This window comes from Noviherbaspirillum cavernae, from assembly GCF_003590875.1.
GTDB classification, from domain to species: Bacteria; Pseudomonadota; Gammaproteobacteria; order Burkholderiales; family Burkholderiaceae_D; genus Noviherbaspirillum; species Noviherbaspirillum cavernae.
Genome location: NZ_QYUN01000002.1, coordinates 2,692,475 through 2,749,061 on the forward strand (window position 1 = coordinate 2,692,475; position 56,587 = coordinate 2,749,061).

The 56,587-nt window shown below is 56.3% G+C and carries 59 protein-coding genes and 2 tRNA genes (2 of these 61 cut by a window edge); 23 read left to right on the forward strand and 38 right to left on the reverse strand.

What is annotated here, in order from left to right; genetic code table 11:
- From nusA to D3870_RS12645, 5 genes are all read right to left on the reverse strand, one after another.
- Positions 1–33: the start of a transcription termination factor NusA gene (gene nusA / locus D3870_RS12625; RefSeq protein ID WP_119739588.1), read on the reverse strand. Its footprint begins 1,527 nt before the window's first position; 33 of the gene's 1,560 nt are visible here — the first part of the coding sequence; it begins with the start codon at positions 31–33; its stop codon lies beyond the left edge, outside the window.
- Positions 30–515 (reverse strand): ribosome maturation factor RimP, encoded by a 486-nt coding sequence (gene rimP / locus D3870_RS12630; RefSeq protein ID WP_119739589.1) that lies wholly within the window; start codon positions 513–515, stop codon positions 30–32. Before rimP ends, nusA begins: the two co-directional genes overlap by 4 nt.
- A gap of 289 nt (positions 516–804) precedes the next feature.
- Positions 805–2,373 carry a 23S rRNA pseudouridine(2605) synthase RluB gene (gene rluB, locus D3870_RS12635; protein ID WP_242489963.1) on the reverse strand — a complete coding sequence of 523 codons (1,569 nt, stop codon included), beginning with the start codon at positions 2,371–2,373 and terminating at the stop codon, positions 805–807.
- Positions 2,351–3,184: an SMC-Scp complex subunit ScpB gene (scpB, locus tag D3870_RS12640; RefSeq protein ID WP_119739591.1), complete on the reverse strand. Its 834-nt coding sequence runs from the start codon at positions 3,182–3,184 to the stop codon at positions 2,351–2,353. Before scpB ends, rluB begins: the two co-directional genes overlap by 23 nt.
- A 164-nt stretch (positions 3,185–3,348) precedes the next feature.
- Positions 3,349–3,425: transfer RNA gene (locus D3870_RS12645), tRNA-Met, on the reverse strand.
- Between the two features lie 179 nt (positions 3,426–3,604).
- Between D3870_RS12645 and D3870_RS12650 the strand changes: the two genes are divergently transcribed.
- From D3870_RS12650 to D3870_RS12660, 3 genes are all read left to right on the forward strand, one after another.
- Entirely contained in the window at positions 3,605–4,180 is a 576-nt protein-coding gene (locus tag D3870_RS12650; protein WP_119739592.1) for an NUDIX hydrolase, read from the forward strand.
- Between the two features lie 135 nt (positions 4,181–4,315).
- Positions 4,316–5,038: a leucyl/phenylalanyl-tRNA--protein transferase gene (gene aat / locus D3870_RS12655; protein WP_119742049.1), complete on the forward strand. Its 723-nt coding sequence runs from the start codon at positions 4,316–4,318 to the stop codon at positions 5,036–5,038.
- 81 nt (positions 5,039–5,119) lie between these two features.
- The gene (locus D3870_RS12660) at positions 5,120–5,845 is read left to right on the forward strand and encodes an arginyltransferase (RefSeq protein ID WP_119739593.1); all 726 of its coding nucleotides are present in this window, start codon (positions 5,120–5,122) and stop codon (positions 5,843–5,845) included.
- Between the two features lie 182 nt (positions 5,846–6,027).
- On the opposite strand, the gene D3870_RS12665 is transcribed toward D3870_RS12660, so the two are convergent.
- Positions 6,028–7,551: an IS1182 family transposase gene (locus D3870_RS12665; protein ID WP_119739594.1), complete on the reverse strand. Its 1,524-nt coding sequence runs from the start codon at positions 7,549–7,551 to the stop codon at positions 6,028–6,030.
- Between the two features lie 165 nt (positions 7,552–7,716).
- Between D3870_RS12665 and D3870_RS12670 the strand changes: the two genes are divergently transcribed.
- Positions 7,717–8,760: a quinone-dependent dihydroorotate dehydrogenase gene (locus D3870_RS12670; protein WP_119739595.1), complete on the forward strand. Its 1,044-nt coding sequence runs from the start codon at positions 7,717–7,719 to the stop codon at positions 8,758–8,760.
- A 136-nt stretch (positions 8,761–8,896) separates the two neighbouring features.
- On the opposite strand, the gene clpA is transcribed toward D3870_RS12670, so the two are convergent.
- Both clpA and clpS read right to left on the reverse strand, forming a co-directional pair.
- A complete protein-coding gene (clpA, locus tag D3870_RS12675) occupies positions 8,897–11,197 on the reverse strand; it encodes an ATP-dependent Clp protease ATP-binding subunit ClpA (protein WP_119739597.1) in 2,301 nt (766 codons plus the stop codon).
- A complete protein-coding gene (clpS, locus tag D3870_RS12680; protein WP_088710310.1) occupies positions 11,194–11,502 on the reverse strand; it encodes an ATP-dependent Clp protease adapter ClpS in 309 nt (102 codons plus the stop codon). The genes clpA and clpS overlap by 4 nt, the downstream gene beginning before the upstream one ends.
- A 361-nt stretch (positions 11,503–11,863) precedes the next feature.
- On the opposite strand from clpS, the gene cspE reads away from it, so the two are divergent.
- Positions 11,864–12,070, forward strand: coding sequence for a transcription antiterminator/RNA stability regulator CspE (cspE, locus tag D3870_RS12685; protein WP_119739599.1), 207 nt, complete (start codon positions 11,864–11,866; stop codon positions 12,068–12,070).
- A gap of 205 nt (positions 12,071–12,275) precedes the next feature.
- On the opposite strand, the gene icd is transcribed toward cspE, so the two are convergent.
- Complete coding sequence (gene icd, locus D3870_RS12690) at positions 12,276–13,529, reverse strand: NADP-dependent isocitrate dehydrogenase (protein WP_119739601.1); 1,254 nt, start codon at positions 13,527–13,529, stop codon at positions 12,276–12,278.
- Positions 13,530–13,789: 260 nt separating this feature from the next.
- Here icd and D3870_RS12695 point away from each other — a divergent pair, with 260 nt between their 5' ends.
- The 3 genes from D3870_RS12695 to D3870_RS12705 all read left to right on the forward strand — a co-directional run bounded on the left by D3870_RS12695 (position 13,790) and on the right by D3870_RS12705 (position 15,438).
- A complete protein-coding gene (locus D3870_RS12695; protein WP_119742051.1) occupies positions 13,790–14,347 on the forward strand; it encodes a pseudouridine synthase in 558 nt (185 codons plus the stop codon).
- Between the two features lie 227 nt (positions 14,348–14,574).
- A complete protein-coding gene (locus tag D3870_RS12700; protein ID WP_119739603.1) occupies positions 14,575–14,757 on the forward strand; it encodes a hypothetical protein in 183 nt (60 codons plus the stop codon).
- 228 nt (positions 14,758–14,985) lie between these two features.
- Entirely contained in the window at positions 14,986–15,438 is a 453-nt protein-coding gene (locus tag D3870_RS12705; protein ID WP_119739604.1) for a DUF192 domain-containing protein, read from the forward strand.
- A gap of 155 nt (positions 15,439–15,593) precedes the next feature.
- On the opposite strand, the gene rpsT is transcribed toward D3870_RS12705, so the two are convergent.
- Positions 15,594–15,857, reverse strand: a complete 264-nt coding sequence (rpsT, locus tag D3870_RS12710) for a 30S ribosomal protein S20 (RefSeq protein ID WP_119739606.1) — start codon at positions 15,855–15,857, stop codon at positions 15,594–15,596.
- Between the two features lie 234 nt (positions 15,858–16,091).
- On the opposite strand from rpsT, the gene murJ reads away from it, so the two are divergent.
- Together murJ and D3870_RS12720 are read left to right on the forward strand one after the other, a co-directional pair.
- Positions 16,092–17,642, forward strand: a complete 1,551-nt coding sequence (murJ, locus tag D3870_RS12715) for a murein biosynthesis integral membrane protein MurJ (protein WP_119739608.1) — start codon at positions 16,092–16,094, stop codon at positions 17,640–17,642.
- Positions 17,643–17,716: 74 nt separating this feature from the next.
- The gene (locus D3870_RS12720) at positions 17,717–18,556 is read left to right on the forward strand and encodes a SirB1 family protein (protein ID WP_119739610.1); all 840 of its coding nucleotides are present in this window, start codon (positions 17,717–17,719) and stop codon (positions 18,554–18,556) included.
- 22 nt (positions 18,557–18,578) lie between these two features.
- On the opposite strand, the gene D3870_RS12725 is transcribed toward D3870_RS12720, so the two are convergent.
- The gene (locus tag D3870_RS12725; protein ID WP_119739612.1) at positions 18,579–20,492 is read right to left on the reverse strand and encodes an ATP-binding cassette domain-containing protein; all 1,914 of its coding nucleotides are present in this window, start codon (positions 20,490–20,492) and stop codon (positions 18,579–18,581) included.
- Positions 20,493–20,647: 155 nt separating this feature from the next.
- Here D3870_RS12725 and D3870_RS12730 point away from each other — a divergent pair.
- Positions 20,648–20,722, forward strand: a tRNA-Arg gene (locus tag D3870_RS12730).
- 352 nt (positions 20,723–21,074) lie between these two features.
- On the opposite strand, the gene maiA is transcribed toward D3870_RS12730, so the two are convergent.
- From maiA to D3870_RS12760, 6 genes are all read right to left on the reverse strand, one after another.
- Positions 21,075–21,731 (reverse strand): maleylacetoacetate isomerase, encoded by a 657-nt coding sequence (gene maiA, locus D3870_RS12735; RefSeq protein WP_119739613.1) that lies wholly within the window; start codon positions 21,729–21,731, stop codon positions 21,075–21,077.
- A gap of 44 nt (positions 21,732–21,775) precedes the next feature.
- Positions 21,776–22,471, reverse strand: coding sequence for a fumarylacetoacetate hydrolase family protein (locus D3870_RS12740; RefSeq protein WP_119742053.1), 696 nt, complete (start codon positions 22,469–22,471; stop codon positions 21,776–21,778).
- 160 nt (positions 22,472–22,631) lie between these two features.
- Positions 22,632–23,357 carry an ABC transporter ATP-binding protein gene (locus D3870_RS12745; protein WP_119739615.1) on the reverse strand — a complete coding sequence of 242 codons (726 nt, stop codon included), beginning with the start codon at positions 23,355–23,357 and terminating at the stop codon, positions 22,632–22,634.
- Positions 23,357–24,127, reverse strand: coding sequence for an ABC transporter ATP-binding protein (locus D3870_RS12750; protein ID WP_119739617.1), 771 nt, complete (start codon positions 24,125–24,127; stop codon positions 23,357–23,359). The genes D3870_RS12745 and D3870_RS12750 overlap by 1 nt, the downstream gene beginning before the upstream one ends.
- A 9-nt stretch (positions 24,128–24,136) precedes the next feature.
- The gene (locus tag D3870_RS12755) at positions 24,137–25,357 is read right to left on the reverse strand and encodes an ABC transporter permease subunit (RefSeq protein WP_119739619.1); all 1,221 of its coding nucleotides are present in this window, start codon (positions 25,355–25,357) and stop codon (positions 24,137–24,139) included.
- A gap of 10 nt (positions 25,358–25,367) precedes the next feature.
- Positions 25,368–26,297, reverse strand: a complete 930-nt coding sequence (locus D3870_RS12760; protein ID WP_119739621.1) for a branched-chain amino acid ABC transporter permease — start codon at positions 26,295–26,297, stop codon at positions 25,368–25,370.
- Positions 26,298–26,618: 321 nt separating this feature from the next.
- On the opposite strand from D3870_RS12760, the gene D3870_RS22095 reads away from it, so the two are divergent.
- Positions 26,619–26,900, forward strand: coding sequence for a hypothetical protein (locus D3870_RS22095; protein WP_147375788.1), 282 nt, complete (start codon positions 26,619–26,621; stop codon positions 26,898–26,900).
- A gap of 15 nt (positions 26,901–26,915) precedes the next feature.
- Here D3870_RS22095 and ispH read toward each other — a convergent pair whose 3' ends face one another.
- Positions 26,916–27,857 carry a 4-hydroxy-3-methylbut-2-enyl diphosphate reductase gene (gene ispH, locus D3870_RS12765; RefSeq protein WP_119739623.1) on the reverse strand — a complete coding sequence of 314 codons (942 nt, stop codon included), beginning with the start codon at positions 27,855–27,857 and terminating at the stop codon, positions 26,916–26,918.
- A 58-nt stretch (positions 27,858–27,915) separates the two neighbouring features.
- Complete coding sequence (locus D3870_RS12770) at positions 27,916–28,371, reverse strand: FKBP-type peptidyl-prolyl cis-trans isomerase (RefSeq protein WP_119739624.1); 456 nt, start codon at positions 28,369–28,371, stop codon at positions 27,916–27,918.
- Positions 28,372–28,662: 291 nt separating this feature from the next.
- Between D3870_RS12770 and radC the strand changes: the two genes are divergently transcribed.
- From radC to rpmG, 3 genes are all read left to right on the forward strand, one after another.
- Positions 28,663–29,337 carry a RadC family protein gene (gene radC, locus D3870_RS12775; RefSeq protein ID WP_119739626.1) on the forward strand — a complete coding sequence of 225 codons (675 nt, stop codon included), beginning with the start codon at positions 28,663–28,665 and terminating at the stop codon, positions 29,335–29,337.
- A 142-nt stretch (positions 29,338–29,479) separates the two neighbouring features.
- Positions 29,480–29,716 carry a 50S ribosomal protein L28 gene (gene rpmB / locus D3870_RS12780; RefSeq protein WP_119739627.1) on the forward strand — a complete coding sequence of 79 codons (237 nt, stop codon included), beginning with the start codon at positions 29,480–29,482 and terminating at the stop codon, positions 29,714–29,716.
- Between the two features lie 23 nt (positions 29,717–29,739).
- Positions 29,740–29,907: a 50S ribosomal protein L33 gene (gene rpmG, locus D3870_RS12785; protein WP_057292919.1), complete on the forward strand. Its 168-nt coding sequence runs from the start codon at positions 29,740–29,742 to the stop codon at positions 29,905–29,907.
- A 181-nt stretch (positions 29,908–30,088) separates the two neighbouring features.
- Here the strand turns inward: rpmG and D3870_RS12790 are convergent, their stop codons facing one another.
- The 7 genes from D3870_RS12790 to D3870_RS12820 form a co-directional block, all read right to left on the reverse strand.
- Positions 30,089–31,282, reverse strand: coding sequence for a DesA family fatty acid desaturase (locus D3870_RS12790; RefSeq protein WP_119739629.1), 1,194 nt, complete (start codon positions 31,280–31,282; stop codon positions 30,089–30,091).
- Between the two features lie 101 nt (positions 31,283–31,383).
- On the reverse strand, positions 31,384–32,652 hold the full coding sequence (locus D3870_RS12795; RefSeq protein ID WP_242489964.1) for a mechanosensitive ion channel family protein: 1,269 nt from the start codon (positions 32,650–32,652) through the stop codon (positions 31,384–31,386).
- Between the two features lie 65 nt (positions 32,653–32,717).
- Positions 32,718–33,281: a phospholipase D family nuclease gene (locus D3870_RS12800; protein ID WP_119739631.1), complete on the reverse strand. Its 564-nt coding sequence runs from the start codon at positions 33,279–33,281 to the stop codon at positions 32,718–32,720.
- Positions 33,278–34,534: an RsmB/NOP family class I SAM-dependent RNA methyltransferase gene (locus D3870_RS12805; protein ID WP_119739633.1), complete on the reverse strand. Its 1,257-nt coding sequence runs from the start codon at positions 34,532–34,534 to the stop codon at positions 33,278–33,280. Before D3870_RS12805 ends, D3870_RS12800 begins: the two co-directional genes overlap by 4 nt.
- 22 nt (positions 34,535–34,556) lie before the next feature.
- On the reverse strand, positions 34,557–35,171 hold the full coding sequence (gene purN, locus D3870_RS12810) for a phosphoribosylglycinamide formyltransferase (protein ID WP_119742057.1): 615 nt from the start codon (positions 35,169–35,171) through the stop codon (positions 34,557–34,559).
- Between the two features lie 93 nt (positions 35,172–35,264).
- Positions 35,265–35,663 carry a barstar family protein gene (locus D3870_RS12815; protein ID WP_119742059.1) on the reverse strand — a complete coding sequence of 133 codons (399 nt, stop codon included), beginning with the start codon at positions 35,661–35,663 and terminating at the stop codon, positions 35,265–35,267.
- Positions 35,664–35,727: 64 nt separating this feature from the next.
- The gene (locus D3870_RS12820) at positions 35,728–36,102 is read right to left on the reverse strand and encodes a guanyl-specific ribonuclease (protein ID WP_119739634.1); all 375 of its coding nucleotides are present in this window, start codon (positions 36,100–36,102) and stop codon (positions 35,728–35,730) included.
- 261 nt (positions 36,103–36,363) lie between these two features.
- Here D3870_RS12820 and D3870_RS12825 point away from each other — a divergent pair, with 261 nt between their 5' ends.
- A complete protein-coding gene (locus D3870_RS12825; protein ID WP_242489965.1) occupies positions 36,364–36,669 on the forward strand; it encodes a hypothetical protein in 306 nt (101 codons plus the stop codon).
- A gap of 91 nt (positions 36,670–36,760) precedes the next feature.
- Here the strand turns inward: D3870_RS12825 and D3870_RS12830 are convergent, their stop codons facing one another.
- The 10 genes from D3870_RS12830 to D3870_RS12875 all read right to left on the reverse strand — a co-directional run bounded on the left by D3870_RS12830 (position 36,761) and on the right by D3870_RS12875 (position 47,217).
- Entirely contained in the window at positions 36,761–37,963 is a 1,203-nt protein-coding gene (locus D3870_RS12830) for a patatin-like phospholipase family protein (RefSeq protein ID WP_119739636.1), read from the reverse strand.
- A gap of 90 nt (positions 37,964–38,053) precedes the next feature.
- Positions 38,054–39,847, reverse strand: coding sequence for a gamma-glutamyltransferase (gene ggt / locus D3870_RS12835; RefSeq protein ID WP_119739638.1), 1,794 nt, complete (start codon positions 39,845–39,847; stop codon positions 38,054–38,056).
- 90 nt (positions 39,848–39,937) lie between these two features.
- Positions 39,938–40,696, reverse strand: a complete 759-nt coding sequence (locus tag D3870_RS12840) for a 3-hydroxyacyl-CoA dehydrogenase (protein WP_119739640.1) — start codon at positions 40,694–40,696, stop codon at positions 39,938–39,940.
- A gap of 143 nt (positions 40,697–40,839) precedes the next feature.
- Complete coding sequence (locus D3870_RS12845; protein ID WP_119739642.1) at positions 40,840–42,978, reverse strand: sodium-translocating pyrophosphatase; 2,139 nt, start codon at positions 42,976–42,978, stop codon at positions 40,840–40,842.
- Between the two features lie 251 nt (positions 42,979–43,229).
- Complete coding sequence (gene adk / locus D3870_RS12850) at positions 43,230–43,886, reverse strand: adenylate kinase (RefSeq protein ID WP_119739644.1); 657 nt, start codon at positions 43,884–43,886, stop codon at positions 43,230–43,232.
- A 143-nt stretch (positions 43,887–44,029) separates the two neighbouring features.
- On the reverse strand, positions 44,030–44,785 hold the full coding sequence (gene kdsB, locus D3870_RS12855) for a 3-deoxy-manno-octulosonate cytidylyltransferase (RefSeq protein WP_119739646.1): 756 nt from the start codon (positions 44,783–44,785) through the stop codon (positions 44,030–44,032).
- Between the two features lie 80 nt (positions 44,786–44,865).
- Complete coding sequence (locus D3870_RS12860; RefSeq protein ID WP_119739648.1) at positions 44,866–45,057, reverse strand: Trm112 family protein; 192 nt, start codon at positions 45,055–45,057, stop codon at positions 44,866–44,868.
- The gene (lpxK, locus tag D3870_RS12865; protein WP_119739650.1) at positions 45,050–46,084 is read right to left on the reverse strand and encodes a tetraacyldisaccharide 4'-kinase; all 1,035 of its coding nucleotides are present in this window, start codon (positions 46,082–46,084) and stop codon (positions 45,050–45,052) included. The genes D3870_RS12860 and lpxK overlap by 8 nt, the downstream gene beginning before the upstream one ends.
- 96 nt (positions 46,085–46,180) lie before the next feature.
- Positions 46,181–46,615: an ExbD/TolR family protein gene (locus D3870_RS12870; protein WP_119739652.1), complete on the reverse strand. Its 435-nt coding sequence runs from the start codon at positions 46,613–46,615 to the stop codon at positions 46,181–46,183.
- On the reverse strand, positions 46,612–47,217 hold the full coding sequence (locus D3870_RS12875) for a MotA/TolQ/ExbB proton channel family protein (RefSeq protein WP_119739654.1): 606 nt from the start codon (positions 47,215–47,217) through the stop codon (positions 46,612–46,614). The genes D3870_RS12870 and D3870_RS12875 overlap by 4 nt, the downstream gene beginning before the upstream one ends.
- A 314-nt stretch (positions 47,218–47,531) precedes the next feature.
- Here D3870_RS12875 and xseA point away from each other — a divergent pair, with 314 nt between their 5' ends.
- Positions 47,532–48,893, forward strand: coding sequence for an exodeoxyribonuclease VII large subunit (gene xseA, locus D3870_RS12880; RefSeq protein WP_119742063.1), 1,362 nt, complete (start codon positions 47,532–47,534; stop codon positions 48,891–48,893).
- Positions 48,894–49,010: 117 nt separating this feature from the next.
- Entirely contained in the window at positions 49,011–49,589 is a 579-nt protein-coding gene (sodB, locus tag D3870_RS12885) for a superoxide dismutase [Fe] (protein ID WP_119739656.1), read from the forward strand.
- Positions 49,590–49,778: 189 nt separating this feature from the next.
- Here sodB and D3870_RS12890 read toward each other — a convergent pair whose 3' ends face one another.
- A complete protein-coding gene (locus D3870_RS12890) occupies positions 49,779–50,972 on the reverse strand; it encodes a DesA family fatty acid desaturase (RefSeq protein ID WP_119739658.1) in 1,194 nt (397 codons plus the stop codon).
- 391 nt (positions 50,973–51,363) lie between these two features.
- On the opposite strand from D3870_RS12890, the gene D3870_RS12895 reads away from it, so the two are divergent.
- The 5 genes from D3870_RS12895 to D3870_RS12915 all read left to right on the forward strand — a co-directional run bounded on the left by D3870_RS12895 (position 51,364) and on the right by D3870_RS12915 (position 56,311).
- Positions 51,364–51,789 carry a CopG family transcriptional regulator gene (locus D3870_RS12895; RefSeq protein ID WP_119739660.1) on the forward strand — a complete coding sequence of 142 codons (426 nt, stop codon included), beginning with the start codon at positions 51,364–51,366 and terminating at the stop codon, positions 51,787–51,789.
- A 25-nt stretch (positions 51,790–51,814) separates the two neighbouring features.
- Positions 51,815–53,014 (forward strand): extracellular catalytic domain type 1 short-chain-length polyhydroxyalkanoate depolymerase, encoded by a 1,200-nt coding sequence (locus tag D3870_RS12900; protein WP_119739661.1) that lies wholly within the window; start codon positions 51,815–51,817, stop codon positions 53,012–53,014.
- Between the two features lie 169 nt (positions 53,015–53,183).
- A complete protein-coding gene (locus tag D3870_RS12905; RefSeq protein WP_119739663.1) occupies positions 53,184–53,984 on the forward strand; it encodes a hypothetical protein in 801 nt (266 codons plus the stop codon).
- Between the two features lie 202 nt (positions 53,985–54,186).
- The gene (locus tag D3870_RS12910; RefSeq protein WP_119739665.1) at positions 54,187–54,444 is read left to right on the forward strand and encodes a hypothetical protein; all 258 of its coding nucleotides are present in this window, start codon (positions 54,187–54,189) and stop codon (positions 54,442–54,444) included.
- Between the two features lie 469 nt (positions 54,445–54,913).
- On the forward strand, positions 54,914–56,311 hold the full coding sequence (locus D3870_RS12915; RefSeq protein WP_119739667.1) for an FAD-binding oxidoreductase: 1,398 nt from the start codon (positions 54,914–54,916) through the stop codon (positions 56,309–56,311).
- A gap of 103 nt (positions 56,312–56,414) precedes the next feature.
- On the opposite strand, the gene D3870_RS12920 is transcribed toward D3870_RS12915, so the two are convergent.
- A protein-coding gene (locus D3870_RS12920) for a VOC family protein (RefSeq protein WP_119739669.1) crosses the window boundary here: on the reverse strand, positions 56,415–56,587 show its 3' end. The gene runs 265 nt beyond the window's last position; 173 of the gene's 438 nt are visible here — the last part of the coding sequence; the start codon falls outside the window, past its right edge — the gene reads right to left on this strand; its stop codon occupies positions 56,415–56,417.

Below are 56,587 nucleotides of genomic sequence, written 5' to 3' on the forward strand. Positions count from 1 at the left end.
CGCATCGACCAACAACAATACTTCGCGACTCATGCTTTGCGGCTCCTAAAGTCCACTTTCGGCACCAACCGTGCCTTGTCCACATCGGCGAGCGTAAACTCGAGCATCGCCGGCCCTTCTTTTCCTTCAAATTCCAGTTTCAGCTTGTCGCCTTCGGGAGCATGCAAAACCCCCTGAAACGACTTGCGATTTGCCGCACCCGGCATCGGCATGCGCAGTTTGACAACCGCCTCATATCCGGCAAAGCGTACATAATCGGACGCCTTCTTCAGCGGACGATCCAGCCCTGGCGACGAAATCTCCAAACGCTCATAGTGCGCGTTTTCCACCGTCAAGACATGCGAAAGCTGGTGACTCACTTTTTCACAGTCCTCGACCGTAATACTGCCCTTGTCAGCATCCTCGATCGGAAAATCGATATAAACGCGCAACAAGCCATGAGCTGCCTGTTCCATATCGACCAACTCGTAGCCCATGCCCACGACGGTTTTCTCAACCAGTTCCAGCAACCGCAAAGCGATTCTCCGTATCGTTTAACGGGTCGTCGTGACCCGACTCGGTAAATTATTCAACAAAAAAAAAATGGGCATCTGCCCATCTTCTTATCATTACGCCCGCCCGCAACCGATTCGCAAATCGAAAACTACGGAAGTGTCTTGCGTTAACTATCTAATTATAAACGACAAATTTACGAGTCGCAATCGAAAGCGCCGCTCAGAAACGAACATTTCACCGTGAAAATATTCAACACACCCCAACCTAGTCACTGCGAACAACGTACCAGCCCCCAAGCATTGACGATCGTTATCGCGGGCGCCGCCGTGGAACGCCTTGCAGCGACATATCGTTGCGTTGCCGGCTGCCATTGCGACGCGGCTGCTCCATTCCCGGAAAGCCGAGAGCGGTCTGCAAAGGATCGGGCTGCCTCGCACGTGCCTGCCCTTGATTGCGCCCTTGTCCGCGTGGTTGTTGACCACGCTTCTGCCCCTGGTCAAACGCAACATTCCCGTTTCGTTCGCCTTGTCGATCCGGACGGTCACTGCGTTCCTTGCCCTGCTTGCCGCCAACCGCTTTTTCCAATCCGCTCAAAGCCATCAAGTCGCGTACCGCATTCTCATCCAACTCCTCCCAGCGGCCACGTTTCAACCCTCTCGGCAGGCTCATCGCGCCGTATCGTGTGCGGATCAGGCGCGATACAGTCAATCCAATTGATTCGAACATCCGGCGCACTTCGCGATTGCGTCCCTCACCAATGGTCACGCGATACCAACGATTGACCCCCTCGCCTCCACCATCGGCGATTTTGGAGAACTGTGCGACGCCGTCTTCCAGATCCACACCGCCGAGCAACTTTTGACGCATCCCTTCCTCGAGCTCACCCAGGGTTCGCACCGCATATTCGCGCTCAATGCCATAACGAGGATGCATCAGTCGGTTGGCGAGATCACCTGATGTCGTGAACAGCAACAAGCCCTCCGTATTGAAATCAAGGCGTCCGACCGCGAGCCATTTGGCTGCCTTCATGTTCGGCAAGCGATCAAACACCGAGGGACGTCCCTCAGGGTCATTATGACTGACGATTTCACCCGCCGGCTTGTGGTAAACAAGAACACGCGGAGGGCGTTTGGTGATTTTTCGCTGAATCAGCTTGCCATTGATGCGAACCTGGTCGGTCGGCAAAATACGCTGCCCGATATGGGCAGGTTCGCCATTCACGGAAACGCGTCCGGCAATAATCAATTCTTCCATGTCACGGCGTGAACCCAGGCCGGCTTCCGCCAAAACCTTGTGCAACTTGGGGGCATCGTCCTCGGCCGTCAAATCGCGACGCACATTTTTCACAGCACCTTGACGACCATCGCGACGCGATGCGCCTTGGTCATCACGATCCGCGGCGTGACTGTCAAACGCATCGGATGTCACGAATGAAAATACATCATCCGCTTCGACATTCTTCGAGCGGGTACGCGCCGCTGTCTTATCCCTTCCCGCACTACCGCCTTGCTTGTTACGCGTCTGTTGTGCCGGTTGTCGATCGCTTCGTTTGCGGCCGTTGCGCGGGGTTTGGACTGGATCGCGCCCATTGCCGCCGCCATTGGCGTCGCCAACTTTCACGTCACCAACCGACTCGCGAGAATCGGCGATCTTTGCCGTGGAGTCAGCATCGTTCGAACGTGGCGTACGCGCCCGACGCAGACTGCGAGGTCCGCGCACACCACGCTTCGCCGGCTTCGACCTGGATTCCTCGGCCGGCACACCATTCACGGGCAAGATTTCAACTGCCCTGCTCGCGACTTCATGCTCTTTGCGCTCCGAAGAGGCCGGGGTGTCCGCGCTGGCGGCTGACACTTCATTGGGGATAGGCTGATTCATCATTTGATTCTTGGCTATTCTGACCGGACGCGGTTTCAACCGGCAATTGTGGCGCCGTGTCATCAGACACGGCTTCGGCTACATACAATGAAACGGGCGATACACCATCCTGCTCAATAGCGTTTTCCTGACTTTCGACCGCAGCGAGAACTGGAAATACCTCAGCATCTGCAATGGAACCATCAGCGGATGCAAAGTTCATTGATGTTTGATCCAGCCCTGCCTGAATGCCGGTGTGAGCCTCCATTTGTGCCAGCATCCCGCCTTGCATGCCCTCTTTGGTCATCTGCTGCAATGGCGGCAATTGATCAAGAGAAGTCAATCCCAGATCATCCAGAAATTGTTTGGTCGTCGCAAACAGCGATGGCCGGCCCGGCACATCCCGGTGACCGATGGCTTCAATCCAGCCACGATCTTCCAGCATCTTGATGGTTTGCGAATTGACAGTGACGCCGCGAATTTCCTCAATGTCGCCACGCGTCACTGGTTGTCGATATGCAATGATCGCGAGCGTTTCGAGTGTCGCGCGCGAATATTTGGGTGGCTTTTCAGGATTCAGCCGTTCAAGGTACTTCTTCATTTCGGGACGACTCTGAAAACGCCACCCCGTGGATAGGCTGACGATTTCGATACCCTTGCCAGCCCAATCACTGCGCAACTCCTCAAGCATCAGCTTGATGGTATCAGCACCGACTTCTTCACCATTTTCGCCGCCATCCGCATAGAGCTTTTTCATGTCATGAATGGACAATGGCTCATGAGCGCACAACAGCGCAGTTTCGAGGACTCTTTTCGCCTCAATAGTATTCATGTGCAATTTTGTGCGTCTTGTTGTTTGGTAACAATATGCAGATGCTACAGTCATCGACAGGCATCCGTGATGCTTGCCCGGTTAGAAAACCCGTTTGATGCTGCCTCGCGACGCCCGATTTAGAGGATGTGTAATGCCGAGCGGGAATTAAGGCTTTAGATACTTGGTTGCGGGGGCAGGATTTGAACCTGCGACCTTCGGGTTATGAGCCCGACGAGCTGCCAGACTGCTCCACCCCGCGTCTGAAGAGAAGAATTATATCCCGCATCGGCAATCAACGCAAATACAATCGGCTTCACATCGCGGGTGATACACTTCGACATGTATATTTGCGACACCCGAGTAATGCACTGGCAACATGCCTGCAGCGGTAGCCAATCTGCGAGCATCCAATTACATCTGTAGTCTTCTTCTACTTCCATGAACTTTTGCTCTGAATGCGCCCACCCTGTGTCGCTGATGGTTCCTCCAGATGACAACCGTCCGCGTTACGTTTGCGGAAACTGCGGTGTGATTCATTATCAAAATCCCAAAATGGTGATTGGATCGATCCCTGTGTGGGAAGAGCAGGGACAGACGCGCGTCCTGTTGTGCAAACGGGCAATCGAACCGCGCCATGGCTATTGGACGCTTCCTGCCGGATTCATGGAAAACAATGAAACCACGACCGATGCCGCCATGCGCGAAACGCTGGAAGAGGCCGGCGCACGCGTGGAATTGCATGACTTGTTCTCTTTGCTGAATGTTCCGCATGTGCATCAAGTGCACATGTTCTATCGCGCAACATTGCTCGATTTGAATTACGAAGCAGGCATCGAAAGTCTTGAGGTAAGGCTTTTTGCGGAACACGAAATTCCATGGGAAGAGATTGCATTCCCCACTGTGGGCTACACCTTGAAGTCATTTTTTTCCGACCTGACCAAAGTAAGGAGCGGTGAAGGTGCGTTCAGTATGCATACGCACGACATTACAAAGCCTTTGCGACCGCGCGAATGACTGGGCGCAATGTCCGATATTTCATCAGCAATGCATATTTATTGGTGAAACAGACCGAAGTTGATGGCTTCTCGCCCATGCAACATCGACCTTGGCTGGAAAGTCCGGCTTTCCGGCACGATTGAAGGAACATGGATGATTTCGTGGCTTGACGAGGACACATCTTTTCCTGATGTGCGCAAGGCGCTAAAAGAAATAGACGGCGCACCCGGACTGCTTGCTGCGGGTGGTGACTTGTCGCCTGCACGCCTGCTCGATGCATATCGTCACGGTATCTTCCCATGGTTTTCCGAGGGACAGCCGATCTTGTGGTGGAGCACCGATCCTCGCATGGTGCTGTTCACCGACAGGTTCATGATTTCGCGCAGTTTGAAAAAAACATTAAAAAGGATTCATGCCAGCGCGAATACGGATGGCCTCTGGCAAATCCGTTTTGACACGGCATTCGAGGAGGTCATGCGCGCCTGCGCCGGACCGCGCAAGGAAGGCGCAGGAACCTGGATTTCGGAAGATATCGTGCGCGGCTACACGGCATTGCATCGGCAGGGGTATGCGCATTCATCGGAACTGTGGTTGGATGGCCAACTCGTGGGGGGCGCGTATGGAGTCAGCATCGGACGGATGTTCTATGGCGAGTCCATGTTTGCCAGAGTCTCCGACGGTTCGAAAGTAGCACTTGCCTATCTCGTGCACTTCCTGAAAGAGCACGGGGTTGCAATGATCGACTGCCAACAGGAAACCTTGCATCTGGCGTCGCTCGGCGCAATTCCGATTTCCAGAAAAGAGTTCATCGCACGTCTGCAGCCGGCGATCCTGCATCCGCAGATCGAATATTGGTACCCACCCAAAATATTTTGATCAAGCGACAAAAACGCTTATACGGCCCTTTCCTTACGGTGTAAATTATTGCTATCCGCATCGGAATCAGGTAACAGGCCCATGACGCATCTGAAAGATCTGCCGTTCGCCACTCTGCAGTTTTACGCAACTGCACCGTATCCCTGCAGCTACCTCAATGATCGTCAGGCGCGCTCGCAAGTGGCGACTCCCTCCCATCTCATCAACACCGACGTGTATTCCGAACTGGTCCAGAATGGCTTCAGGCGCAGCGGGATTTTCACGTATCGCCCCTATTGCGATGGCTGTCATGCCTGCGTGCCGGTGCGCGTCAGAACCGAGGCTTTCTCCCCCAACCGCAGTCAGCGCCGTGCCTGGACGCGACATCAGGATTTGAACACTTGGGTGTCCAGTCTTGCCTACGTTCCCGAGCATTACGAGCTGTATTTGCGCTATCAGGCCGCACGCCATGCGGGTGGCGGCATGGACCAGGACAGCCGCGATCAATATGCGCAGTTTCTGCTTCAAAGCAAGGTGAATACACGTCTGGTCGAATTCCGCGAAGGCGATGGAACACTGCGCATGGTCAGCATTATCGACGTGTTGAACGACGGCCTTTCTTCCGTATATACCTTCTACGATCCGGACGTGGCTGGCGCATCGTTCGGCACATTCAACGTTCTGTGGCAAATCGAGCAGGCAAAACGCCTTGCGATGCCTTACATTTATCTCGGCTACTGGATCAAGGACAGTTCGAAGATGGCATACAAGATCAACTTCAAACCGCTGGAAGCTCTCAGGCACGGCAAATGGGAAGAATGGATCTAACGACGCTGTAGAAAAACCCCATTCTGAACACCCGGTTCAGCCTGCGGCGGCATTTTTTCAAACCATTCCGCGATTTTCATTTTCGGATTCCTGTTTTTATCGAACATCGTCGCTGCAAACAGGCCTTGTCTGACAAGCCTGTTCGCGCGATACCGCGGCGAGCCGGCATTCTTCCGGCCTCTTTATTGCGCATAACCGTGGTTCGCCAGTTTTTCAACATTATGTACCAGGCAGTACAGTTTCCACTGCCCGTCCACCTTGGCTTTTCCCCGCAGCGTAAAGCGGTGCAACCGCTTGTTGCCGCGCAGGTTGCCAAACACCGGCTCCACCGTCGCAAAGCGGCGCGTGATCATTTCTCGACCCGCATCCGAATCGATTTTCACCTTCATCCGGTCAACATGATTTTCGTGGATGTCTCGTTTTCCCTGGAAGAAGGAGACCTGCCGGGTTGCCGTCTTCTCGGGTGTGCGCAAGCATTCCTTGCGCCGTTCGCACGGCACGCAATCCTGTTTGGCGCCACTGAACTTCATCGCCGCATAGCCATTGATGGTGCAATTCGATCCGTTGCTGTAGAGCCGCTTGCCTGCCGGACAAAGACAGTGGGAGCGATCCTCTGCCAGCCGGAAATCCGCCGTCTTGAAGCATGTGGATTTCTTTGGTGGTTTGGCTTTGTTCCACAGCGGGTCAGGCTTGGCAGCATGGACATGCCGGTCCGCATACCGCTCATCCCGCTTGCGATAACCATTGTCTGGCACATAGGCATTGATCCGCAGTTGGGCCAGTGCCTTCAGATTGGCTTGCGAATGATAGCCGGCATCGGCGGTGATCACCGTCTCGACGCTGCGTAGTGCCTCTGTGGCCTGAATCACCGGCAGCAGCAGTTCTTGTTCCGAGCCAGTGCCGTGCGCCTGCGCATCGACGATGATTTGCGATTTCTCATCGACTGCGGCCACACCGGTATAGCCTTGAATCACGCCTTTGCCGGTGGCCATCTTGGCCGATTCATTGTCGGTGCGATTGGATAGGCGAATGCTGCCTTTGCTTCCCTTGCGATCTTCCGGGTTCTTGTTGAGCCAGTCGCGCAGCTGCTGCGCTTCCTTTTGCAGGCGTTCCAGTTTCTGCGCTTCGCGCTTTGCCAATGCCTCGTCGGTGGGGGCGTTGTCGGCGCTCTGGTGCTTCTCCAGCAGCTGTTTGGCCGCGTGCTCCATCTTGTCAAGCTGGCGCTGATAGTCGGCGCGCGTACCTGATTTCGCTTTACTCGCATTGGCCGGAAGCTTGACGCCGTCAATGGCGAACATCTCGCGTCCAATCAAGCCCTGACGGTCGCAAATGAGCAGAACTTGCGCAAACAGTCGGGCAACCGTATCGCCCATGCTCGAGACAAAGGCGGCCAGTGTGGTGAAGTGGGGTTGGCTGTCTCCCGAGACGGCGATGAACAGCACATTCTCGCGGCACGCCGCTTCCATCTTGCGGCTGCTGATGATGCCCCGGCTGCAGGCCAGCAGGATGATCTTGATCAGCACCGCCGGGGCGAAGGCAGAGGCGCCATCGACCTCATTCCTGTAGCGGGCATGGAAGGCGGACAGATCGAGTTCATGATCGACCAGATGGCACAACGCGTATTCGAAACTGCCGGGAATGACTTGCCGGTCAAAGTCGACCGGCAGCAGTTTCAAGCCTTGGTGGATCGGTTTGAATCGCGCCATGTCGCACCCATTCGTGTGTTACGCCATGAACAAAGCATGCCGGCTCTGCCGATCCGGTTTTTGAGCAATTCGGGTTTTTCTACAACCTCAACGGTAAAATAATGCCTTTATCCATGGCGTTTTGCTCGATTGCCTCGTTCAGCCGCCCGCCCATCTTCTACCCTTATGTCTGACAAGCTTCTCTACGCACTCGCCCGCCCTTTCCTCTTCTCCCTCGATCCCGAAACTGCGCACAATCTTGCATTGCCGGCACTCAAGCGCGCCGCCGGCTTGGGCCTGACCAAAGCTTTTGCACATCCAAAGACAGATCCGCGAACCGTGATGGGAATCACGTTTCCCAATCCGGTAGGACTGGCTGCCGGATTGGACAAGGATGGTGCATATATCGACGGCTTGTCCTCGCTGGGATTCGGCTTTATCGAAGTCGGCACCGTCACCCCGCGACCGCAGCCCGGCAATCCTCGCCCGCGCATGTTCAGATTGCCGCAAGCGAACGCAATCATCAATCGCATGGGTTTCAACAACGGCGGCGTGGATGCCTTCGTCAGCAATGTACAAGCGTCGCGGTTCTATCAGAACAAGGAAGGCATACTCGGACTCAATATCGGCAAGAATGCCGATACCCCGATTGAACGCGCAGCCGAAGACTATGTGACTTGTCTCGAAAAGGTTTATCCATACGCGAGCTACGTCACAGTCAACATTTCATCGCCAAACACCAAAAACCTCCGGCAGCTTCAGGGCGGGTTCGAACTCGATGCATTGCTTGCCCGGCTCAAGGATGAGCAGTTGCGTCTGGCGGACAGGCATGCGCGCTATGTGCCAATTGCCCTCAAGATTGCGCCGGATGTCGATAGCGAACAGGTCAAAACCATTGCAGAGGCATTGCTCCGGCACAAGATGGATGCCGTCATCGCGACCAATACGACGATCACACGTGACGCCGTAAAGGGCATGGCACATGCGGACGAAACCGGAGGCTTGTCCGGTGCGCCGGCATTCGAACTGTCCAACACCATCATCCGCGCACTGAAAAAAGAACTGGGCGACGCACTGCCAATCATTGGCGTGGGAGGAATTCTGTCCGGACAGGATGCGCAAGTGAAGATCGATGCCGGAGCATCATTGGTGCAGCTCTATACCGGCTTGATTTATCGAGGTCCCGCGCTCATACGCGAGTGCGCTACCGCGCTGCGAAAGTTCCAATAACCTCCCCTGCATGCCCGCAAGCATGCAGAGACTTCGCCAACTTCAAACCGCAATCGCAAAAGCCGGTGCCAAAATGAAAAAACCCGAATTGCTTGCGCAATTCGGGTTGTTCAACTTTGAACTGAATTACTCCGTATCACTCCACTTCGATGGTTTCTTCCGGAGCTGACGGCGGAGCTGCATCGCCTTCGGCAAAGTCGAGCTTGATCTGTTCCTTCTCATCCAAGTCGACCGTCACACGTCCACCGGAAACCAGACGCCCGAAGAGCAACTCGTCCGCCAATGCTTTTCGAATCATGTCCTGAATCAAGCGTGACATCGGCCGCGCACCCATCAGCGGATCGAAGCCCTTGCTTGCCAAGAACTTGCGCAAGCTTTCGGAGAAAACAGCCTCGACTTTCTTCTCGTGCAATTGCTCTTCAAGCTGCATCAAGAACTTGTCAACCACCCGCAGGATGATTTCCTCATCGAGTGCGCGGAAGCTGATGATCGCATCCAGACGATTGCGGAACTCCGGCGTGAACATGCGCTTGATATCCGCCATTTCATCGCCGGCCTCCTTCTTGTCGGTGAAGCCGATCGAGCGCTTCTGCAGGCTTTCCGCACCCGCATTCGTCGTCATGATGATGATGACGTTGCGGAAGTCAGCCTTGCGACCATTGTTATCCGTCAGCGTGCCGTGATCCATTACCTGCAACAGGATGTTGAAGATGTCCGGATGCGCCTTTTCGATCTCATCCAGCAGCAACACGGCGTGCGGTTTCTTGGTAATCGCCTCGGTCAACAATCCACCCTGATCAAACCCGACATATCCCGGCGGCGCGCCGATCAACCGGCTGACCGCATGACGCTCCATGTACTCCGACATATCGAAGCGAATCAGTTCGATGCCAAGGATGAACGCGAGCTGCTTTGCGACCTCTGTCTTGCCCACACCGGTCGGCCCCGAAAACAGGAACGACCCGATCGGCTTGTCGGTCTTGCCCAAGCCGGCACGCGCCATCTTGATCGCCGAGCCCAACGCCTCGATCGCCGGATCCTGACCAAACACGACATTCTTCAAATCACGATCGATCGTCTGCAGCTTGGCACGATCATCCTGATTGACGGATTGCGGCGGAATCCGCGCGATCTTGGAGATAATGTCTTCGATCTCCGACTTGCCAATCGTCCGTTTCTGCTTGGATTTCGGCAAAATACGCTGTGCCGCACCGGCTTCATCGATCACATCGATCGCCTTGTCCGGCAAGTGGCGGTCATTGATGAAGCGCGCAGCCAATTCCGCAGCAGAGGTCAGCGCAGATGCCGAATACTTGACGCCATGATGCTCTTCGAAACGCGATTTCAGTCCGCGCAAAATCTGCACGGTTTGTTCGACAGTCGGTTCATTCACATCGATTTTCTGGAAGCGGCGTGACAATGCATGGTCCTTCTCGAACACGCCGCGGAATTCCGTATATGTCGTTGCGCCAATGCATTTCAGCTGGCCGCTCGACAAGGCCGGTTTCAGCAAATTGGAAGCATCCAGAGTGCCACCCGACGCCGACCCTGCACCAATAATGGTGTGGATTTCATCGATAAACAGAATACCGTGCGGATTTTCCTTCAGCTGCTTGAGAACCGCTTTCAATCTCTGTTCAAAATCGCCGCGATATTTCGTTCCAGCCAGCAATGCGCCCATATCGAGCGAATAGACCACAGCGTTTTGCAATACCTCCGGTACATCACCTTGCGTTACGCGCCATGCGAGTCCCTCCGCAATGGCCGTCTTGCCCACGCCGGCTTCGCCTACCAGCAATGGATTATTCTTGCGGCGACGGCACAAAGTCTGAATCACGCGCTCAACCTCGGCTTCACGCCCGATAAGTGGATCGATCTTGCCTTCGGCAGCAAGCTTGTTCAGGTTCTGGGTGAACTGATCAAGCGGACTTTCTTTCTGCTGCCCTTCGGTTTGCGCGTCTTCCGCACCCTCAGGCGCCTTTTGCGAGTCGGTTTGCTGATCCTTGCGTACGCCATGCGAAATGAAATTCACCACATCAAGACGTGTGACTCCCTGCTGGTGCAAGTAATACACCGCATGCGAATCCTTTTCGCCAAAAATGGCAACCAACACGTTGGCACCGGTCACTTCCTTCTTGCCATTGGAAGCCGACTGCACATGCATGATGGCACGTTGGATCACACGCTGAAATCCGAGGGTCGGCTGGGTGTCGACCTCGCTTGTTCCCGGCACGGTCGGCGTATTGTCACTGATGAAATTGGCCAACGTTTTCCGCAAGTCCTCGATATTCACTGCGCAAGCGCGCAGTACTTCGGCGGCCGACGGATTATCGAGCAGCGCCAACAGCAAGTGCTCGACCGTGATGAACTCATGCCGTGCCTGGCGAGCTTCAACAAACGCCATGTGCAAACTTACTTCAAGTTCCTGCGCAATCATGCTTCCTCCATCACGCATTGCAGGGGATGTCCTGCTTTCCGAGCGTGCGTTAAAACCAGTTCGACTTTCGTGGACGCGATATCTTTAGGATACACGCCGCACATACCTTTTCCATCGCGATGAACCTTGAGCATGATCTGCGTCGCGGTTTCTCGGTCCTTATTAAAGTACTCCTGAATAATCGCGACAACAAACTCCATGGGCGTATAGTCGTCATTTAGAAGCAGTACTTGATACATTGGTGGTGGTTTAAGCTTCTGCTCTTGCCTCGCAAGTACCGTCCCGTTGTCATGCTGAGTTGCCATACGTCTATTCTAAAGCGTTCAACTTCTGCGACAGACGCAAAAGTAAGGGGGAATCCATGTTCATATTGATATTACGCCCTTTCGCACCGGTACGCAGATAATGCCCAAATCTCCTAATTCAAGGAGTATTTCCAGGATTGAACCTGTTTGTTGTTGTATGAACATTGCAAAAAGTCAAAAATGTGCCGAAAGTTGCCTTGACTTTTGTATTTTTTGCAGGAACAATCGTATGTATTGACACATTCAGTTGTTATACAATTGTCAATACGAAGAGAGCAGGTGACAAGAGGGGGCGCAGCGTTACGCGAGGCTTCTTGCTTTTACGGCTCGTGTGATTGGTTATTATTTGAAAGACGCTTTTATGGCAACAGGTACCGTCAAGTGGTTCAACGATTCCAAAGGCTTCGGATTTATCACTCCGGATGACGGCGGTGAAGATTTGTTCGCCCACTTTTCCGCAATCCAAATGAATGGCTTCAAGACCCTCAAAGAAGGTCAAAAGGTTCAGTTTGAAGTTACGCAAGGCCCCAAAGGCAAGCAAGCTTCCAACATTCAACAAGCCAACTAATCACGCCGATTAGCAAAAGCATCACGAGCCCCGCACCAGCGGGGTTTTTTTCATTTGTGCATTCAACCAACACAAGTCGGCTGCGCCAGCAGCATCGCCCGAATTTTTCAAACATGACTTGATCTCAGTCATGTTTGACTTAGCAAATCACAAAGCAAAAGGCCGGATCAAATCCGGCCTTTGTCCTGCACTCGTCTCAGCAAGCTTACATATTCGCAATCATTACGTCTCCGAAGCCGGAGCAGGACACTTGCGTTGCACCTTCCATCAAACGCGCAAAATCATAAGTAACCTTTTTCGAGGTAATCGACTTTTCCATCGATGTGATGATTAAGTCAGCCGCCTCGGCCCATCCCATGTGACGCAACATCATTTCAGCGGACAGGATCAGCGATCCTGGATTGACATAGTCTTTGCCAGCATACTTCGGCGCAGTGCCATGCGTCGCTTCAAACATTGCCACTGAGTCAGACAGATTTGCACCTGGAGCAATGCCAATGCCACCAACCTGAGCAGCAAGCGCATCAGAGATATAGTCGCCATTGAGGTTCAAGGTAGCGATAACGCTATATTCATTCGGACGCAATAAAATTTGCTGCAGGAATGCATCGGCGATCGAATCCTTTACAGTGATTTCCTTGCCGGTCTTCGGATTCTTGAACTTGCACCATGGGCCGCCGTCGATCAACTGCGCGCCAAATTCCTTTTGCGCCAAGGCATAACCCCAATCACGGAAGCCACCTTCGGTGTACTTCATGATGTTACCTTTGTGAACGAGCGTTACAGACGACTTGTCGTTATCGATCGCATACTGAATCGCCTTGCGTACCAGACGCTCGGTACCTTCCCGGGAAACAGGCTTGACACCAATACCCGAAGTTTGCGGGAAACGGATTTTCTTGACTCCCATTTCCTTGATCAGGAAATCAATGACTTTTTTCGCACCTTCCGAACCTTCCTGCCATTCAATGCCAGCATAAATATCTTCGGAATTTTCACGGAAAATGACCATGTCAGTCTTTTCGGGCTCACGAACAGGCGATGGAACGCCCTTAAAATAACGCACAGGGCGCAAGCAGACGTACAAGTCAAGCTCCTGACGCAAGGCAACATTCAGGGAACGAATGCCGCCACCGACCGGTGTAGTCAATGGTCCCTTGATCGACACGACATACTCTTTCAGGGCCTGCAGCGTTTCTTCCGGCAACCAGACGTCCGGACCGTAAACTTTGGTCGACTTCTCACCCGCGAAAATTTCCATCCAGCTGATCTTGCGCTTGCCGCCGTATGCTTTTGCAACAGCCGCATCAACCACCTTAATCATCACGGGCGTGATATCAATACCGGTGCCGTCTCCTTCGAGGTAGGGAATGATCGGGTTCTCGGGCACATTCAACGCGAAATCAGGGTTGACGGTGATTTTTTTGCCGTCGGCAGGCACTTTGATATGTTGATACATCGTTGGCTCCGGGGTTGAGGAGGAAATAGGAGGATCGCCGCAAGTCAAATTCCGATTGAATTTAACCAACATGTCTTATATAAGACATAAGATAGCGTTTCGCATTATGCACCAGTATTTTACCGTATGCCATACCTTTTACGGTAGCAACAGGCGTTTCGATACTTCAACGACGCCATCCAAAAAACAATATCATGGACACAGGCAATCATTGGCTCTCGAAGCCCTCATCCGCCGCTCATCCGTTCGAAAAGCGTAGCATGTCTCTCATATTATTCAACAAGCCATACCATGTCATGTGCCAATTCTCGCCTCATCCGACGCGGGAGACGTTGGCTGATTACCTTTCGATCCCCGATGTATATCCAGCCGGAAGATTGGATGCCGACAGTGAAGGGTTGCTGTTGTTGACGGATGACGGGAAGTTACAGCACCACATCAGCCACCCTGAGCACAAACAGTTCAAGACCTATATCGCCCAGATCGAAGGAACCCCCGACTCCTCGGCCATTCGGCGATTGCAAGGAGCACTTGACCTTGGCGATTTTGTGACACAGCCTTGCAAAGCAGTACAAATTCAGCAGCCGGAATGGCTTTGGCAACGAAATCCACCCATTCGCGAACGCACGAACAAGCCAACCAGTTGGCTGGCAATTACGCTTTCGGAAGGAAAAAACCGGCAAGTACGAAGAATGACCGCCGCCGTCGGATTACCAACACTACGGCTTGTTCGGATTGCTATTGGACCGTTTTCCTTGGAAACCCACCCGCTTTGGCCCGGCGAATGGCAGGAAGTCTCGGCTGAGACAGTTAAGTGAGAGGTACGCACATATGCTCGTATGCCGCATTGCCCATTGTGGAACAAGTTTTTCAAGTGCACACGATATGTGAATGAAACGCTCAAGGATTCAAAATTGGGCACCGGTCAAAGCAAAATCACAGAGCCTCACAAAAAGTTGTCAACCGACAGCGTTTCCTTCCGTTATTGGCAATGATTCATCCGAATCACTGAGTTACCAATATCTTAATTCGAGGGACTATACAAATGAAAAACCTGATCGCTGCTCTGGTTGCAGGCCTGTTTGCCACCTCCGTATTTGCTCAAGCCGCTGCTCCGGCAGTCGCTCCGGCAGCCACTTCCGCAGAAGCAGCTGCGCCGAAGGCAAAGAAATCCAAGAAAGCAAAGAAAGCAAAGAAAGCTGCTGCCACACCTGCAGCCTCGAAATAATTGCAATTCAGCTTGATAAAAAAGGCAGGTTCTTCCTGCCTTTTTTATTTTCCGATTGCAGCTCCAATTGCATACTGTTTTGCAATGACAGCCAAACCTGCGTAGAAGTCGCCCCCCCCCGAATCCTTCCGAAGAATCACCATTGCGCTACACAAGCAGGCTGACATATCCTTCTTCTTTATCCTGCGACTCTTCACTCACCTATCGGCAAATTCTGCCGGATACCATATGAACCCGAATGCCATTCTTCGCGCTGCGCTGTTTGCAACGTCATTTATCTTGAGCACAGCAGCATTTTCACAGCAGCCTCCGAAATTTCCGGTAATTTCATTAACCGCAGGCATTCACGTGATCAAGGCGGAAGTTGCAGCCAAGGATACCGAAAGGCAGCAAGGACTCATGTTTCGCGAAAAACTCGGGACGAACGAGGGAATGGTGTTTCTATTCGACGCGCCGGCAGGTGTTTGCATGTGGATGAAGAATACCCTGATCCCGCTGTCGGTTGCCTTTATCGACGAGAGCGGAAAAATCATCAATATCGAGGATATGCAGCCGCAGACAGCCGACTCCCATTGCGCGAAAAAACCTGTGCGCTACGCACTGGAAATGAATCGGGGCTGGTTCAGACAAAAAAATATCAAGCCTGGCAGCACCATAGAAGGGCTGCCGCCCGCACGCTAATCAGCGTGCGTATTATGTTGCAATGACGGCAAAGGCATGATTTACTGCCGCCCGACACTGCAAATTGCAATCAGCGAAAACGAAAAAACCCGCATGAAAACATCATGCAGGTTTTTTCAAGCTTCCACACCCTCAATCGAGGGCAGGTCAAGCAATCAGGCCAGCGCCTTCAAGGCAGCAGCCAAACGGCTCTTGTGGCGAGCGGCCTTATTCTTGTGAATGATTTTTTTGTCAGCAATACGGTCGATCGTCGAAACGGAGGACTGGAACACTTGCGTTGCGGCCGCCTTGTCGCCAGCTTCAAGCGCCTTGCGAACAGCCTTGATCGCAGTGCGCAGCGTTGAACGCTGGCTGGAATTGTGAGCGTTTTGCTTGACTGCTTGACGAGCACGCTTGCGTGCCTGTGCGGTATTTGCCATGAATATTCCCTAAGACGAAACCGGATCGCTGGTGCGGGTCCGAGACAGAATTCTGTAAAGCTGGCGATTATAGCGGCTTTTTGAGAAACGAGCAATAAAGAAAGCCGCATGTCAACCGATTCTCTGCAACTCTGCAATCCCACATCACCCGCACCGTGAAACCAAGACTGGCGGCAGGTCCGACTATGCGTCCGCGTCCGCTTGTACTTGTTTCCCCAGCTATAATTGCTGCCCATGAATCTGCATAAAACGCTAGCCACCGTCTCCGGCATGACAATGCTTTCGCGTGTGACGGGGCTGCTGCGCGAACTCTTGATTGCGCGGGCATTCGGCGCATCAGCCTTTACGGATGCATTTTTCGTTGCCTTCCGCATCCCAAACCTGCTGCGTCGATTATTTGCTGAAGGTGCTTTTGCCCAAGCCTTCGTACCCATTCTTGCGGAATACAAGAATCAGAAAGGCGATGCCGCGACCAAAGATTTGGTGGACCATGTCGCGACGATATTGATCTGGACTCTGCTGCTCACATGCATCCTCGGCATCATTGCGGCTCCTGCGATTGTTTATCTCATTGCAACAGGATTGAAATCGAATACCCTCGCCTTTGATGCGTCGGTATTGATGACGAGGATCATGTTTCCCTATATCGGGTTCATGTCGTTCGTGGCATTGGCGGGGGGCATACTCAATACTTGGCGTGAATTCAGGATTCCTGCAATCACACCCGTATTGCTCAACCTCTCCTTCATTGGTGCATCGCTGTTTGTCGCGCCTTACATGAAACAACCTGTGTATGCACTTGCCTTTGCCGTGGTTGTCGGTGGCATTCTGCAAATTGCAATTCAGATTCCTGCCCTATCCAGAATCGGCATGCTCCCTCGCTTCAGTTTCAACCCGCGAGTAGCCCTTGGGGACGCCGGTGTGAAACGGGTATTGAAGCAAATGGTGCCCGCCACTTTCGCCGTCTCGGTCGCGCAAATCAGCCTGATCATCAATACGAATATCGCATCGCGGCTGGAAAATGGCAGCGTTTCGTGGCTGTCGTACGCAGATCGGTTGATGGAATTTCCAACAGCTCTGCTGGGCGTTGCGCTTGGCACAATCCTGTTGCCGAGTCTGGCAAAGGCGCATGCGGATGCGAATACGACAGAATATTCCGCCCTGCTCGATTGGGGCTTGCGACTGACGTTCCTGTTGGCACTGCCATCCGCGGTCGGGCTGGCAACCTTGTCCGAACCGCTTACTGCAACGTTATTTCATTACGGAAAATTTGATCTGCAGTCGGTCACGATGACAAGCCGCGCACTGGTTGCCTATGGAGTCGGCTTGATTGGCCTCATTCTGGTGAAGATTCTTGCCCCCGGCTTTTATGCGAAGCAGGATATCAAGACACCCGTCAAGATAGCCATTGGCGTGCTGATTGCCACACAGTTGATGAATCTGTTGTTTGTTCCCTGGATTGCACACGCGGGCCTGGCGTTGTCGATCGGCTTGGGCGCATGCATCAACGCGATTTTCCTGTATCGGGGTTTGCAGCGGCGCGGAATCTACGTGCCTGAAAAAGGATGGGGATTGTTCTTCGTCCGACTGAGCGGTGCGTTATGCCTGCTGGCTGGCGTCGCATTGTGGGGAGCTCGTCATTTTGACTGGCTCGCATTGCAAGCGCACCCGTGGCAGCGCGTGGCCGCATTGGCCTGCGTATTGCTGGCGTGCGGCGTCACGTATTTTGGCGCATTGCTTGCAACGGGATTCCGCTTCAGGGACTTCAAGCGCACAGCGCACTGACCGTGCGGCACTTGTATTGATTTGCTGCCCGTTTCCTTTATTTGACGGCGTCGGGGTTATATGATGATCCTTGTATGATGATCAAAGCTCTGGATTACTTTGCATCTTTGGTGCAACAGGACGATTCAATCCCCTTGTTTGAAGCGGCGCTGGCGATTGCGCAAGATGTTGATCCGCAACTCGATCTGGCGGCGGTGCAGGCAGAAGTCGACCGGTTTGCAGCAAAGCTCGAACGTCGTTTCGCACCGGACGCATCGAACGTACAAAAGCTGCGCCTGCTTAATCACTTTTTCTACCACGAGCTGGGTTTTGCGGGAAACATCAACAACTATTACGATCCCGACAACAGTTACCTGCATCGTGTAATCCGCACACGGCGTGGCATCCCGATTTCGTTGGCCGTGCTGTACATGGAACTGGCGCAACAGATCGGGCTGAATGTGAAAGGTATTTCCTTCCCCGGCCACTTCCTCATGAAACTTTCCGTGCAGTCGGGCGACATTGTGCTCGATCCGTTCAACGGCATGAGCCTGTCGAAAGAGGACTTGGAAGAGCGGCTTGAGCCTTACTTCGAACAGCAAGATTATCCCGCCCACATACCGCTCGCCTCGTATCTGCATGCGGCGCACCCGCGCGACATACTGGTACGCATGCTGCGCAACCTGAAGGCGCTGTTTGTCGAACACACGCGCTGGCAGCGGGTATTGGGCGTTCAACAGCGACTGGTGATCTTGCTGCCCGATGAAATAACGGAGCGCCGCGACCGCGGACTCGCGTATGCCAATCTGGAATGCCCGCAAGCAGCGCTGCAGGATCTGGAAGCCTATCTGGCCGAACGGCCTCATGCCTCGGATGCCGAACTATTGCGTAATCGTCTGCCGGAATTGCGAGAAGCCAGCAGACGATTGAATTAACAGTGTTAATGCGAGATCGCGATCAGCCGTTTGCGCGTGCTTCAATCGCTTCCCATCGCGCGAGATTCTCCAGCAGCAATTCATCGATTTCAGCAAAGCGTTCATTCAAACGTTGCGCTTCGGCCGCATCCTTGCGATACACATCGGGATCAGCCAATCGCTTCGAAATCATCTTCTGCTCCTGCTCGAGATCGGCGATCAAGCCCGGCAACGCTTCCAGTTCCCGCTGCTCCTTGTAGCTCAGTTTTTTCTGCTTCGGGGCCGCCGAAACCTGCGATGCTTTTTGCGCAGGTCTTGACTCCGATTTGAGCGCAGCCTTTGCCGGCACCGGCTGGGCCGTGGCGGCACGCACGCGATCCCAATCGCTGTAACCTCCGACATACTCACGCCACGCGCCAGCGCCCTCGGCAACGATCACTTGCGTCACGACATTATCGAGAAACATCCTGTCGTGACTGACGAGGAAGACTGTGCCGCTGTAATCCTCCAGCAACTCTTCCAGCAATTCGAGCGTATCGATATCCAGATCGTTGGTCGGCTCATCCAACACGAGGACATTGGCAGGTTTGGCAAACAGGCGGGCCAATAGCAGCCGGTTGCGCTCGCCACCCGACAACGACTTGACCGGCGAACGGGCGCGCTCCGGCGCGAACAGGAAGTCGCCGAGATAGGTCATCACATGCTTGCGCTGACCGTTGATCTCAACCCAGTCGCTGCCGGGCGAAATCGTCTCCACGAGGCTGGCTTCCTCATTCAGTTGGGTGCGCATCTGATCAAAATACGCGACCTGCAATTTCGTCCCCTGCTTGACCGTGCCGGTATCAGGGATTTCCTCGCCGAGAATCAGCTTCAACAGCGTTGTCTTGCCTGCGCCGTTGGGCCCGATCAAGCCTACCTTGTCGCCCCGCAGGATGGTCGTGCTGAAATTGCTGACAATGACCTTGTCGTCATAGTGTTTGCTGACATCGGCGAGTTCGGCGACGATCTTGCCGGAACGCTCGCCCGACGACACGTCCAGTTTCACCTGACCTTGCTGGTCACGCCGTGCATTGCGCGTGCGGCGCAGTTCTTCCAGCCGCTTGACGCGCCCCTCGTTGCGGGTGCGCCGCGCCTCCACGCCTTTGCGGATCCAGACTTCTTCTTGCGCCAGGAACTTGTCGAATTTCGCGTTCTCGATCGCTTCGATCTCAAGCTGCTCTGCCTTGCGCGCCTGGTACGTGCTGAAGTTACCGGGGAAAGACAACAAGCGCCCGCGATCCAACTCAATGATGCGCGTGGAAACATTATCCAGAAACGAGCGGTCGTGCGTGATGAACAACACGCTCCCCTTGTAGTCGCGCAACAGACCTTCCAGCCACAGGATGGAGGTGAAATCGAGGTGATTGGTCGGCTCATCCAGCAGTAGCACATCGGGCGCGCCGACCAGCGCGCATGCCAATGCGACGCGCTTTTGCGTACCGCCCGACAGCGTGCCCATCAATGCATCCTTGTCAAGATTCAAGCGCGCCAAAGTCGTTTCCACGCGGTTCGTCAGATTCCATGCATCAGTGGCATCCAATCGCGTCTGAATCGTATGCATGCGATCCATGATGGCATCGTCTTCATCGCCGCCCAGTTTTTCGGCCAGCTCGTTGTATTCCGACAGCAGCGCCGGTAAATCACCCAGACCGGAAGCCACGGCATCGAAGACGCGCATCTCTTCCGCAAATTGCGGTTCTTGCTCGACATAAGCGATCTTGATGCCTTGCTGCATGACCAGCAAGCCATCATCGAGCTTCGACCTGCCTGCGATGATTTTCAACAGTGACGACTTGCCGGTGCCGTTGCGACCAATCAACCCGACGCGCTCCGCCGGTTCGAGCGAGAATTCAGTCTGATCCAGCAACGCCACGTGACCGAACGCCAGCTGGGCATTTGTAAGAGAAATAACTGCCATGACAAGTAACCAAATAGCGCGCATTGCAACTGCGCGACGATAAAATGAATGAAGCCCGCATTGTACCGACAGCGTGAAATAAGCAGTTATTTCTTGCAATGGTCTCGGCTATAATCGCTCTTTCGAACTGGAATGACTGTTTTCAGTTCCAGCGTCTCGCCGTAGTTCAATGGATAGAACGAGTGCCTCCTAAGCGCTAGATACAGGTTCGATTCCTGTCGGCGGGACCAGTCCACCCCTCCTCACTTGCCCAGTCCGCCATTTCATCCATTGCGCGGCGCAGCGTTCTGAAAACTCCCGAATCGTCTTCGATCCAGTTTGCAAGCATCATGCCGCGTGATATGGGTTTGACGATGTCGTCGCGCCAGTCGTTCTTTCAATTTCTGCGCGAAGAAGTTGCCGTGAATAATCCATTTCGATGACAGGCTTCGTCGGCGTTATTGATGCGCAGCAGCGGATCGGGCACTCCTGCACATGCGGCACAGGACTGAATGGGAAAGGCTGAAGCGCGGTAAACGAGTGACGATACCCGGCCCGCTTCTTCCTGGAATTTTTCCTGAATCGGGCCTTGATCGCAAATTTCTATTCGGCGTCGGGCTGATTTCCAGGTGCCGCACGAACGAATGCGTCAAGCACCATGCATGCATCATTGATGCGCATGAGAGTCGGCATTCGGGACAAGTCGCAGTTGAGTCGCTGGGCATTCGCGATTTGCGGAACGAGGCAGCAGTCAGCGAGTGTGGGGGTGTCGCCAAAGCAGTATGTGCCAACGCGGGCGTCTTGCGACAGGACGGCCTCGATGGAGGCGAGACCTTGCTCGCACCAGTGCCGGTACCACGCGTTTTTATCCTCTTCGCTGACGTTGAGGTTGTGTACCAGGTAGCGCAACACACGCAGATTGTTGAGCGGATGAATGTCGCAGGCAATGGACAATGCAAGACTGCGCACATAGGCCCGGTCTGCGGCATTCTGCGGCAGCAATGCCGGTTCGGGATGCGTGTCTTCGAGATATTCGATGATGGCCAGCGACTGGGTCAGTGTGACTTCATCGCCAGCCGAATCGTCAACCAATGCCGGGACAAGTGCATTCGGATTGAGCTTTCGATATGCGTCCGAAAATTGTTCACCACCATTCTTCAACAGGTGAACCGGGACTGTTTCAAACGCAAGTCCCTTCAGATTCAGCGCGATGCGCACGCGATACGACGCGGAACTGCGGAAATAACTGTAGAGCTTCATGCTGATTCCTTCATTTCTTTTGCCCTGCGTCGTGCCGATCTTCGTCAGACGATCTTGACGCGCAATTCACCCAGACCCGCAATGCCACCTTCGAGCAAATCGCCGGTCTTGACTGCGGCAACACCTTCGGGCGTACCCGTGAAAATCAGATCGCCTGGTTGCAGTTCATAGTATTTCGACAGATGTTCGATGGTTTCCGACACATTCCAGATGAGTTTTTCAATATCGCTTTTCTGACGTGATGCGCCATTGACGTTCAAATGAATTGCAGCGCGATCGATCTGCCCCGTTTCGGCAACAGGATGGATCGGGCCGATCGGTGCGGAGTGGTCGAACCCCTTGCCTGTACACCATGGCCGCCCCTGCTTCTTTGCTTCGCCCTGCAGATCGCGCCGCGTCATGTCGAGACCGACTGCGTAGCCCCACACGTGCTGCTGCGCATCGGATGCAGCGATGTTCTTTCCGCCCTTGCCGATCGCCACCACCAGTTCGATTTCGTGATGCAAGTCGGCGGTCATAGACGGATACGGCATTTCGCCGATCGTTCCCTGCGCGACCGGCAATGCGGCATCGGCCGGCTTCATGAAAAAGAACGGCGCTTCACGCCCTGTCGCGCCCATCTCCTTTGCATGCTCGACATAGTTGCGGCCGACGCAGTAGATGCGATGAACGGGAAAAAATTCATTGCGGCCTGCAACCGGAACAGCGGCCACGGCCTGCGGAGGGAAAGCGAATTGCACGGTGATCTCCTTGTACCTTGTGTATGCGTGATCGCCGATTATGCCATCGCCTGCATGTTGACGTGATGCGACGGCAATCGGTCCGATCCCCGAAAAACAAAGCCGTCGTGCCTGCGAATCAGGGACGACGGCTTCGGGTGAAGCGGCATGCCGGAAAGGATCAGCCTTCGCCCAGATACGCTTCGCGCACCTTCGGATCATCGAGCATTTCCATTGCGTTGCCGCTCATCGTGATGAGACCGGAATCCATCACGTAGGCGCGGTGCGCGGCCTGCAATGCAAGTCGCGCATTTTGCTCGACCAGTAATATCGTCACACCCTGCGCGGAAACGGTGCGCACGACCTCGAAGATCTTCTCCACCATGATGGGAGACAGGCCCATGGATGGTTCGTCGAGCAGCAGCAACTTCGGATGGTTCATCAGCGCGCGCGCCATCGCGAGCATCTGTTGTTCACCGCCCGACAAGGTGCCCGCCAGCTGGGAAGAGCGTTCCTTCAGACGCGGAAAAACGCTGAACCACTTGTCGATATCGGCATTGATGGCATCCTTGTCGTTCCGGGTATATGCGCCCATCAACAGGTTTTCCAGAATCGTCATGCGCGTGAATACGCCGCGCCCTTCCGGCACCATCGCCAGGTTCTTCTTTACCAATTCAAACGACTTGGTATCGGTGATCTGCTGGCCTGAATAGTGAATCTGTCCTTCGACCCGGCAGTTCGGCAGCGTGCCGGTGATGGCCTTCAGCGTCGTGGTCTTGCCCGCGCCGTTGGCCCCGATCAGCGTCACCAGTTCGCCCTTGTTGACTTCGAGGTCGATTCCCTTGACGGCCTGGATGCCGCCGTATGCGATCTTGAGGCCGCTGATTTTCAGAACATTTTCGGTCATTAGTGAGCCCCTCCCAGATACGCCTCGATGACAGCCGCATTCTTTTGCACGTCAGCAGGCAAGCCTTCCGCGATCGGCTTGCCGTAGTCCAGTACCGTCAAGCGGTCGCAGAGTCCCATGACGAGCTTCACGTCATGCTCGATCAAGAGGATTGTCTTTCCTTCCGCCTTGATCTTGACCAGCAGTTCGCGCAGCGCCAGTTTCTCGGTTGCATTCATGCCTGCCGCCGGCTCATCGAGCGCCAGCAATTGCGGATCGGTCGCCAGCGCCCGTGCGATTTCGAGTCGACGCTGGTCGCCGTAGGATAGATAGCGGGAGGTGCGATTGGCGAATTGCGCAATGCCGACGAAATCGAGCAGCTCCATCGCGCGCTTGCGGATTTCCGCTTCCTCCTTGCGTGCCGCCTTGTGATGCAGCACCGCGCCAAGCACGCCCTGGTGCGTACGCACATGGCGGCCGACCATGACGTTTTCCAGTGCGGACATTTCGCCGAACAGGCGGATGTTCTGGAAGGTGCGCGCAATCCCGGCTTTCGCCACTTCGTGCGGAGCCGACGGCGAATAGGGCTTGCCCGCCAGCTCGAACGAGCCAGTGTCGGCCTGATACAGACCGGTGATGACGTTGAAGAAAGTCGTCTTGCCGGCACCGTTCGGGCCGATCAAGCCGTAGATCTGGCCTTGCATGATCTTGACGCTGACATTGGACAACGCCTGCAGGCCGCCGAAGCGCTTGTTGACCCCGGCAATCTGGAGAAGAACTTGTTCGCTCATGTGATCTCCTCAGGCGGCAAGCGCAGCAGGTTCTTTGTCATCGTGCGGCTTCGGCGCATTGGCGTCGGGCCTGTCCTCGTATTTCGGTGAAGGCCACAATCCGGCCGGACGATACAGCATGATGCCGACCATCGCGAGACCGTACAACAACTGCCGCAGCACTTCGGCCTCGATCAGCACGGTGCCGAACAGATTGCGTTGAACCGGCTCCACCACGTGGCGCAGGACTTCCGGCAGCGCCGCAAGGATCACGCCGCCCAGCACGACGCCCGGAATATGACCGATGCCGCCCAACACCACCATCGCCAGTACGGCGATGGATTCAGTCAGCGAAAACGATTCAGGCGACACGAATCCCTGGAACGATGCGAACATCGCGCCGGCCACGCCGCCGAACGAAGCGCCCATGGCGAATGCAAGCAGCTTGATGTTGCGGGTATTGATTCCCATCGCTTTTGCGGCAATTTCGTCTTCCCGAATCGCGACCCACGCGCGGCCTAGTCGCGAGTCCTGCAGGCGAATCGAGATGAAAATGATCGCGATGCATAGCGCAAGGAACAGGAAATAGTACGCATTGACCGATGGCATCCCCCATTCACCGAAATAGACCATGGCCTTCGATCCAGGCTCGCCGGCGAGAGAAACACCGAAGATGCGGATCGGGTCGATCATGTTGATGCCTTGCGGTCCGTTTGTGATGTTGACCGGAGCGTTGAGATTATTCATGAAAATGCGGATGATCTCGCCGAAACCGAGCGTCACGATGGCGAGGTAGTCGCCGCGCAGTTTGAGTGTCGGCGCACCGAGCAATGCACCGAAGAATGCCGTCAGTGCCGCCCCCAGCGGAATGATCATCCACACAGACAGATGAATGCCGTTCTGCGCCGCCTCCGGCCCGGCGATCCACAGCAGGGCCTCGCCCACCGGCGGGTACTGGTTGACGAAGGATTCCAGCACCGTCGCAAACTGCGGCGATGCCAGCAAGCCGGTCATGTACGCACCAAGCGCATAGAAGGCGATGTAGCCCAGATCCAGCAGGCCGGCAAAGCCGACCACGATGTTGAGCCCCAGCGCCAGCATGATGTACAGGAGCGCCAGGTCCATGATCCGCACCCACGAGTTGCCGTAGTTCGCGGCGATGAACGGAAAGGCCACGAGCAGGATGCCGAGAATGGCGAAGCTGATGTATGCCTTGCGCGGATTGCGTCTGACGTCGAAATAGTTGGCCATGATGCCCTCCTTAAGCACGATCCGCGACGCGTTCGCCCATGATGCCGGACGGACGCAGTGTAAGCACAGCAATAAGCACGATGAACGCAAAGATGTCCTGATAATGGCTGCCGAGGAAGCCGCCGGTCAGGTCGCCGATATAACCCGCGCCGAGGCTTTCGATCAAGCCGAGAAGGATGCCTCCGACCATCGCGCCGTAGATATTGCCGATGCCGCCCAATACTGCAGCGGAAAATGCTTTCAGGCCAGGAACGAAGCCCATTGCAAATTGCGCGGAAGAATAATTCGCTCCCCACATCACGCCGGCAACGGCCGCCAACGCCGCGCCGATGGCAAACGTCATCACGATCACGCGATTGGAGTCCACGCCCATCAAGCCGGCCACGCGCGGGTTTTCAGCCGTGGCACGCATTGCGCGCCCCATCTTGGTCCGTTCCACCAGCAGCACCAAAGCGACCATCGACAACACCGCCAGTACCAGCAGCATCACCTGCGTTTGTGAAATGAGGGCACCGAAGACATTGAACGACTCGGTTGGCATCACCTGCGGGAACGGAATCGGGCTGCGCCCCCAGATCATCATTGCAAATGTCTGCAAGAGGATCGATACACCGATTGCGGTAATCAGTGGAGCAAGACGTGGCGCGTTGCGCAGACGGCGGTAGGCGACACGTTCGATGATGATGTTGACAATAACGCAGACCGGGATTGCACCGAGGATCGCGATGATGAGTTTGACCACGCCAGGCAAGTCGGGAGCCACGTTTTGAATTATCTTGAGGATAGTGATACCGACCATTGCTCCAATCATCAATACATCGCCATGCGCGAAGTTGATGAGATTGAGAACGCCATACACCATCGTATATCCCAACGCGACGAGTGCGTACATGCTGCCCAGCACCAGTCCGTTGATGATTTGCTGGATGAATGTCTCCATGATTTGCCTACTCTCCAAGAATCAGAATCGTTCCACTGCAAGTTGCCGCCAGGTGTGCAACTGCAGCAATATCATTGCTGATAACAAAAACGGCACCCTGGATCTAGCCAAATGGGTGCCGTTTTCTGTCGACGATGGTTACCGGTAAAGGTGCGCCGCAATAATGCAGACGCTATTGGTGGCAGGGCAATTGATGCACATAGCAGTGTCTCCTTCGTTTTCGATAAAAACTTTTGTAATGTTCTCGCGGTGCCTTTTGAGGACCGTCGGAACCGGGCGGCATTATACCGAACATAATCAACGTGAAAACGAATTCTTAAGTTGGCCGTCGAATATCAGCGTATGCATGCAAATGTATGCAGCAACAGTGATCATCACTCAAAACATCAAAGAGCAATTCAGCTTTCCGGAAATACTCTGCTTGCAGGAATGTTGATGCCAAAGCGTTTCCTGATTGTTAATGTATTCAATGAACAGGGCAAGAATTTTATTCAAGGACAATATCCATATCTAAAATTCAAAAAGGAAAAACGTGTTCTTCTCCTGTTACTTTCCGTCCTGCTCTCCTTCCGCCATCCAGCTTCGACCTGCGTTACTGCATAGTCAGGAAGCCTGCATTCACGCGCTACGCGCGACCGCGAGGCCTTTCGGCATCGGAAACGTCACGTTCTCCTCCACACCAGGAAGTGCGCGTACGCTTCTTGCACCCAACGCCTTCAGTCGATCAATCACTGCCTGAACCAGCACTTCCGGAGCCGAAGCACCGGCGGTTACGCCAATTCTGAGCTTGCCTTCCACCCAGGACGGATCGATCAAGGACGCGTTATCAACCATGTAGGCAGCGGCCCCCTTCTTTTCGGCCACTTCGCGCAAACGATTGGAGTTCGAGCTGTTCGGACTGCCGACAACGATCACCACATCGACTTGCGGCGCCATGAACTTGACTGCCTCCTGCCGGTTGGTGGTCGCATAGCAAATGTCGCCCTTCTTCGGCTCTGCAATGTTTGGGAATTTGCGCTTGAGTGCGGCAATGATGTCGGCCGTATCGTCGACTGACAAGGTGGTCTGTGACACGTATGCGAGCATGCCCGGATCGTTCACCTGCAGCGTGTCCACGTCAGCAGTGGTTTCAACCAGATACATGCCCGCTTCGGCCTGCCCCATTGTGCCTTCCACTTCGGGATGACCATCATGGCCGATCATGATGATTTCACGCCCCTCGCGACGCATCTTCGCCACTTCGACATGCACCTTGGTCACGAGCGGACAGGTCGCATCGAACACGCGCAATCCGCGTTGCGCAGCTTCGGCCTCCACCGATTTGGGAACGCCATGTGCGGAAAAGATGACCGTATTGCCAGCGGGGACGTCGTCCAACTCCTCGATGAAGATCGCGCCCTTGCTGCGCAAGTCTTCAACGACGTAGGCGTTATGCACAATTTCATGGCGTACATAGATCGGCGCGCCGAATTCCGCGAGTGCACGTTCAACGATCTCGATTGCCCGATCGACCCCGGCGCAAAAACCGCGAGGCTGGGCGAGCAAGACTTCCTTTTCCATTCTCAATCCTTCAAACTCTCAATTGCCTTGCCAGGTGCAACAAAGCCTGCGCTCAGGCCTACAGTATTCCAATGATCTTCACTTCGAACTTCAATGGTTGACCGGCCAGCGGATGATTGAAGTCGAACCATGCGCCGTCGGCATCGATTTCGCGTACAACACCAGCAAAACGACCGCCGCCCGGCGCGGCAAAATCAACCAGATCCCCGACGGCATACTCCTCTCCCGCCTGGGAATTCTCTTTCAGTGTTGTGCGCGAGACCCTTTGAATCAATTCCGGATTGCGTGGACCGAAAGCCTGTTCGGGCTGCAAATCGAAAACCTTGTGCGTGCCTTCCGCCAAGCCGATCAGGCTGGCTTCAAGAAACGGCGCGAGCTGACCGGTTCCTAACTGCAGCGTCGCGGGGTTATCTTGAAAGGTGCTGACAATATCAACGCCATCCATCGACGCAAGGCGATAGTGGAGCGTGAGATAAGCGGCTTCGGTAACGACAGGAACAGATACGTTTGACATGAAAATACGGGTTGACAGGTAACGCACTATTGTAAGGCACGTCCGTTTAAATAATGAGCGTTTTCAGCCTTGGCGGACATCGAGCAATAAACGTGCCGAAGAACAATATTCACCATGATGACTTCAACCATTCGCTCGATGGTGCGTCATGAGCGAGTCAGCGCAAACAAATAAATTATCAATATTGCAATATTCAAACTTATAATTTCACCGCTTCAATTCATCTTGCCCGACATGGACATACGAATGTCGCCTCGAGCAAGGCTTCAGGACCGCACGACGACAATATATATGGCAATTACCGATTGGCCCGAAGACCAGCGCCCGCGCGAGCGGCTTATCAATCATGGCGCGCAAGCATTGTCCGATGCCGAACTGCTCGCGGTTTTTCTGCGGGTTGGCGTCAGCGGCAAGAGCGCCGTCGATCTGGGGCGCGACATGGTGACGCATTTCGGCTCGCTCAATCGCTTGTTTGCCGCCACTCTTGCTGAGTTTTCAGTGCTCAACGGCTTGGGTCCGGCCAAATTTGCACAGCTCCAGGCCGTCCTCGAACTGGCGCGTCGCGCATTGGCAGAGGATCTGCAGAACGGTACCGCATTGAACTCTCCACAGGCAGTCAGGCACTATCTGCAACTGCTTTTGGCAAACAAGTCCTACGAGTCGTTTGCCGCCCTTTTCCTGGATGTCAAAAATCGGCTGATCGCAGCCGAAGAGCTTTTTCGCGGCACGCTGACGCACACCAGCGTCTACCCAAGGGAGGTCGTAAAGGCTGCCCTCGCACACAATGCGGCCAGCATCATCGTCGCTCACAATCATCCATCCGGCACCTCCGAACCAAGTGCGGCAGATCACGCGCTGACGCAGGCCTTGAAACAGGCGTTGGCCTTGGTGGATGTCAGAGTGCTCGACCATTTTGTGGTCGCCGGAAAGCACATCCATTCTTTTGCCGAGCATGGGCAAATCTGAGCGCACAACAATTGAAACGACATTGTTAAATTAACGAAATAAAAAAAGATACAATTGTTTTTCGCAAGTCATTGAATATCCTCACATTTTTAGATATACTTCCTTTTTTTCCAATTCTGGAAATCTTTTAAAGGAGTTGAACATGGCGCGTGTTTGCCAAGTCACCGGGAAAGGGCCGATGGTCGGCAACAACGTTTCCCATGCAAACAACAAGACGAAACGTCGCTTTTTGCCGAATCTGCAGCGTCGTCGCATCTTCGTTGAATCCGAAAACCGCTGGGTTTCCCTGCGGATCTCCAACGCCGGTCTGCGCGTGATCGACAAGATCGGTATCGATGCCGTACTGGCCGATCTGCGTGCCCGCGGCGAAAAAGTCTAAGCGGAAACTATCAGGAAAATATCATGGCGAAATCTAACCGCGACAAAATCAAGCTGGAATCGACTGCGGGAACGGGTCATTTCTACACCACCACAAAGAACAAACGCACCATGCCGGAAAAAATGGCGATCATGAAATTCGATCCCAAGGCACGCAAGCACGTGGAATACAAGGAAACGAAGATCAAGTAATTGATTTCATCGCCTTGGCAAAAACCCCGCAAATGCGGGGTTTTTTATTGGCGCTTTCACTCGAATGCCCTCTCTGAACATATGACCAGGAACTCGTGGACAAACAAAAACGCGGCCCGGAAAATCCGCAGCCGCGTTCAGAAATAATGCCGGATAGCGCCGGCTGCAAGTCACACGTCGATCATGCATAGCTGCGCAAGCGCAGCGAAAACTCCTGCAGCGATTTGATGCCCGATGCCTCGGCACGAGAGCACCAATCCTGCAGCTGCTGCAGTAGTTGTTCACGGCTTGAGTTTGAACGTTCCCAGATCGCGCCCAACTCCACACGCATCTCGTGCATGGTTTTCAGCGCCTTGCTGTGAACGAACAATTCAGTCAATTGCTGCTTGTGGCTTGCTTCCAGCTTGGCCGGTTCGCGCTGCAACAGCTTCCGGGACGATTTCAGGAAGCCCGATTCAAATTTGGACTTTGCCTTCAACTGGTCCAGCTCATCATGCCATGCTCGCTTGAACGATTTCGCATATTTCGCCATCACGTCGTAGCGGTTCGAAATCACCGATTGCAAGGTATCGAAATCGGCGATGTGCTTTTCGCGATTGAACTTCGGCTCCGGCGCAACCTTTTTCACTTTCGCCAAACCCAGTTGTTCCAGAATGCGGATATACATCCAGCCGATGTCGAACTCGTACCATTTGGACGACAGTTTTGCCGATGTGCCGAAAGTATGGTGATTATTATGCAGCTCTTCACCGCCAATCAGAATGCCGATCGGAAAGACGTTGGTCGCCGCATCGGCGCAATCGTAATTGCGATAGCCCCAGTAGTGGCCGATGCCATTGATGATGCCGGCAGCGGTGATCGGGATCCACAGCATCTGTACGGCCCACACAGACAAACCGACCACGCCAAACAGCAGCACGTTGATGATCAGCATCAGCACAATGCCCCATGCGCTGCGTTTGGTGTAGACGTTACGCTCCATCCAGTCGTTCGGCGTACCATGGCCGTACTTTTCCATGGTCTCGTTGTTTTTGGCTTCTGCACGATACAGCTCGGCACCTTCTAACAGCACTTTCTTGATGCCACGAGTCACCGGGCTGTGCGGATCGTCTTCCGTTTCGCACTTGGCGTGATGTTTGCGATGGATCGCGGCCCATTCCTTGGTGACCATGCCGGTCGTCATCCAAAGCCAGAAACGGAAAAAATGGCTGGGGAGCGCATGCAGGTCCAGCGCACGATGCGCCTGACAACGATGCAGATAGATCGTAACTGCCGCGATCGTGATATGCGTTACCACCAGGGTAAACACGACGATCTGCCATGCGCTAGCCTGTGTAAGGCCGCCAGACAAAAATCCAAGTACTGCATCAAGCATTGTATTTTCCTATCATTACTACTCCAGGTGGAATGCCATCCTTGGCAGATCAAGCATGAGGACGGGACTTATCTGAAATTTCGCCCAGATTGTACGCTCTTTTAGGTACCACCGGCTGCTTGCAGCATCTCGGAAACCTTGTTCTGCACAGCGTCGCGCGTACCAAGCACCCTGATTTCGCGCTGCGGATACGGCACTTCGATGCGATGCTTTTGCAAGGCCTTCCATACGGACCGATTCACCTCTGACAACACATTTGACCGTCCGTTTTCCGGATCGGATATCCAGAAGGCCAATTCCACCAGAAAACCATCGGGTTCGAATTTCAGCAATAATGCCTGCGGCGCAGGATCGCGGGCAATCCGTGGAACGCAGATGGCGGCATCTTGCATAAGTTCAAGGACTTGCTCAATGTCGCTTTGATAACCAACCGTTACTTGGGTTACGAGGCGCAAGGTGCGATCGGTCAGCGAATAGTTTTGCACCAGACCTGACACCAGCATCTCATTGGGGACAACGGTCTCGATGCCATCGCCGCTTCGCACAATGGTGTAACGGGTGTTGATCCGTGTCACCTCGCCATGGTATTTGTCGATCGTCACAATGTCGCCGATCGACAGGCTGCGTTCAAGCAGTATCACAAAACCGGACACGTAACTGCTGACGAGCTTTTGCAAGCCGAGGCCGATACCGACCCCCAATGCACCACCGAACACCGACAGCACGGTAAGGTCGATTCCGACCAGCGACAAACTGAACAGTACCGCGACCAGAATCAATAACGCCCGCCCCATGCGCGCCATCACCGCACGCAAGGATGAATGCATGCTGCTCATGCGCATCAATCGCTCTTCGAGCAGAGCACCAGCCCAAAGCGCGATGAGCAAGGTAACCACCACCGATGCGGCCGCTTGCAATATAGACAGCAAGGAAGTCCTGTGACGTCCGATCGGCAACGTTGTCTGTTCGAGGTATGCCACCAGATCAGGCCACACACCGGTGATGTAGAGGGCCACACCGATCCACACCACAGTCGCAAAGCCCTTTTCGAACATTTGCAGGAAACCTGCTCCCTTGCCACTACGGGAGAATGCGCGGTTCAGCACATAAAACGCGAGACGAATCAGGGCGAATGATGCAACCAGAGGGATCGCCACGCGCAGCAGATTGGCTCGGTGCCAATGCGCGACAATCGGCGTGGCACTCGCGATCAGTGTCAAGGTCAGCAGCGACGGCAGCACTCGCGCAAAACTCTCCACACCGAGGCGCACCACGCGCGGCTGCATGTCGCGCCCGGTCATTCTGGCGCGCAGCAGCCGCGCCAGGCCCCAGCCGGCCGCGATGCACGAAGCCAGGACAGCGATTTGCAACAACAATCCCGGCTCACGCAAATCGGACCAAAGTTCGGACAACAGGCTGGAAAAGAGGTTTTGTGTCATTTTTTGTATGGCACCGCATCCTGACGATGCCTCTCCCAATTCAAAACATAACGTGACGCGAGCTGCGGATTGTTGCGAACGATCAGTACATTTTCCGCGTTCCCGTGCTGCGCGGTCCAGGTGAAATTGTAGCTACCCGTAATGACCGCAGCGTCAGACGTGCCGGGATCAATCACGATGATCTTGTTGTGCGCATTCTGGTACTTCGTCTCGATCCAGACGGGAATGCCGGCTGCCGCGAGCACTGGCACCATGGACGATGCCGTTCGGGCGACTTGCTCTCCATCGGCCAGCACACGCACTTCGACGCTGCGGCGTTGCGCGGCGATCAAGGCGGAGGCTATCCTTTTGCTGGTCAGCAGATATGCCTGCACAAGGACTTGCCGGTTCGCGGTGCCGATGGTGTCGGCAATGAGCGCTTCGACATTGTCCCAGGGGGAAAATGCGACCTGCACGAATCCTTGCGCAGCATAAGCAGGCGGAACTGTGGCGTCTGCCGCGCAAAGACTCGGCGCAGCAAGCAACATCGCCCAGGCCAGCGCGCCCGCGGAACGACTCATTTCCTGCGTTCGAGTACGGCAGCAAAGAATCCGTCGGTCTGATGCAGGTGCGGCGAGAGTTTCAGATAATCCTGCATCTCGAGCGCAATCTTTTGTTCGTTCAATACATCCCTCATCGGCACCAGCACAAAATCGTCGTGCGCGGCAATGAACTGCGTGACGATTGCTTCGTTCTCTTCATCAAGAAGACTGCAGGTTGCATACACCAATCTGCCGCCCGGCTTTACCAGACGCGCGGCGCTTGTCAGAATCGCCGTTTGCTTTGCGTTCAGCTCGGCCAGCGATTCAAGCGTCTGACGCCACTTCATGTCGGGATTGCGCCGCAATGTCCCGAGTCCGCTGCATGGCGCATCCACCAGCACGCGATCCAGCTTGGCGGCAAGGCGCTTCACCTTTGCATCGTTCTCATGAGCGATGACCACGGGGTGCACATTCGACAAGCCACTGCGCGCCAGACGTGGCTTCAGCTTGCTCAAGCGCTTTTCCGACACGTCGAACGCATATAACCGCCCGGTATTGCGCATCGCCGCACCCAGCGCCAGCGTCTTGCCGCCTGCGCCTGCGCAAAAATCGGCGACCATCTCGCCCCGTCTTGCAGCGACGATTTGCGCCAGCAACTGGCTACCCTCGTCCTGCACTTCAATCGCACCTTCCTTGAACAGTGGCAGGTTCTGCAACGCGGGTTTCTTCCTGATGCGAATTCCCAGCGGCGCATAAGGCGTCGGTTCGCATGCAATCGGCGCAGTCGCCAGTTCCGCGATCACGTCGTCGCGCTTGGCCTTGAGCGCATTGACGCGCAAGTCCAGCGGTGCAGGCCGATTCAGGGCATCCGCCAATTCCAATGCCGCCGCCTCACCATCGCGCGCCACGAGTTTGTCGTACAGCCATTGCGGCAGATTGGAGCGCAGCGCGGCGGGCAATGCATTGCGATCGATTTGCGCAATACGTTTCAACCACTCCGCCTCTTCCACCGCAAGTCCGCCAAGCGCATCCACGCCAACCGTATCCGCCAGTCCCAGCAAAGCCAGGCGGCGCATGGCCGGGCCGGCGCCGGATTCCGAAAAGCTGGCGTAGACCGGCTTGTTCCGCAGTACGGCATACGCGCCTTCGGCAATGGCATTGCGCTCACGCGAGCCAAGCTTGGGATGGTCGCGGAAATAGCGCGACAAGGTTCCGTCGGCCGGCGCCGTGAAGCGCAGGACTTCGCGCAGAACCTCTTCGGTATGCGCAACGACGGCGGGGTGCAATCTCATTGGGGGCTTTCAAAAGTTGAAGTCATTGCGCTTGCGCGTCAATGTGGACAATGCCGTTATCGATGGCGAGCCTGTTTTCGACAAACCAGCGCACCACGCGCGGATAAATGATGTGTTCCTGCTCCAGCACACGTTCCGACAGCGTTTGCTCCGTATCGTTCGGCAATACGGACACAGCGGCTTGCGCAACGATCGGACCATGATCCAGATCGGCAGTCACGAAATGCACGGTCGCGCCATGCACTTTCACACCAGCCATCAAGGCCTGAACGTGCGTGGACAATCCCGGAAAGCTCGGCAACAGCGATGGATGGATATTCAGCATCCGGCCGGCATAGTGCTCGACAAAAGGTGGCGTCAAAATGCGCATGAAGCCAGCCAGCACGACCAGATCGGGCGAGTACCGGTCGATCTCCGCCTGCAGCGCCTGATCGAATTCTTCGCGCGACGGATACGCCTTGTTGGCAACGACAGCCGTGGCAATGCCATGCGCGGCTGCGAAATTCAATCCTTCCGCATCGGCCCGATTGCTGATGACGGCAGCAATTCTGGCAGGCCATTGCTCGGCCTGCGCGGCACGCACAATGGCTTGCATGTTGCTGCCCCGGCCCGAGACGAGAATGACGATATTTTTCATGGCGCGCATTGTACCGCACGGCCTTTCAGGAGCAAAAAAGCCGGCTGTTCAGCCGGCTTTTTCGATGGCGACGCGATGGTGCCTGAATGACAATTACTGAAACGAGTAGAACACTCGGAAAGCGATTTTCTTTTCAGCCCAAAAATCCGCCGCATCGCGGAATACATCGAGCAGTGTTTCGCGTGCTTCCTTGTCGAACTTTTGCGTGTTCGGCAATTGTTCGAGGACCACGAGGAATCCTGGTTGCGGGCCAGCCTTGTAGGTCAAATCGGTCAGGCAATCAGACAATGCGTCGAAGTTTTTTCCGAAATGTCTGGGAAAGTGGAAGGCTTGGGCGATGCACGCCAATACCTGCTGCTTGGTCGTTGCTTCTGCACAATAGGCGTAAAGAAAGTGCTGCCCGAGACGAGCCGCCTCGTCCTGCAATTCAGGGATCCTGAATGCACGAATGGATTGGACCACGTTTGGCGGCACGGTTTTCAGCAAGCTCATGTCTTCCTCGCCTTGTGCAAAAATCATTGCCGGGTCTCTGCGCAGTGGCTCGATTCGCATTGGATTACTCTTTGATGCGTTTGAAAGTCGAATAATGGTCGTCGGTGTAATAGTATTCGCCGGAGGTGACGGGGTCGCCGCCAGCGACAATGCGGCGCGCCCCTCGATTGCGCTTTCCCGGCGTCGGGACAGTGTATTCATGATAATAACCCCGCTTTCGCCTGGGCAAAATTCCTTCGTAGTTTCCAAATACCGCGCCGTCCTTGGCATATGGAAAAGGTCCTCCTTGTCGGATGAGTAAAAGCGTTTGCCGCGCCTCCCTGGGCAACTGCGTTACGGCAATCTCATCCGGCGAAACCGGGCCTTTTGCGAAAACCTGAAAACACAGTAACAGCCCCGCAAGAAAAAACAACCAGCTTTTCAGTGACTTAGCTGTCATCTCTATTTTTCTGCCATTATCAAACGACCAATAATTACCATAATTTACGATACCGTAGCGTAACGTTTTGTTTCATCCGAATCAACTGGTATTGACACTCGAGCACTTTTCATTACGGCACTTTTGTGTTCATTTTAATAATTATCTTTCCGTTATCTGATACACATTGTTTCAATAGTTACCCGTATTTGAAAAATTGCGGGTAGGCATCGGTGCGGCTTGTGAAGTTAAATGGATGCCATGACTTGAAGGACATTCACAATGAAAAAATCTGCGAAAACCGCCCTGAAATTTGTAGCTGCTACCGCCCTGCTGTCCGGAATTGCGCCGCTTCCGGTGGCATATGCCCAGCCCGACGTCAATTGGTCGGTCAGCATCGGGTCCGGCCAGCCTGCACCGTATATCTACAGTCCGCCGCCCGTTGTGTATGTGCAACCGCAGCCTGTATATGTCCGGCCTCAACCGGTCTACGTGCACCCCTATTACGGTGAAGAAGTCCGGCACAAAAAATTCAAGCACCACGGCAAGCATCATGGCAAACATCATCACCACCATGGTGACGACTGAATCCATCAGTCCGCAATGAGTCGCCGGGGAAAACCTGGCAGCGAAGGAAGCCCCTTTGTCCGAACCGGGTTGCCGGTTCAATCCGTGCCGTTCACGATGCCTTCAACTGCAAGGCGGCATGATCGGCCACTCCAAAGAAATCGATCACATCGGCACGCCGAGCCAGCGCATCCTTTTTCCCCAGACGAATCAACTCGCCGGTGTAGCTCGCTTCAAACAACAAATACGAGGCGAGTGCCGCACCGCGTACTTCGGTCGCGCCTATGCCTCCCAACAGCATGCGTACCGGGCGCGGCAGGCTGCCCACATGGCGGCTCGCAATATCGTCCAGCCGCTCCGACGGCGCGATGATCAGCATTTCGATCGGCCGAAGCGGCGTTCTCACTCGTTGCTCCTTCGTCAACATGGACAAGGTCAGGTTGACCCGCTTCATGCGTTCGATATCGACTGCGAGGCTGTCAAGGAATATGCTCGACATGGCATGGCCGGCAATCTGCGCCAGCGTCGGATACTGTGCCGACTCGCTGGTGTCGTGCGCCGGTTCGGAAAGCCGGCCCGCACCGATCACCAGCACCCTGTCCGCCCCCAGATGAATGGCTGGCGCAATCGGCGCCAGCTGGCGCATCGAGCCATCGCCGAAATATTCGCGCCGGCCGTTGCAGTAGATAGGCGTTGCCGGGAATATCAAGGGAATGGCGGACGAGGCAAGCAGGTGTTCGACCCCGATCTGGCTGCGCAAGGCGATGCGCTGCGACCTGACCCACGGTTCGATATCGGCTTCGGTTTGAAAAAACGTGATGTGCTGGCCGCCACTGTAGGATGAAGCCGTGACCGCCAGCGCATGCAAGGCACCGGTGCTCAACGCCGCATCCAGCCGCGGAAAATCAAGCATTCGGTTCAACAGGGTCACCAGCGGCGTGTTGTCCAGCAGCGAGTTCGGCGGATTGGCGTGCCATTTGCGAAGCAGCCAGCCGAACGACAGCAGCGACAACCATTTGGCGCCGGATCGCAATACGCCAAGCGAGTCAGCGCGATACACCTGTTCCGCGGTGAACTGCTCCCACACTTGCGCGACCCGCTGCAAGCCGTCGTTGAAACTGTCGGCGTGACAGGCGAGCGCGGTCGCATTGATCGCCCCCGCCGAAGTGCCGCAGATGATGTCGTAGGGATTGTGATCCGGCTTCCAGCCGGCTTCGTGCAGGATCGACGAAACACCTTGCAAGACGCCCACCTGGTATGCCGCGCGCGCGCCGCCGCCTGTCAAAATGAGGCCGGTTTTCATGTGATCGGTCATGGCAAGAGATTAGCAGCCCGCGTGCCATTTGGGGAGATGCGCTCGACGCCCCCTGTGAAAACAATGCGGGAAAGCCCGGCATCGCGAAACTCAATCTCCCCTCACGGCCCCTTCACGACGCGGATCGGCACCGCCAAACCACACTTCCTCGCCATGGACGTTCATACGCATGATGCCCTGCAAGCCGGAAGTCTGCTCCATCACCCGCACGTTGTGCCCCCGGGCTTTCAGCTGCTCGATCAGGGTGTCGCTTGCACGGCCCTGTTCCAGTTCGGTCGGGCCATTGCGGCTGCCGAAATTGGGCAGGCTGATCGCCTGCTGCACGTTCAAGTTCCAGTCCAGCGTGCCGACCAGGACCTTGACGACATAGTTGATGATCGCCGAGCCTCCGGGCGATCCGGTGGACATGACCAGCCTCTTCGTGCCTTTTGCAAACACGAGCGTCGGTGCCATCGAGCTTCTCGGCCGTTTGCCCGGCTGCACGCGATTGGCGACCGGGCCATTGGCATCAGCCGGATCGAATGAAAAATCGGTCAGCTGGTTGTTCAGCAGGAAGCCTCGCACCATCTGGCGCGAGCCGAAGGCGTCTTCAATCGAGGTCGTCATCGACAGCGCATTGCCGCTGCCGTCCACTACCGAGACATGCGAGGTCGACGGCAGTTCGGGCGAGTTGTCGAGGCCCCATGCAACGTTCGCTCCGGGAGGCACGCCGAACGTTGCCGTGCCCATCGATTTGTCTGTAATCAGCGCGGCGCGCTCGGCAAGATATTTTTTGTCGATCAACGGCTTGACGCTGTTGCCGGGCAGCGGGACGAAATCAGTGTCCGCCACGTAGCGCCCGCGATCCGCATAGGCCAATCGCCCTGCTTCCGAGAACAGATGAACCGCCTCGGCATTCGGTTCGTCGTTTTTCGGTGCGAGTGGACGGATATCCCTGATCTCCAGCATGCCAAGCATCTGCGCGATGGCGATGCCGCCGGACGATGGCGGCGGCATGCCGCAGATGGTCCATGCCTTGTAATCGGTGCAGAGCGGCTCGCGCACCCTGGCCTGATAGCCGGCAATGTCGGCAGCAGTCAGGCCGCCGGGATTGACGGGATGGTTTCTGACCTTGGCTTCGATGTCGCGTGCGATCCGGCCCTTGTAGAACGCATCCGCGCCGTCTTGCGAGATTTCGCGCAGCACTTGCGCGAGTTCAGGATTCTTCAGGAGGTAACCGGCGGGCCGAGGGTTGCCATCCTTGTCGTAGAAGTATGCCGCTGCGACCGGATCCTTTTTCAGATACTGCTCGCTCTTGAGCATGCCGGCAAGCCGCGGACTGACCGTGAAACCCTCTTCGGCAAGCGTGATGGCCGGCGCAAACAGGGAAGCCCACGAAAGTTTGCCGTATTGTTTGTGCGCCAGTTCCAGCATGCGCAGCACGCCCGGCGCACCGACCGAACGGCCGCCGACCACGCCGTCGTAGAAGTTCACCGCCTTGCCTTGCGGCGTGCGAAACAGGTTTTCATCGGCGCTGGCCGGTGCTGTCTCGCGGCCATCAAACGCCTTCACGGTGCTGCCATCGAAATGCAGCAGGAATGCACCGCCGCCGATGCCGGAGGATTGCGGCTCGACCAATGTCAGCACCATTTGCGTGGCGATCGCGGCATCGACTGCTGAGCCACCGGCTTTCAGCATCTGGTAACCGGCGTCGGTAGCGAGCGGATTGGCCGCCGCAACCATGAATGTCTTCGCGGTCCAGCCGGATTTTTCGGAGTAGCCGGTAGCGATTTCCGGCGCTTGCGGTCGAGATGGCGCAACCTGGTTCTGCTGATTCGGAGCGAACGCACAACCGGCAAGCAAGGCGGCAGCACATGCGCACAGTATCACTTTGATGCTCGTCATGCTTGGCTCCCAAAGAAAAGGCAAGCACGAGGCTTGCCTTGATTCAAGTGTGCGACCGAATCCCGTCGTCACCCGGCATTACAGCGCACATCACTTCGGCTGCATGCGGATTGCGCCATCGAGGCGAATGGTTTCGCCATTGAGCATCACGTTTTCGATGATGCTCTTGGCGAGGTTTGCATACTCCGTCGGCTTGCCCAGACGCGGGGGAAACGGCACGCTGCGTCCCAGCGCATCCTGCACATCCTGCGGCATGCCGAGCAGCATCGGCGTTTCGAAGAGACCCGGGGCGATGGTCATGACACGAATGCCGTTGCGCGACAGGTCACGCGCCATCGGCAGTGTGAGTCCGACCACGGCGGCTTTCGAGGCGCCGTACGCGGCCTGTCCGATCTGGCCATCGTAGGCCGCGACCGATGCCGTGTTGATGATCACACCGCGTTCGCCGTGTTCGTTCGCGTCGGTTTTTGCCATGGCATCCGCCGCCAGACGCGCCATGTTGAACGTACCGACGAGGTTGATGTTGACCACGCGCTGGAACACATCGAGCGGATGCGGCCCATCCTTGCCGACGGTTTTCACGGCCGGCGCGACGCCGGCGCAGTTGACCAGTCCGCGCAACGTGCCCATTGCGGTGGCCGCATCCACCACCGCCTTGGCATCCGCCTCGGAGGTCACGTCGCATTTGACGAAGCGGCCTTTCAGCTGGTTGGCGAGGTTTTCGCCGGCCTCGACCTGAACATCGGCCAGCACAACCTTGCCGCCGTTATCCACGATCATTTGCGCAGTCGCAGCACCCAGACCTGAAGCGCCGCCAGTGATGATGAATACATTGCCTGCGATTTGCATCTGTCCCTCTCTTGTGAATTGGAATGTCGATTACGTTTTCTTACGTTAACGTTAACGTCAGATTTGACGAATCATTGTAGCGAACTTTGGCATGAAAAAGAAAAGGCAGACGAGGCTGCCTTTCACTCGACAGCCTGGCGCCGCTACGGCTTCGGTGCCGTGATTCCCGTCGGCGCTGCGGAATTGTCCGCCGCCGGCGCAGTGACTGCCGCCGGTGTCGTCGCGGCGTGTCCGGAGGTTGCCTGTGTGCCAGTGGCCGGCAGCAAGGGCACGATCAGCAAGGCCACGATATTGATGATCTTGATCAAGGGATTGACCGCAGGGCCGGCAGTGTCCTTGTAGGGATCACCCACCGTATCGCCGGTCACGGCCGCCTTGTGTGCATCGGAGCCCTTGCCGCCGTGATGGCCGTCCTCGATGTATTTCTTTGCGTTGTCCCAGGCGCCGCCGCCGGTGGTCATCGAGATCGCAACGAACAGGCCGGTCACGATTGTGCCCATCAGCAAGCCGCCCAGCGCGGCCGGGCCCAGGATCAACCCGACCAGAATCGGGACGACCACCGGCAACAGCGAGGGGATGATCATTTCCCTGATCGCGGAGGCGGTCAGCATGTCGACCGCCTTGTCGTATTCCGGCTTGCCGCTGCCATCCATGATGCCCTTGATGTCGCGGAACTGACGGCGCACCTCGATCACCACCGCGCCGGCTGCGCGCCCTACCGCTTCCATCGCCATCGCACCGAACAGATATGGAATCAGACCGCCGATGAAGAGGCCAACGATCACCATCGGATTCGAGAGATCGAACGAGGTGCTTCTGCCGACCGCATCCAGTGCATGGGTGTAGTCGGCGAACAGCACCAGAGCGGCCAGGCCGGCGGAACCGATCGCATAGCCTTTCGTCACCGCCTTGGTGGTATTGCCGACGGCATCGAGCGGATCGGTGATCGCCCGCACGGAATCGGGCATGTTCGACATCTCCGCGATGCCGCCTGCGTTATCCGTGATCGGGCCATAGGCATCGAGGGCGACGATGATGCCAGCCATCGACAGCATCGCGGTGGCGGCGATCGCGATGCCATACAAGCCGCCGAGCCAGTAGGAAACCAGTATCGCAACGCATACAGCCAGCACCGGATAGGCGGTGGATTTCATCGATACACCGAGGCCGGCGATGATATTGGTCCCGTGGCCCGTGGTGGAAGCTTCTGCAATGTGCCGGACCGGCTTGAAATCGGTGCCGGTGTAATACTCGGTGATGTACACCATCAATCCGGTCAACACGATGCCGACCACGGCGGAACCCATCATCGGCATGCGCATCGCTTCGGGCAGGACTTTCCACGTGACGACGGCAAACCCGATCAGCGACAAGCCGGCTGCCCACCACAATCCGGTGTAGAGCGCCGACATGATCTTCCTGCCCGGCTTGGCCTTGACCATCAGGCAGCCGACAATGGAGGCGAGAATCGACACACCGCCCAGCAACAGCGGATAGAGAATTGCCTCCGCCTCCGCGCCCTTCACCATCAAGGCGCCGAGCAGCATGGTCGCGATCAGCGTGACGACGTAGGTTTCGAACAGGTCCGCCGCCATCCCGGCGCAGTCGCCGACGTTGTCGCCCACGTTGTCGGCGATCACCGCCGGATTGCGCGGATCGTCTTCCGGAATGCCCGCCTCGACCTTGCCGACCAGATCGGCACCGACGTCGGCCCCCTTGGTGAAAATGCCGCCGCCCAGACGTGCGAAGATGGAGATCAGCGAGGCGCCGAAACCGAGGCCGATCAGCGGCTTGATCACGTCATGCGCGGACACCGCACTACCGGCGCGGGAAGTCAGCACCCAGTAGAACAGCGTCACCCCCAGCAAGCCCAGGCCGACCACCAGCATGCCGGTGATCGCGCCGCCCTTGAACGCGACATTGAGCGCATCGTTCATGCCGCGGGTTGCGGCCTGCGCCGTGCGCACGTTGGCACGCACCGACACGTTCATGCCGATGAAGCCACAGGCGCCGGACAGCACTGCGCCCACCAGGAAACCCAGCGCCGTGTTGAGCCCCAATCCGGGGAGAATCGCGATGATGATGAAAAGCACGACGCCGACGATAGCGATGGTGCGGTATTGCCTTGCCAGATATGCCGCTGCCCCCTGCTGAATGGCGGCAGCGATTTCCTGCATCCGGCTGTTGCCGGCATCCTGTTTCAGTATCCAGCTGCGGGACACCAGTCCGTAGAGCACCGCAATAATGCCGCACGCCACGGCAAACCATAGGCCTGTTGCCATATCGACTCCTCCATGTTGTTCACGACAAGGTTAAAAACAATCGAAACGTGACGGAAGACGGCGACGGCGGGTGCAACGCTAAAGATCGTGTTCTGCTGTCATCGTCTTGCGATTACTGCGTACTGCGAAACTTGTGCGCCTGCTCAGGTTATTGTTTTTATCGGGTGGATTCTGGTGTTGTGCTGCGAAACGACGGATTTCTTCATTACTGTCGCGGAAAACAAAAAAGCGGACATGAAGTCCGCTTTTTCCTATTCCGCCAATGCCGCGAATGCCTTGTCGCGGATTGTATCGACCGGTCCGACACCTGCAATCTTGCGATATTTCGGCGCACCGGGCTGGCCCGACACGGCCCACTTGTTGTAGTAATCGACCAGCACCTCGGTCTGATCATGATAGACGGCAAGCCGTTTCTTCACCGTTTCTTCCTTGTCGTCGTCACGCTGAATCAGCTCTTCGCCCGTCATATCATCCTTGCCCGCGACTTTCGGCGGATTGAACTTGACGTGATAGGTACGGCCCGACGGTTGGTGCACGCGACGGCCGCTCATGCGCTCGATGATTGCTTCATCCGGCACATCGATTTCCAGTACGTAATCGATGCCGACACCGGCCTCCTTCATTGCATCAGCCTGCGGAATGGTGCGCGGAAAACCGTCGAACAGATAACCGTTGGCGCAATCCGCTTGCTTGAGACGATCCTTGACCAGGCCGATGATGATGTCGTCCGACACCAGGCCGCCCGCATCCATCACCTTTTTCGCCTCCAGACCGAGAGGTGTGCCTGCCTTGACGGCGGCGCGCAGCATGTCGCCGGTGGAAATCTGCGGGATGTTGTATTTTTCCTTGATGAAATTGGCTTGTGTGCCCTTGCCGGCACCAGGCGCTCCTAAAAGAATGAGGCGCATGACAGTTTCCTAATTGAGTTTTAAATTCTGATATCGCATCCGGACGGCCCCACGTCTCCTCCGCGGCGACTTTACCGGAAATAACTTTGCACGAAACTTACCACAGAATCCCATCCAAACGATGGCTTGACCTTGATTTTCGCTCAGTGATGAATGAAATGCCGCCGCGCGCGCGCCAGGTCTTCCGGCGTGTCGACACCTGCGGCCGGAGCATCCTGCGTGACATGAACGGCAATCGGAAAACCATGCCAAAGCACCCGCAATTGCTCCAATGCCTCGACCTGTTCCAGCGGCGACAATGCAAGCGTGGGATAAGTCTGCAGAAAAGCATTGCTGTAGGCGTAAAGGCCGATATGCCGCAATGCGGTATAGCCTGCGGGCACCGCCGCCGTCGATCCACCAAAGCCGTCGCGATTCCACGGAATGGTGGCGCGTGAAAAGTAGAGCGCCCTGCCCGCCTTGTCCAGAATCACCTTCACTACATTCGGATTGAAGATTTCCGCGGCCTCATGAATCGGATGCGCGGCGGTCGCCATCGGTACCCCATTCTTGACCAGGCTTGCCGTCGAGGCGATCAGGGCCGGATCGATCAGCGGCTCATCGCCCTGCACATTGACCACCACGCTGTCCGCTGCGAGTCCCATGGAAGAAGCGACCTCGGCGATGCGGTCGGTACCCGACGGATGATCGCTGCGCGTCATGCGCACTTGCACGCCATGCTGCTCGCATGCGGCAACGATACCCGCGTGATCAGTGGCAACGACGACTTCCGACGCTCCCGACAAGGCCGCCCGTTCCGCAACCCGCACGACCATGGGTTTGCCGCCCAGATCGGCAAGCGGCTTGTTGGGCAGGCGTGTCGAAGCCAGACGGGCAGGAATGATGACGATAAAGGACATCGGAGCGGATGAATCGGGGTTGTTCGGCGAGCCGTGCATGAACACGGCCCGGGTCGGGCAGGCAGCGGAGTTGGAGTGTGCTAGCGGAGGGGTACTGTCTCGGGCGCTGCATTCAGGTCACGCGCTTCGTCCGCCCACATGATCGGAATGCCGTCGCGAATCGGATAGGCAAGCTTGTCCGCATTGCAGATCAACTCCTGCGCAGTCTTATCGAATTTGAGCGGGCCCTTGCAGATCGGGCAAACCAGGATATCAAGCAGTCGGCTATCCACGACATTTCTCCACAATTTGTTCGGCGAACGCGGCATCGATCCGGGCAGCCACCGGAACCACCCAGAGCCGCTCATCGTTCTTCAACGCGCCATGATGGATGCATTTTACTGCATCCTTCTCCGTAATCAGGATCATATCGGCCGAACTTTCCGCAAAAGGATTGACGTCAAAATCGTAATGGTCCGCAAGCGGCATTTCCTCGAATATGACCCCGGCATTGCGCAACATGGCAAAGAAGCGCGCGGGATTGCCGATGCCGGCCGCGGCGACAATGCGAGCCGGTCGCCCATCACCGCGCAATGTCGGCAGGGAATGGAGCGCAACCCGCTGCGATCTGTCCACCAGCCGTTCCGCGACGTCGCCGACCAGACGCATGAAAATGGTGGAATGCGGAATATCGTGCGGACGATGCGCGCCGTTGACAACCGTAAAGTCACGCGGCCGCGATGCCGGTTCGCGCAAGGGCCCCGCCGGCAACAGCCAGCCGTTGCCATTGCCGCGCGCATCGCACAAGACGATTTCCACATCCCGCGCCAGAGCGTAGTGCTGCAGGCCATCATCGGACACAATCAGATTGACTTCCGGATGCGCCGCGAGCAAGGCTGTTGCCGCCGCCACACGATTGCGTCCGACCATCACCGGACATTGGGCGCGCGTCGCGATCAGCACCGGCTCGTCCCCGACCTGTTGCGGCAAGGAGCCGGCCGACACCGGCTGCGGCACATCATTGTGCGCGCCGTAACCGCGCGAGATCACGCCCGGGACATAGCCCGCCCGACGCAAGGCGTCGACCAGCCAGATGGTCAATGGCGTCTTGCCGGTACCGCCGAGGAAGATGTTGCCAACGACAATCACCGGAACAGGAAGTCGGGTGGATTTCAGCACGCTGACTGCATAGAGTCTGCGCCGCAGCGCAACGACGCCATGGAACAACAGAGATACAGGCCACAGGGTGCACGCGAGCAAGCCACGCCGCATCCACGCACGGGTCAGGATCGATTCAAGTGATGGGCGTTGGAGGGTCAAGCGAGCGGTTCCGTGGATGAATGGCCGCGTTGCCACCGATCATGGGCGGCTGCGGCGTTTCCGGCAAACGAGCCGAGGCCGCTCACTGCCGGTCTGTTATTTTCTGCCGCTCGTCTGCGCCGCGAAGGTGAGTTTTTCGAAACCGGCCAGACGCGCCGCCTCCAGCACATTGATCACCGACTGATGTGCAGCCGTCGCGTCGGCATTGATGATCACGACCGGATCCTTTTTGCCTTGGCCGTTCGCATTGGCCGTATTCTTCAGCTCGTCGGCGAGGCCGCTCGCGTCGCGCGCCGCTACCTGCATGTTATTGATCAAGTAGCGCCCTTGCGGATCGACACCGACGTTGATTTCGAACGGCTGCTCCATCGCCTTTTCCGCATCGGCGGTCGGCAGCGTGATCTGCAATGCGGTGAACTTGCTGTAGGTCGTGGTGACCATCAGGAAGATCAGGATGACCAGCAGCACGTCGATGAACGGGATCAGGTTGATCTCGGGGTCTTCGCGACCCTTGCCTTTGCGGAAATTCATTTGCGGTTGCCGTGGACGGTATCGACGAATCTGATCGCCTGCTGCTCCATGTCGACGATGAAGCTGTCGACCTGCGCACGGAAATGACGATAGAAGACCAATGCCGGCATCGCGACCGCGAGGCCGAAACCGGTGTTGTACAAGGCGACGGAAATGCCGTGCGCCAGTTGCGCAGGGTTGGTACCGGTCGCGTTTTGCGCACCGAAGATTTCGATCATGCCGACCACGGTGCCGAACAAGCCCATCAGCGGAGCCAGCGTGGCGATCGTGCCGAGTGTGGTCAGGAAGCGTTCGAGTTCATGTGCGGTACCGCCGCCGGCTTCCTCGATGGATTCCTTCATCACGTCGCGCGGCGTGTTCACATTGCGCAGCCCGGCAGCGAGCACCCGTCCCAGCGGCGAGTTCTGTTCCAGGTTATTGATGACCTCGGGAGAAATCTTGCCGTTGTGATAGACGCGGATGACTTCGTCCAGCAGATTCGGGGGAAGAATGCGTTTACGGCGCAGGTACAATATCCGTTCGACGATCAGTGCCAAAGCAACAACAGAGGCAATCAGCAGCGGCCAGATCGGCCAGCCTGCAGCTTGAATAATGGCGAGCAAAAGAGGCTCCTGGGTTTGTTTCGGGTGGATGCAGAATGTATCGCGTTGAGCCGTTCGGATCAAGCCTCACGGCAATGAAATTCAGAGTGAAAAGTTTTGCACAGCCGCTGTGGATAAGTATGTGAGCAAGTGCAGCGTGGCTAACAAGAAAACATGTCGCAAAAACAATTCTGTTTCAAATAATCAACTCCCCTCCTTCGCATTTTCTTTTTAAAATCAGCCGGTTAAGAACGAGATATGTTGTTCGCAATCATTTATGACAATCAAATGACAGTTTGGCGCGCCTGTGGACAGGTTTTGCCTTTGGAGGCCGCATGAATACTGACTCTTCCTCTGAAAACCCAGTCGCCACGCCATCTGTCGTCTCGGTTTCCGCGCTGAATCAGGCAGTTGCGCGGATGCTGGAGCGCAATTTCCCGCTGGCGTGGGTTTCCGGCGAGATTTCGAATTTCACGCGCGCCGCGTCGGGACATTGGTATTTCACGCTCAAGGATGATGCGGCCCAGGTGCGAGCCGTCATGTTTCGCGGTCGCGCGCAATATGCGGGCTTCACGCCGCGCGAAGGCGACAAGGTCGAGGTGCGCGCACTGGTCACGCTCTATGCGCCGCGCGGCGACTATCAGCTCAATGTGGAAGCGATCCGTCGAGCGGGCGTCGGCAATCTGTATGAAGCCTTCCTGCAGTTGAAGGAAAAACTCAATGCCGAAGGCCTGTTCGATCCGCTGCGCAAACGAGCGCTGCCTGTCTTTGCGCGGACGATAGGCATCGTCACCAGTCCGCAGGCGGCGGCCTTGCGCGACATCCTGAGTACGCTGCGCCGGCGTGCGCCGCATGTGCGCGTGATTCTGTATCCGACGCCGGTACAGGGCGAAGGCGCGGCGCAGAAAATCGCGCAGGCCATTGCCACCGCATCCAACCGTGCGGAATGCGATGTGCTGCTAGTATGCCGCGGCGGCGGCAGCATCGAGGACTTGTGGTCGTTCAACGAGGAAATCGTCGCCCGCGCCATTGCTGCCGCCACGATGCCAGTCGTGTCCGGCGTCGGCCATGAAACCGATGTCACGATTGCCGATTTTGCCGCCGATCTGCGTGCGCCGACCCCTACCGCCGCCGCCGAACTGGCGGCTCCGCCGCGCGCGGATTGGCTGGCAACGCTCGATGCGCACGCGGACGATCTCCGGCGTGCAATGAAACGCCGTTTGTCTGATGCCGCGCAAACGCTGGACTGGCTATCGCGCCGGCTGGTGAGCCCATCGACGTACATTGCGCATGAGCGGCTCAGATTGCACGGCTTCCAGGCCCGACTTGCGCATGCGACACGCACGCCTTTGAAGCAGGCTCGTTTCTCGCTGACACATTTGCAGACACGGCTGGCGGCGCAGTTGCCCGACACGGCCTCGCGTCGGACACAGCTGACCTACGATGCGCGGCGCATGATCGCGTTGATGAGGGCAAACACCGGGCGCGAGCGACAGGCGCTCGGCGCGCTGGCGGCGCAGCTGGAATTGCTCAATCCGCGGCGTACGCTGGAGCGCGGCTATGCAATCGTGATGGACAGCAAGGGCAAGCTGGTCCGTGCGCCACGCGACCTGCGTCCGCGTGATGTCGTCACGATGCGGCTGGCGGAAGGTTCGGCCGAAGTGGGCATTGCCAGTGTGCAGCCAACGCTGGAATGATTCTCTTGCGCAGCACCGATTTCGGGGTCTGTTCTACTGATGCAGGCAAGCCGCATCCGACTTACAATTGAGTTCTTTCAAAAAGAGTATCCCCTTCAAACAATAGAAAGGAACGTCATGGAACATGCACTGCCAACCCTGCCATACGCGATGGACGCATTGCAGCCGCACATCTCGAAGGAAACACTTGAGTACCACTACGGCAAGCATCATCAAGCGTATGTGACCAACTTGAACAATCTGATCAAGGGCACCGAATACGAAAACGCTTCGCTGGAAGACATCATCAAGAAATCGTCCGGCGGCCTGTTCAACAACTCCGCGCAAGTGTGGAATCACACGTTCTTCTGGAACTGCATGAAGCCCAACGGCGGCGGCGCTCCGGCCGGCGCAGTGGTTGATGCCATCAATGCCAAGTGGGGTTCGTTCGACAAGTTCAAGGAAGAATTCACCAAATCCGCAGTCGGCAATTTCGGCTCCGGCTGGACTTGGCTGGTCAAGAAGGCTGACGGCTCGGTTGACATCGTCAACACGTCGAATGCCGCCACACCGCTGACGACTGCAGACAAGCCTCTGCTGACCTGCGACGTGTGGGAACACGCGTACTACATCGACTACCGCAATGCCCGTCCGAAATTCGTCGAGGCATTCTGGAACCTGGTGAACTGGGATTTCGTTGCGAAGAATTTCGCGTAACGAAAGTCTCACTGTCGATTCAAAATAAAAAATGACACGAAAATAGAATCTGACAAAAAACAATGGCTGACCATTCTGTCAGCCATTCAAAAGAAGTCAGCAATTTCAAAGTTGCTGACTTCTTTTTTTTCGCGACGCGGCTGGCAGCGAGCGGCCTCGCACTCGCCGCCACCGATCAATGAGGCTCATTCAGGAATAGCTGCGCAAGCGCAACGAGAAATCCTGCAAGGCTTTGATGCCCGAATTTTCGGCACGAGTACACCAGTCCCGTAACTGCCTCAGCAACTGCTCCTGGCTGGCGTGAGAGGAATTCCAGATGTCGGCCAATTCCATACGCATGTCGAGCATCGTCTGCAGCGCCTCGCTATGCGCAAACAACTGACTCAGCTTCTCCGACTCCAACGCATCAAGCTTGCCGGGTGCATGTCGTAACAGCTTCTTCGCGGATTTCCGGAGCTTCAATTCGGAGGTAGGTTCGGTTTTCAATCGGGCCAATTCATCGCGCCAGGCTTGGCGAAGAGAACGAGCATACCGCGCAGTGACGTCATAACGATTTGCAATCACGGAAAGCAGAGTCTCGGAATCCACGACCGTCTTGTTACGGTCGAATTTCGGTACGGGCGCGATCTTTTTTACCTTCGCAAGGCGGAGCGTTTCCAGAATGCGGATGTAAAGCCAGCCAACGTCGAACTCGCACCACTTCGACGACATCTTGGCGGACGTGGCGAAGGTGTGGTGATTGTTATGGAATTCCTCGCCACCGATGAGAATGCCAATCGGCAAAATGTTGGTCGATGCATCGGGGCAGTCGTAATTCCGATAGCCCCAATAATGTCCGATCCCGTTGACGACTCCCGCAGCAGTAACCGGAATCCATAACATCTGGAATGCCCACACAGTCAATCCGATCACGCCAAATAGCAGAACATCGATAATCAAGAGCAGGCCGACTCCTTGCCAGGTATATTTGCCGTAGAGGCGGGATTCAATCCAGTCCTCCGGCGTACTGTGGCCGTATTTTTCCGTTGTTTCCTTGTTTTTCGCTTCGGCGCGATACAGTTCCGTGCCTTCAAACAAAACTTTCCAGATGCCGCGAGTATTCGGGCTGTGCGGATCATCCTTCGTTTCGCACTTTGCATGATGCTTGCGATGAATCGCAACCCACTCCCTGGTCACCATGCCAGTGGTCAGCCACAGCCAGAAGCGGAAGAAATGACTGGCGAGCGGATGCAACTCCAGCGCCCGGTGCGCCTGGCAACGATGCAGGTAAATCGTCACGGCGGCGATCGTGATATGCGTGGTTGCAAACGCATATGCCACCACTTGCCAGGCGTCCGCATTCGACAGGCCGTTCGACAAAAATTCGAGCACTGGATTCAGCATTGCATTTTGCACCTTGTCACTCCCAGGCAAGCATTGAACATCGCTGCGAATTGCGCATCCATGAGCGACCTTCAATGAAAACAGAAGTGAAACCATTCGCCATGGTTCACGGGCTTCAGGGCTGCTTTGCGTTGGTGTCTGTCACAGTCACTATAGCGGCTACTCGAAAACATGCATATAGCGGACCAGTTGCCAAATCAGTCCAAGACGGTGGCATGTTGATTTGAACAAAGATCGATCGGACATTCAGAACACGGGCTGAGCACGGGCAATCTATTTCTTGCTGCCAAGCGAGATTGATACGTTTTGATTCGATTCCGATTTTGCCCCTTGTATTCGTCCATCGATACTCCATGTGGATGGTGAATGGATGGCAAAGAGGAGTTGAGAAATGGCAAAAGAACTCACGTTGCAAGACAGTCGACCAAGAGCAGGCGAAACGGAAAAGGTCACCATTAATCTCGGCCTGGTCGACCTTGGGCAGATCGATCTGCTAGTGCAGGAAGGCTTTTATTCCAACCGCACTGATCTGATCCGCACCGCCATTCGCAATCAACTACAACTGCATGGCGACGTCATCAAGCAGACTGTGGCTCGCAAAAGCCTGGTGCTCGGCTTGCAACATTACTCCCGTGCGGATCTGGAGGCCGTGCGCGACGCAGGACAGAAACTGCAGATACAGGTTCTGGGATTGGCCGGCATCGACGCCGACGTGACGCCGGAATTGGCATTGACCACCATCGACTCCATCACGGTGCTGGGCGCATTGCACGCCAGCGCAGCCGTCAAGGCCGCTTTGGCTGGACGGATTCATTAACCGTCGTACCTTCGGAAAGATCTTCATGAAAACCAATGAAAATTTCCTCGCGCAGATATGCGAAGCTACCCGCTTGCTTCAGACCTCCGGCCCGATGGCCGCTACGGAAGCAATCCAACGCGCGCTGCACGGTGCCGGCACGCCCGACGTTGCAATGCCGGATGACGATCGCACCAAGGGTCAAACGCGACCGGCGGAGCTGGTCGATATCAACCCTCCATCCGTATCCAAAACCGACTTCCTCCACTTCACTCGGGGAAAGTGGCAGGAACCGTCAACTCGTCAGCCGATTGAGGACGTCGAAGTCAATGAAGCAGGGAAAGGAACATTCCTGTCCGGATCAGTAAGCAACCATGCGGGAACGCGCGCCTACAAATTTTATGTGCCGAGCGGCTATTGCGGTGAGCCGCTGCCATTGGTTGTGATGCTGCATGGATGCAAACAAAACCCCGACGATTTTGCCGCTGGCACCGGCATGAATGACGTCGCAGAAGAGAACAACTGTTTCGTTGTCTACCCTGCGCAGTTGCGAAAGGCGAACGAGTCGCATTGCTGGAACTGGTTCAAGCCGGAGCATCAGCGGCGTGATCAGGGCGAGCCTTCAATCATCGCCGATATCACGCGCAGGATCACTCGCGACTACAGGATCGACACCAGCCGCATCTACGTCGCCGGCCTGTCGGCGGGCGGCGCAATGGCCGCCGTGATGGCCGCCACTTATCCCGAACTATATGCTGCCGTCGGCATCCACTCCGGCTTGCCTTATGGCGCTGCGCATGATTTGCCGTCCGCACTCGCGGCGATGAAAGGCAGCAATGGGAAAGAAGGTCCGCTTGTCGCCCGTGGCAAGGCGCCCGCCTCGTTCGGACATGTCGTACCGGCGATCGTGTTCCACGGCGATCGCGATTCCACTGTTCACCCATCCAATGGCGATCAGGCGCTGTCGCAATGTCAGTCAGCGTCAGCATGCGGTGCGTCTGACAAAGACAAGCCAGACACGCAAATCCAGGTGGAAAAAGGCTGTGTGCCGAATGGCCGTGCCTATACGAGAACACTCAGCTACGACATCAGCGGGAAAGTCGTGGCCGAACATTGGGTCGTGCATGGTGCAGGCCACGCGTGGTCAGGGGGAAATCGCAAGGGATCCTACACTGATCCGAAGGGGCCGCCTGCAGCGCGTCATATGCTGCAGTTCTTTTACAGCCATAGGAGGGATGCAAAATAGCAATGCTGGCCGCCACGCGTTTCGGGTTGAACGCATTTCCCGAACTGCATGCCGGCCCTGCATGAACACGCGACTATGACGACTTGATCGCGATCAAGCCGGCGCATTCTTTCGACATGTCGCCCATGGTCGTGCGCCAACATGATCAAGATGGAGAGGAGCGTTCCGGATGACCATACTCGTATCGGTGAAGATCAACGACGGCGTTGTCATGGCGGCTGACAGCGCAAGTTCGTTCGCCAGCGGCATGGTTTATCACCATTCGCGCAAGATCAGGAATATCGTCGACGGCATACCGGTGGGAGTGATGGTTGCAGGAGCGGGAGGCATAGGCAACGAATCGGTGGACACCCTGTTGAAGGATCTGAGCGTGCGACTGCGCGGCGTGGACACCCGGTATCGGGACTGGACGCTGAATCGGGATGACTATACGGTGGAGCAACTCGCATGGCGGGTGCGACAATTTCTATTCGAGGAAAAGGCACAAGCCTATGCGGGACAGGTCCGGTCGCAAGTCAGGCTTTGCGGATACTCGGCAGGCAGGCCGCTGGCGGAAGCGTGGGACGTGCTGCTGGACGATACGCACTGTCCGCCGCCGGTATGCGTACAGCGCGAGGAGGACTTTGGCCCGCGCTGGGCGGGCGAGGCAGAGGCGCTGGATCGTCTGGTGCTGGGCTTGGGCAGTCGCTTTGATGAACTTGCACGGGAACAAGGCATCACGGCTGCCGACGGTCAAAGTGTCCGAAGCGGATTTGCCCCCGCACTATACGAACTTCTGTTCCTGGAAGCGATGCCCATATCGGACGCCGCCGAACTGGCGCGGTTCCTTGTCGAGACCACGATCGGCTTCGTGCGATTCTCCGTTTCACGGCCGAAAACCGTAGGTGCCCCTGTCGAAATTGCTGCAATCACCAAACACGAGGGCTTTCATTGGCTCCAGGGCGGACCGGCGCCGCTGCCTGCGGAGTGACGTTTAAAGCAATGTCCTGCACCCACCAAGAGGCTTTGGCGAACCGCTTGATTGAGACTGCCGCGCGATGAGCGCATCAATACGAGCCACCTGCCAGCTGTCAGGCTCCCGGACTCCCCATTGACCAGCCTGGTTGACGCATGAGGACCGGGCCATCCACCCTGGCTACGAGTACACTGGTTGACTCCAGACCGGAGGCATCATGACGCAGGACGAAATTCTTGACATGTTCAGACAGCAGGCGGACAGCATGCCGCCCGAATCGCCAACGCTCAATGCAGTGATTCTGGAACTGGCTCAGATTCTTGCGCAGTCGCGTGGCCGCCTGCCCGAGGAAACCTTTGAAACGCTGGTACGTATCGGCGCTGTACTTTACAAGGAAGGCCGCAACCGGTTCGATGCGCGGTCGGATGTTGCGGAGATCATGAAGAAATCGGCCGAGGACCGGGGGAACGAATGACGCCTGGTTCTCCTGCGCCACTGTGTCATCACCTGGTTGCGGAAGACTGGTGACGACGGACGGGCCGCAGCTCACATCGCGCTTTAGTCCCGCGAAGAAGAGGCCGGGAGGAAGTCGACATGCACAATGAAGAGTTCCAACTTTCGCTTCGCATGCCCTTGTATTTCCTTTCCTGAGGGTACGGATGCAGGCCAATTCCGTGGTGTTTATTTGGAACACATGATCCCAAACGGCATTCGCTTGATCTTGCCTTCTATCCTTCTCTGTCCAACGCAATGCTCCACGCCTTGAGCAATATCAAAATGAATCCGGAGGCGGCGTACCTAGTATGAAAGGGACGCTGCTCCGTGTGCGCTTGCCTTGTGTGTGCATTACGCAAGTGTTGCCGAGTGGCGCTGCGTCGGGGCACCACGGGCAGGATACTGTCGTTGCCCCTCGAAAATCCATGCTCATCCAGTCGAGGTGCATCATGACAGGCATGAAGAATGAGGTGATTGACGATTTCAAATCGACTCTGCGCGGGCAAATGTTTCAGCCGAATGACTCCGGCTATGAGGACGCGCGCCAGATCTGGAACGCAATGATCGACCGCCGGCCGGCGATGATCGTGCGCTGTGCGGGTGCGGCCGATGTCATGCGCTGCGTCGCCTTTGCGCGCGACCATGACGTGCCGCTGGCGGTACGCGGCGGCGGCCATAACATTGCCGGCAATGCCGTGTGCGACGGTGGATTGGTGATCGATGTGTCCGCGATGAAAGCGGTCTGCGTCGATCCCGAGGAACGCCGCGCCCACGTTGAAGGCGGCGCGACGCTGGCCGATTTTGACCATGAGGCGCAGGCGTATGGACTCGCCACTCCGCTGGGCATCAACTCGACAACGGGCGTGGCGGGATTGACGCTGGGCGGCGGATTCGGCTGGTTGAGCCGCAAGTACGGCTTGACGGTCGATAACCTGATATCGGCGGAAATCATTACTGCCGATGCAAAACGGCTGTGCGTCAGCGCCACTGCACACCCGGATCTGTTCTGGGCCATACGCGGCGGCGGCGGCAATTTCGGTGTGGTCACGCGCTTCGAATTCCAGCTGCATCCGGTCGGGCCGGAAATCTTCAGCGGGCTGATCGTCTATCCGTTCGAGCAGGCCAGGCAGGTGCTCACGCAATACCAGGCCTTCGTCAACCAGATGCCCGACGACTTGAGCGTGTGGGCCGTGCTGCGCCAAGCGCCGCCGCTGCCCTTCCTGCCCGCCGAGGTGCACGGCAGAAACGTGGTCGTGCTGCCGATCTTTTCCACCATGGGAATGGAAGATGCCAGGCGCGCAGTGGAGCCGCTGCGCAGCTTCGGCCAGCCGTACGGTGAGCACATGGGCGCGACACCTTATGCGGCATGGCAACAGGCATTCGATCCGCTGCTGACGGCCGGCGCGCGCAACTACTGGAAATCACACAATTTTGCGTCTTTGAATGAAGGCGCAATCGATACGGTGATCGAGTACGCGGGCAAGCTGCCCGATCCGCAATGCGATATTTTCCTCGGCCTGATCGGCGGAGAGGCCAACCGTGCTGCGCCTGACGCGACGGCGTATCCGCATCGCAATGTGCTGTACGCGATGAACGTGCATGCGAGGTGGACCGAGCCGTCGAAAGACAGCGCGTGCATCGCCTGGGCGCGCGAATTCTTCGCCGCGGCCGCGCCCCATGCGGCGGGCAGCGTGTACATCAACTTCATGACGCAGGATGAAGGGGAGCGCATCGGGGAGGCTTACGGCAGGAACTTCGAACGGCTGATGCGGGTGAAGAATGAATACGATCCGCAGAACTTGTTCCGGCAAAACCAGAATATCAAGCCCTCGGTGCGGGCTGCGTGAGCCGTGTTCGCTCCGGGGAGTCGATGGCGAGGAATTTCGGACGCATGCGCTTTATCGACGCTCGGGATTCCTCGTTGCACTGGAATGACCGTGCAGCGTGAATCTAATACGTGTCCGTGGCGTGCGGTGATTCGTCGGATTGGTGCGCGGAGCAGTCGATGGTGAACGCAACCTCCTGCCCGTGCGCCACTTCGAGCGTATGCCCGTCGGGGTCTCGAATGAGCGCCCAGTAGCCGACCGGCGGGCCGTAGTCTTGCGGTTCGCGCAGCAGACAGC

Coding starts and splice junctions, on each gene's coding strand:
- rluB (WP_242489963.1), bottom strand. CDS start 2,373: ATGAATCAGCCTATCCCCAATGAAGTGTCAGCCGCCAGCGCGGACACC.
- scpB (WP_119739591.1), bottom strand. CDS start 3,184: ATGAATACTATTGAGGCGAAAAGAGTCCTCGAAACTGCGCTGTTGTGC.
- D3870_RS12650 (WP_119739592.1), top strand. CDS start 3,605: ATGAACTTTTGCTCTGAATGCGCCCACCCTGTGTCGCTGATGGTTCCT.
- aat (WP_119742049.1), top strand. CDS start 4,316: ATGATTTCGTGGCTTGACGAGGACACATCTTTTCCTGATGTGCGCAAG.
- D3870_RS12660 (WP_119739593.1), top strand. CDS start 5,120: ATGACGCATCTGAAAGATCTGCCGTTCGCCACTCTGCAGTTTTACGCA.
- D3870_RS12665 (WP_119739594.1), bottom strand. CDS start 7,551: ATGGCGCGATTCAAACCGATCCACCAAGGCTTGAAACTGCTGCCGGTC.
- D3870_RS12670 (WP_119739595.1), top strand. CDS start 7,717: ATGTCTGACAAGCTTCTCTACGCACTCGCCCGCCCTTTCCTCTTCTCC.
- clpA (WP_119739597.1), bottom strand. CDS start 11,197: ATGATTGCGCAGGAACTTGAAGTAAGTTTGCACATGGCGTTTGTTGAA.
- clpS (WP_088710310.1), bottom strand. CDS start 11,502: ATGGCAACTCAGCATGACAACGGGACGGTACTTGCGAGGCAAGAGCAG.
- cspE (WP_119739599.1), top strand. CDS start 11,864: ATGGCAACAGGTACCGTCAAGTGGTTCAACGATTCCAAAGGCTTCGGA.
- icd (WP_119739601.1), bottom strand. CDS start 13,529: ATGTATCAACATATCAAAGTGCCTGCCGACGGCAAAAAAATCACCGTC.
- D3870_RS12695 (WP_119742051.1), top strand. CDS start 13,790: ATGTCTCTCATATTATTCAACAAGCCATACCATGTCATGTGCCAATTC.
- D3870_RS12700 (WP_119739603.1), top strand. CDS start 14,575: ATGAAAAACCTGATCGCTGCTCTGGTTGCAGGCCTGTTTGCCACCTCC.
- D3870_RS12705 (WP_119739604.1), top strand. CDS start 14,986: ATGAACCCGAATGCCATTCTTCGCGCTGCGCTGTTTGCAACGTCATTT.
- rpsT (WP_119739606.1), bottom strand. CDS start 15,857: ATGGCAAATACCGCACAGGCACGCAAGCGTGCTCGTCAAGCAGTCAAG.
- murJ (WP_119739608.1), top strand. CDS start 16,092: ATGAATCTGCATAAAACGCTAGCCACCGTCTCCGGCATGACAATGCTT.
- D3870_RS12720 (WP_119739610.1), top strand. CDS start 17,717: ATGATGATCAAAGCTCTGGATTACTTTGCATCTTTGGTGCAACAGGAC.
- D3870_RS12725 (WP_119739612.1), bottom strand. CDS start 20,492: ATGGCAGTTATTTCTCTTACAAATGCCCAGCTGGCGTTCGGTCACGTG.
- maiA (WP_119739613.1), bottom strand. CDS start 21,731: ATGAAGCTCTACAGTTATTTCCGCAGTTCCGCGTCGTATCGCGTGCGC.
- D3870_RS12745 (WP_119739615.1), bottom strand. CDS start 23,357: ATGACCGAAAATGTTCTGAAAATCAGCGGCCTCAAGATCGCATACGGC.
- D3870_RS12750 (WP_119739617.1), bottom strand. CDS start 24,127: ATGAGCGAACAAGTTCTTCTCCAGATTGCCGGGGTCAACAAGCGCTTC.
- D3870_RS12755 (WP_119739619.1), bottom strand. CDS start 25,357: ATGGCCAACTATTTCGACGTCAGACGCAATCCGCGCAAGGCATACATC.
- D3870_RS12760 (WP_119739621.1), bottom strand. CDS start 26,297: ATGGAGACATTCATCCAGCAAATCATCAACGGACTGGTGCTGGGCAGC.
- ispH (WP_119739623.1), bottom strand. CDS start 27,857: ATGGAAAAGGAAGTCTTGCTCGCCCAGCCTCGCGGTTTTTGCGCCGGG.
- D3870_RS12770 (WP_119739624.1), bottom strand. CDS start 28,371: ATGTCAAACGTATCTGTTCCTGTCGTTACCGAAGCCGCTTATCTCACG.
- radC (WP_119739626.1), top strand. CDS start 28,663: ATGGCAATTACCGATTGGCCCGAAGACCAGCGCCCGCGCGAGCGGCTT.
- rpmB (WP_119739627.1), top strand. CDS start 29,480: ATGGCGCGTGTTTGCCAAGTCACCGGGAAAGGGCCGATGGTCGGCAAC.
- rpmG (WP_057292919.1), top strand. CDS start 29,740: ATGGCGAAATCTAACCGCGACAAAATCAAGCTGGAATCGACTGCGGGA.
- D3870_RS12790 (WP_119739629.1), bottom strand. CDS start 31,282: ATGCTTGATGCAGTACTTGGATTTTTGTCTGGCGGCCTTACACAGGCT.
- D3870_RS12800 (WP_119739631.1), bottom strand. CDS start 33,281: ATGAGTCGTTCCGCGGGCGCGCTGGCCTGGGCGATGTTGCTTGCTGCG.
- D3870_RS12805 (WP_119739633.1), bottom strand. CDS start 34,534: ATGAGATTGCACCCCGCCGTCGTTGCGCATACCGAAGAGGTTCTGCGC.
- purN (WP_119742057.1), bottom strand. CDS start 35,171: ATGAAAAATATCGTCATTCTCGTCTCGGGCCGGGGCAGCAACATGCAA.
- D3870_RS12815 (WP_119742059.1), bottom strand. CDS start 35,663: ATGAGCTTGCTGAAAACCGTGCCGCCAAACGTGGTCCAATCCATTCGT.
- D3870_RS12820 (WP_119739634.1), bottom strand. CDS start 36,102: ATGACAGCTAAGTCACTGAAAAGCTGGTTGTTTTTTCTTGCGGGGCTG.
- D3870_RS12825 (WP_242489965.1), top strand. CDS start 36,364: ATGAAAAAATCTGCGAAAACCGCCCTGAAATTTGTAGCTGCTACCGCC.
- D3870_RS12830 (WP_119739636.1), bottom strand. CDS start 37,963: ATGACCGATCACATGAAAACCGGCCTCATTTTGACAGGCGGCGGCGCG.
- ggt (WP_119739638.1), bottom strand. CDS start 39,847: ATGACGAGCATCAAAGTGATACTGTGCGCATGTGCTGCCGCCTTGCTT.
- D3870_RS12840 (WP_119739640.1), bottom strand. CDS start 40,696: ATGCAAATCGCAGGCAATGTATTCATCATCACTGGCGGCGCTTCAGGT.
- D3870_RS12845 (WP_119739642.1), bottom strand. CDS start 42,978: ATGGCAACAGGCCTATGGTTTGCCGTGGCGTGCGGCATTATTGCGGTG.
- adk (WP_119739644.1), bottom strand. CDS start 43,886: ATGCGCCTCATTCTTTTAGGAGCGCCTGGTGCCGGCAAGGGCACACAA.
- kdsB (WP_119739646.1), bottom strand. CDS start 44,785: ATGTCCTTTATCGTCATCATTCCTGCCCGTCTGGCTTCGACACGCCTG.
- D3870_RS12870 (WP_119739652.1), bottom strand. CDS start 46,615: ATGAATTTCCGCAAAGGCAAGGGTCGCGAAGACCCCGAGATCAACCTG.
- xseA (WP_119742063.1), top strand. CDS start 47,532: ATGAATACTGACTCTTCCTCTGAAAACCCAGTCGCCACGCCATCTGTC.
- sodB (WP_119739656.1), top strand. CDS start 49,011: ATGGAACATGCACTGCCAACCCTGCCATACGCGATGGACGCATTGCAG.
- D3870_RS12890 (WP_119739658.1), bottom strand. CDS start 50,972: ATGCTGAATCCAGTGCTCGAATTTTTGTCGAACGGCCTGTCGAATGCG.
- D3870_RS12895 (WP_119739660.1), top strand. CDS start 51,364: ATGGCAAAAGAACTCACGTTGCAAGACAGTCGACCAAGAGCAGGCGAA.
- D3870_RS12900 (WP_119739661.1), top strand. CDS start 51,815: ATGAAAACCAATGAAAATTTCCTCGCGCAGATATGCGAAGCTACCCGC.
- D3870_RS12905 (WP_119739663.1), top strand. CDS start 53,184: ATGACCATACTCGTATCGGTGAAGATCAACGACGGCGTTGTCATGGCG.
- D3870_RS12910 (WP_119739665.1), top strand. CDS start 54,187: ATGACGCAGGACGAAATTCTTGACATGTTCAGACAGCAGGCGGACAGC.
- D3870_RS12915 (WP_119739667.1), top strand. CDS start 54,914: ATGACAGGCATGAAGAATGAGGTGATTGACGATTTCAAATCGACTCTG.